The sequence below is a fragment of the Streptomyces sp. PT12 genome (genome assembly GCF_003311645.1).
GTDB lineage: Bacteria > Actinomycetota > Actinomycetes > Streptomycetales > Streptomycetaceae > Streptomyces.
The window spans coordinates 1-43,329 of record NZ_QEST01000037.1 but is presented as its reverse complement, the minus strand read 5'-3'; the positions used below and the strand labels follow the sequence as shown (position 1 = coordinate 43,329).

39 protein-coding genes and 1 pseudogene are annotated in these 43,329 nt (G+C 72.9%); 19 read left to right on the top strand and 21 right to left on the bottom strand.

Going from position 1 to position 43,329, the window contains the following annotated elements:
- The 7 genes from DEH69_RS04025 to DEH69_RS03995 form a co-directional block, all read left to right on the top strand.
- Window positions 1–1,417, top strand: a 1,417-nt coding sequence (locus tag DEH69_RS04025; RefSeq protein WP_181727246.1) for an SUKH-4 family immunity protein, incomplete at its 5' end; no start/stop codon positions are given.
- 132 nt (window positions 1,418–1,549) lie between these two features.
- Window positions 1,550–2,470: a cellulose-binding protein gene (locus DEH69_RS31255; RefSeq protein WP_181727245.1), complete on the top strand. Its 921-nt coding sequence runs from the start codon at window positions 1,550–1,552 to the stop codon at window positions 2,468–2,470.
- Window positions 2,471–2,523: 53 nt separating this feature from the next.
- Window positions 2,524–3,981 (top strand): bifunctional UDP-N-acetylglucosamine diphosphorylase/glucosamine-1-phosphate N-acetyltransferase GlmU, encoded by a 1,458-nt coding sequence (glmU, locus tag DEH69_RS04015; protein ID WP_113685482.1) that lies wholly within the window; start codon window positions 2,524–2,526, stop codon window positions 3,979–3,981.
- Window positions 3,982–4,070: 89 nt separating this feature from the next.
- Entirely contained in the window at window positions 4,071–5,048 is a 978-nt protein-coding gene (locus tag DEH69_RS04010; RefSeq protein WP_113685479.1) for a ribose-phosphate diphosphokinase, read from the top strand.
- A gap of 173 nt (window positions 5,049–5,221) precedes the next feature.
- Window positions 5,222–5,821 (top strand): 50S ribosomal protein L25/general stress protein Ctc, encoded by a 600-nt coding sequence (locus DEH69_RS04005; protein ID WP_113685478.1) that lies wholly within the window; start codon window positions 5,222–5,224, stop codon window positions 5,819–5,821.
- Window positions 5,821–6,402 (top strand): aminoacyl-tRNA hydrolase, encoded by a 582-nt coding sequence (pth, locus tag DEH69_RS04000; protein WP_113685477.1) that lies wholly within the window; start codon window positions 5,821–5,823, stop codon window positions 6,400–6,402. The genes DEH69_RS04005 and pth overlap by 1 nt, the downstream gene beginning before the upstream one ends.
- A gap of 87 nt (window positions 6,403–6,489) precedes the next feature.
- Window positions 6,490–7,005: a hypothetical protein gene (locus DEH69_RS03995; protein WP_258534415.1), complete on the top strand. Its 516-nt coding sequence runs from the start codon at window positions 6,490–6,492 to the stop codon at window positions 7,003–7,005.
- Between the two features lie 33 nt (window positions 7,006–7,038).
- On the opposite strand, the gene DEH69_RS03990 is transcribed toward DEH69_RS03995, so the two are convergent.
- Window positions 7,039–8,319 carry an MFS transporter gene (locus DEH69_RS03990; protein ID WP_258534417.1) on the bottom strand — a complete coding sequence of 427 codons (1,281 nt, stop codon included), beginning with the start codon at window positions 8,317–8,319 and terminating at the stop codon, window positions 7,039–7,041.
- 86 nt (window positions 8,320–8,405) lie between these two features.
- Here DEH69_RS03990 and DEH69_RS03985 point away from each other — a divergent pair, with 86 nt between their 5' ends.
- Entirely contained in the window at window positions 8,406–9,431 is a 1,026-nt protein-coding gene (locus DEH69_RS03985; RefSeq protein ID WP_113685475.1) for a GlxA family transcriptional regulator, read from the top strand.
- 50 nt (window positions 9,432–9,481) lie between these two features.
- Here DEH69_RS03985 and ppc read toward each other — a convergent pair whose 3' ends face one another.
- Complete coding sequence (gene ppc / locus DEH69_RS03980) at window positions 9,482–12,217, bottom strand: phosphoenolpyruvate carboxylase (RefSeq protein ID WP_258534416.1); 2,736 nt, start codon at window positions 12,215–12,217, stop codon at window positions 9,482–9,484.
- A gap of 286 nt (window positions 12,218–12,503) precedes the next feature.
- On the opposite strand from ppc, the gene DEH69_RS03975 reads away from it, so the two are divergent.
- Both DEH69_RS03975 and DEH69_RS03970 read left to right on the top strand, forming a co-directional pair.
- The gene (locus tag DEH69_RS03975; protein WP_113685473.1) at window positions 12,504–13,511 is read left to right on the top strand and encodes a fatty acid desaturase; all 1,008 of its coding nucleotides are present in this window, start codon (window positions 12,504–12,506) and stop codon (window positions 13,509–13,511) included.
- Entirely contained in the window at window positions 13,508–14,206 is a 699-nt protein-coding gene (locus DEH69_RS03970; protein ID WP_147255394.1) for a TetR/AcrR family transcriptional regulator, read from the top strand. Before DEH69_RS03975 ends, DEH69_RS03970 begins: the two co-directional genes overlap by 4 nt.
- A 152-nt stretch (window positions 14,207–14,358) precedes the next feature.
- Here DEH69_RS03970 and DEH69_RS03965 read toward each other — a convergent pair whose 3' ends face one another.
- The gene (locus tag DEH69_RS03965; protein ID WP_113685471.1) at window positions 14,359–14,763 is read right to left on the bottom strand and encodes a rodlin; all 405 of its coding nucleotides are present in this window, start codon (window positions 14,761–14,763) and stop codon (window positions 14,359–14,361) included.
- A gap of 111 nt (window positions 14,764–14,874) precedes the next feature.
- Complete coding sequence (locus DEH69_RS03960; RefSeq protein WP_113685470.1) at window positions 14,875–15,702, bottom strand: trans-aconitate 2-methyltransferase; 828 nt, start codon at window positions 15,700–15,702, stop codon at window positions 14,875–14,877.
- A gap of 69 nt (window positions 15,703–15,771) precedes the next feature.
- Here DEH69_RS03960 and DEH69_RS03955 point away from each other — a divergent pair, with 69 nt between their 5' ends.
- Window positions 15,772–16,269 (top strand): MarR family winged helix-turn-helix transcriptional regulator, encoded by a 498-nt coding sequence (locus DEH69_RS03955; RefSeq protein WP_113685469.1) that lies wholly within the window; start codon window positions 15,772–15,774, stop codon window positions 16,267–16,269.
- An 84-nt stretch (window positions 16,270–16,353) separates the two neighbouring features.
- Here the strand turns inward: DEH69_RS03955 and DEH69_RS03950 are convergent, their stop codons facing one another.
- The 10 genes from DEH69_RS03950 to DEH69_RS03905 form a co-directional block, all read right to left on the bottom strand.
- Window positions 16,354–17,052 carry a response regulator transcription factor gene (locus tag DEH69_RS03950; RefSeq protein ID WP_220131177.1) on the bottom strand — a complete coding sequence of 233 codons (699 nt, stop codon included), beginning with the start codon at window positions 17,050–17,052 and terminating at the stop codon, window positions 16,354–16,356.
- Between the two features lie 226 nt (window positions 17,053–17,278).
- Complete coding sequence (gene galK, locus DEH69_RS03945) at window positions 17,279–18,418, bottom strand: galactokinase (protein ID WP_113685467.1); 1,140 nt, start codon at window positions 18,416–18,418, stop codon at window positions 17,279–17,281.
- Window positions 18,415–19,428 (bottom strand): UDP-glucose 4-epimerase GalE, encoded by a 1,014-nt coding sequence (gene galE, locus DEH69_RS03940; RefSeq protein WP_113685466.1) that lies wholly within the window; start codon window positions 19,426–19,428, stop codon window positions 18,415–18,417. The genes galK and galE overlap by 4 nt, the downstream gene beginning before the upstream one ends.
- Entirely contained in the window at window positions 19,425–20,486 is a 1,062-nt protein-coding gene (gene galT / locus DEH69_RS03935; protein ID WP_113685465.1) for a galactose-1-phosphate uridylyltransferase, read from the bottom strand. The genes galE and galT overlap by 4 nt, the downstream gene beginning before the upstream one ends.
- Window positions 20,487–21,096: 610 nt before the next feature.
- A complete protein-coding gene (locus tag DEH69_RS03930; protein ID WP_113685464.1) occupies window positions 21,097–21,780 on the bottom strand; it encodes a response regulator transcription factor in 684 nt (227 codons plus the stop codon).
- The gene (locus tag DEH69_RS03925; protein ID WP_147255392.1) at window positions 21,777–23,594 is read right to left on the bottom strand and encodes a PQQ-binding-like beta-propeller repeat protein; all 1,818 of its coding nucleotides are present in this window, start codon (window positions 23,592–23,594) and stop codon (window positions 21,777–21,779) included. Before DEH69_RS03925 ends, DEH69_RS03930 begins: the two co-directional genes overlap by 4 nt.
- A gap of 270 nt (window positions 23,595–23,864) precedes the next feature.
- Window positions 23,865–24,191 carry a DsrE family protein gene (locus DEH69_RS03920; protein ID WP_113685462.1) on the bottom strand — a complete coding sequence of 109 codons (327 nt, stop codon included), beginning with the start codon at window positions 24,189–24,191 and terminating at the stop codon, window positions 23,865–23,867.
- A gap of 30 nt (window positions 24,192–24,221) precedes the next feature.
- Window positions 24,222–25,205, bottom strand: a complete 984-nt coding sequence (locus DEH69_RS03915; RefSeq protein ID WP_113685461.1) for a M56 family metallopeptidase — start codon at window positions 25,203–25,205, stop codon at window positions 24,222–24,224.
- Window positions 25,202–25,594 (bottom strand): BlaI/MecI/CopY family transcriptional regulator, encoded by a 393-nt coding sequence (locus DEH69_RS03910; protein WP_113685460.1) that lies wholly within the window; start codon window positions 25,592–25,594, stop codon window positions 25,202–25,204. Before DEH69_RS03910 ends, DEH69_RS03915 begins: the two co-directional genes overlap by 4 nt.
- On the bottom strand, window positions 25,591–26,211 hold the full coding sequence (locus DEH69_RS03905) for a hypothetical protein (protein WP_113685459.1): 621 nt from the start codon (window positions 26,209–26,211) through the stop codon (window positions 25,591–25,593). The genes DEH69_RS03910 and DEH69_RS03905 overlap by 4 nt, the downstream gene beginning before the upstream one ends.
- 89 nt (window positions 26,212–26,300) lie before the next feature.
- On the opposite strand from DEH69_RS03905, the gene DEH69_RS03900 reads away from it, so the two are divergent.
- From DEH69_RS03900 to DEH69_RS03880, 5 genes are read left to right on the top strand one after another with little or no spacing between them, the layout of a single operon-like run.
- Window positions 26,301–27,053: a thioredoxin domain-containing protein gene (locus DEH69_RS03900; protein ID WP_113685458.1), complete on the top strand. Its 753-nt coding sequence runs from the start codon at window positions 26,301–26,303 to the stop codon at window positions 27,051–27,053.
- Window positions 27,054–27,059: 6 nt separating this feature from the next.
- Window positions 27,060–27,929: a cytochrome c biogenesis CcdA family protein gene (locus DEH69_RS03895; protein WP_113685457.1), complete on the top strand. Its 870-nt coding sequence runs from the start codon at window positions 27,060–27,062 to the stop codon at window positions 27,927–27,929.
- Window positions 27,926–29,185: a PQQ-binding-like beta-propeller repeat protein gene (locus DEH69_RS03890; protein WP_220131176.1), complete on the top strand. Its 1,260-nt coding sequence runs from the start codon at window positions 27,926–27,928 to the stop codon at window positions 29,183–29,185. Before DEH69_RS03895 ends, DEH69_RS03890 begins: the two co-directional genes overlap by 4 nt.
- A complete protein-coding gene (gene lnt, locus DEH69_RS03885; protein WP_113685455.1) occupies window positions 29,182–30,870 on the top strand; it encodes an apolipoprotein N-acyltransferase in 1,689 nt (562 codons plus the stop codon). The genes DEH69_RS03890 and lnt overlap by 4 nt, the downstream gene beginning before the upstream one ends.
- Window positions 30,867–31,142 (top strand): TSUP family transporter, encoded by a 276-nt coding sequence (locus DEH69_RS03880; RefSeq protein WP_220131175.1) that lies wholly within the window; start codon window positions 30,867–30,869, stop codon window positions 31,140–31,142. The genes lnt and DEH69_RS03880 overlap by 4 nt, the downstream gene beginning before the upstream one ends.
- Before the next feature lie 462 nt (window positions 31,143–31,604).
- On the opposite strand, the gene DEH69_RS03870 is transcribed toward DEH69_RS03880, so the two are convergent.
- The 6 genes and pseudogenes from DEH69_RS03870 to rsmI all read right to left on the bottom strand — a co-directional run bounded on the left by DEH69_RS03870 (window position 31,605) and on the right by rsmI (window position 37,630).
- The gene (locus DEH69_RS03870) at window positions 31,605–33,347 is read right to left on the bottom strand and encodes an ABC-F family ATP-binding cassette domain-containing protein (protein WP_258534414.1); all 1,743 of its coding nucleotides are present in this window, start codon (window positions 33,345–33,347) and stop codon (window positions 31,605–31,607) included.
- Window positions 33,348–33,547: 200 nt separating this feature from the next.
- Window positions 33,548–34,039, bottom strand: a pseudogene (locus tag DEH69_RS03865) (ATP-binding cassette domain-containing protein); the annotation flags it as partial.
- A complete protein-coding gene (locus DEH69_RS03860) occupies window positions 34,032–34,961 on the bottom strand; it encodes a 4-(cytidine 5'-diphospho)-2-C-methyl-D-erythritol kinase (RefSeq protein ID WP_113685452.1) in 930 nt (309 codons plus the stop codon). The gene DEH69_RS03860 and the pseudogene DEH69_RS03865, both read right to left, overlap by 8 nt.
- Before the next feature lie 92 nt (window positions 34,962–35,053).
- Entirely contained in the window at window positions 35,054–35,908 is an 855-nt protein-coding gene (rsmA, locus tag DEH69_RS03855; protein WP_113685451.1) for a 16S rRNA (adenine(1518)-N(6)/adenine(1519)-N(6))-dimethyltransferase RsmA, read from the bottom strand.
- On the bottom strand, window positions 35,905–36,753 hold the full coding sequence (locus DEH69_RS03850) for a TatD family hydrolase (protein WP_113685450.1): 849 nt from the start codon (window positions 36,751–36,753) through the stop codon (window positions 35,905–35,907). The genes rsmA and DEH69_RS03850 overlap by 4 nt, the downstream gene beginning before the upstream one ends.
- Window positions 36,754–36,763: 10 nt before the next feature.
- On the bottom strand, window positions 36,764–37,630 hold the full coding sequence (gene rsmI, locus DEH69_RS03845) for a 16S rRNA (cytidine(1402)-2'-O)-methyltransferase (protein ID WP_113685449.1): 867 nt from the start codon (window positions 37,628–37,630) through the stop codon (window positions 36,764–36,766).
- Between the two features lie 60 nt (window positions 37,631–37,690).
- Here rsmI and DEH69_RS03840 point away from each other — a divergent pair, with 60 nt between their 5' ends.
- The 3 genes from DEH69_RS03840 to DEH69_RS03830 all read left to right on the top strand — a co-directional run bounded on the left by DEH69_RS03840 (window position 37,691) and on the right by DEH69_RS03830 (window position 42,202).
- The gene (locus tag DEH69_RS03840; protein WP_113685448.1) at window positions 37,691–39,406 is read left to right on the top strand and encodes a dolichyl-phosphate-mannose--protein mannosyltransferase; all 1,716 of its coding nucleotides are present in this window, start codon (window positions 37,691–37,693) and stop codon (window positions 39,404–39,406) included.
- A 135-nt stretch (window positions 39,407–39,541) separates the two neighbouring features.
- Window positions 39,542–41,185 carry a penicillin-binding transpeptidase domain-containing protein gene (locus DEH69_RS03835; RefSeq protein ID WP_309302754.1) on the top strand — a complete coding sequence of 548 codons (1,644 nt, stop codon included), beginning with the start codon at window positions 39,542–39,544 and terminating at the stop codon, window positions 41,183–41,185.
- A 75-nt stretch (window positions 41,186–41,260) separates the two neighbouring features.
- Window positions 41,261–42,202 carry a ribose-phosphate pyrophosphokinase gene (locus DEH69_RS03830; RefSeq protein ID WP_113685447.1) on the top strand — a complete coding sequence of 314 codons (942 nt, stop codon included), beginning with the start codon at window positions 41,261–41,263 and terminating at the stop codon, window positions 42,200–42,202.
- A 52-nt stretch (window positions 42,203–42,254) separates the two neighbouring features.
- Here DEH69_RS03830 and DEH69_RS03825 read toward each other — a convergent pair whose 3' ends face one another.
- Window positions 42,255–43,019: a hypothetical protein gene (locus DEH69_RS03825; protein ID WP_147255389.1), complete on the bottom strand. Its 765-nt coding sequence runs from the start codon at window positions 43,017–43,019 to the stop codon at window positions 42,255–42,257.
- Window positions 43,020–43,329 lie beyond the last annotated feature (310 nt).

Below are 43,329 nucleotides of genomic sequence, written 5' to 3'. Positions count from 1 at the left end.
AGTCCCGGCGCCCGTGCCGGGCGGCGGGGGCGCGGCCGACCTGGCGAGCGCCGACACCCACAAGTCGACGGCGGGCCCGCTCGGCGGCCCGCCAAGCCCCCCCGGCGGCAGGGGCGCCGCCGTGCCGCCGCCGCCGGGGGCGCCTGGCGCGCCTGGCGCGCCCGCCAGGCCAGGTCCTCCGCGGCCGCCCGACCCTTCGGGCACGGACGACGCGGGCGCCTATGTGCCGACCCAGACCGTGGACCCCGACATCGTGGCCTCCCTGCGCAACCCGGGGCAGCCCACGCCGCCGCAAAGCCCAGGCGCGCCGCCACAAGGCCCAGGCGCACCGTCTCCAGGCCCAGGCGCGCCCCCACCGGGCCAAGGCACGCCGCCACCGCCCCCGGGCCCGAGCGGCTACGGCTACCCGCAGGCGGGCGGCTACGGCTATCCGCCGCAGGCCCAACCCACCGTCGGCTCCGGGTACATGGCGGTCCTGCGCTATCGCGCCCCCGACGGCTCCGAGCAGCAGCTGATCCGTCGCTCGGCACCCGGCATGCCGCACCCCGAGTGGCAGATCCTGCACGAGCTGTACGCGATGAACGTTCCCCCGCAGCAGGTCATCGAGCTGCACACCGAGTTGCAGTCGTGCGAGCTGCCCGGCGGGTACTGCGCGCGGATGATCAGGGAGACCTGGCCGCAGGTGCGCATCACGCACACCGCCGCCTACGGGCGCGACCTGGCGTCGCGTCAGGCGGGAGTGCGCCATCTGGTGGAGCATCAGGACGAGTTGCAGCAGTTCGCGGACGGGCCGCAGCGCTCGGCGCCGGTGCGCGCGCCGCTGCCGCAGCAGCACCCGGCGCCCGCCGTGGGCCTCGATGTGATCGGGCAGGAGCTTGCGCAGGCGTTCGGGCCGCAGGGGGTGTTCCGCTACACGCCGCAGACGGTGTCGCGGCACGGCGTTCCCGAGATCGTGCAGCAGACGCTGCTGTGGTCGGGGCTGCCGCTGGAGATCGGGCCGTTCTTCTGGGCGCAGGCCCAGCCCGGGCGCCCGGTGCCCACGCTCGCCGAGGTCGCGATGGAGCGCGGCGTGCAGCCGAGCCCCGACGCGGGCTCCTACCTCGTGATGGGCACCGACTTCGGGCGGCAGATCTGCGTCCAGTACGGCACGGCCGCGATCGTGGCGGTGCCGCTGGAGATCGACCAGGGCGGGCCCGTTCCGCCGCAGTTCGTGAACGCGTCGCTGCCGCAGTTCGCCCGCTGCATGGCGCTGCTCGGGCGGATGTGGCGGCTGCGCCTCGGGCTCAACTCCGAGCAGGCGGGCCGCTGGACGACCGACTTCCAGGCGCAGCTCGCCTCGCTCGACCCGATGGCGGTGGCGGACCCGGAGAGCTGGTGGTCGGTCCTTCTGGAGCAGATGTGGGACGGGCTGCTCTGAGGCGGCCCCCGACGACCGCGGACGATCACCGGTGACCGCAGGCGGTCCCTGACGGGTCACAACTCGACCGTCGCGGGCGGACTTTCCTTCGCGTTCGCCGGTAAGACCCGCCGTGCAGGGGATCATTGGCGTATGACGGGGTTTCCCACGGCGCGCGGCAGGGGCTATCAGCCGCGCCAGGTGGACGAGGCGATGGCCGCGCTCGGCCGCGAGCGGGACGCGGCGTGGCGCAGGCTGGCCGAGCTGAGCCTGCGCGTGGAGGCGATGTCGCGCGAGGCGGAGCGGCTGACCGCCGCGGTGGCCGCGCTGCCGCCGCAGACGTTCCACTCGCTCAGCGACCGGGCGCGCGAGCTGCTGGCCGAGGTGGAGGCCGAGGCGGCCGAGCTGCGCGACGACGCGGAGACCGAGGCCAGGCGGCTGCTCGACGCCGCGGCCGACGCGGCGCGCGCGCTGCGCGCCGAGGCCGGGGAGGCGGCGGCGCGCTCCCGCGCGGGCGCGGACGCGGCGGCCGACACCGCGGTGGCGGCGGCCGAGGAGAGCGCGGGGCGCCTGCTCGACGACGCGCGCCGCCGGGCCGCGGCCGTGCGCGAGCGCGCCGCGGCGGCGTTCGCCGAGGTGGAACGCCGCTGCGCCGCGCTGCTCGCCGACCAGCGCCGCGGCCAGGCCGCGGCGGCGAACGCCCTGCGCGCCAACCTGGCCGCGCGCGAGGCCGAGACCGACGCCAGGGTGGCCGAGCTGACGGCGCGCGCCGACTCCACGCTGAGGCGCGCCCGGCGCGACCTGGCGGACGCCGCCGCCGAGGCGCGCGCCCGCGACGACGCGGCGGAGGCCAGGCGCGCCGAGCTGCTGGCGGACGCCCGCGTGCGCCGCCAGCGCGTGGAGCGCGAGAGCGAGGAGGTCGTGCGCGACCTGGAGGAGCGCTCGGACCAGGTGCGCGCGCACCTGGCGCACATCCGCACGACGCTGGCGAGCCTGACGGGCCGCACCCCGCGCCGCCAGGGGCGCGAGCCCGAGGGGAGGCCCTGGCGGGAGGAGACCGGGCCCGCGGAGTAGGGCTCGGTATTCTCGGAAACCCTCGAACCCCGCACATGAAGGACACGATCCCCGTGAGCTCAAGCCCTCCGGCAGCCGTCATCGTTCTCGCAGCGGGAGAGGGGACCCGCATGAAGTCAGCCAAGCCCAAGGTGCTGCACGACATCTGCGGCCGCTCGCTGCTCGGCCATGTGGTCACCGCCTGCCGGGAGCTGACGCCCGATGAGCTGGTGGTGGTCGTGGGGCACGGGCGCGAGGCGGTGGAGGCGCACCTCAGGGAGACCGATCCGGGGGCGCGCGTCGCGGTGCAGCACGAGCGGCGCGGGACGGCGGACGCCGTGCGCGCCGGGCTCGACGCGCTGGTGAAGGCGCCCGAGGCGGGCACGGTCCTGGTGACGTGCGGGGACATCCCGATGCAGACGCCCACGACCCTGGCCGCCCTGGCCAGGGCGCACGCCACCCAGGGGAACGCCGTGACGGTGCTCACGGTCGAGGTGCCCGACGCGACCGGCTACGGCCGGGTGCTCAGGGACGGCGAGGGCGCGGTCACCCGGATCGTGGAGCACAAGGACGCCTCGCCCGAGCAGCTGGCGGTCCGCGAGGTCAGCTCGGGCGTCTTCGCGTTCGACGGCGCGCTGCTCGCCCACGCGCTCACCCGCGTGACCACGGACAACGCCCAGGGCGAGGAGTATCTGCCCGATGTGCTGACGATCCTGCGCGACGAGGGCCACCGCGTGGGCGCGCTGCTCGCGGCCGACCACCTGGAGCTGGCGGGCATCAACAACCGCGTGCAGCTGGCCACCGCGCGCCGCGCGCTCAACGACCGCCTGCTTGAGCGCGCCATGCTGGCCGGGGTCACGGTGGTGGACCCGGCGACGACCTGGGTGGACGCGGGCGTGACGTTCGAGCCCGACGCGGTGGTGCACCCCGGCACGCAGCTGCTCGGCGCGACGCACGTGGCCGAGGGCGCGGAGGTGGGCCCCAACTGCCGCCTCGCGAACACCGAGGTGGGCGCGGGCGCGCAGGTGGTGAACACGGTGGCGGACGGCGCGCGGATCGGCGCGGGCGCGAAGGTGGGGCCCTTCGCCTATCTCCGCCCCGGCACGGTCCTTGGCCCCGGGGCCAAGGCGGGCACGTTCGTGGAGACGAAGAACGCCTCGATCGGCGAGGGCACCAAGGTGCCGCACCTCTCCTACGTGGGCGACGCGACCATCGGCGACCACACCAACATCGGCGCCGCCAGCGTCTTCGTGAACTACGACGGCGAGGCCAAGCACCACACCACGGTGGGGAGTCACTGCAAGACGGGCTCCGACAACATGTTTGTGGCGCCGGTCTCGATCGGCGACGGCGCCTACACGGCGGCGGGTTCGGTCATCACGCGGGACGTCCCCCCGGGATCACTCGCCGTAGCCAGGGGCCAGCAGCGGAACATCGACGGCTGGGTCGCGCGCAAGCGCCCGGGCTCCGAGGCGGCGAGGGCGGCCGAGGCCGCTCTAGCTGCGGCGGAACACCCGCGGGGCGAGGCATAGAGGGGGCATAAGGGGCGCGTAAAGGGGGCGTACGGTAGAGGGTGGCCCATCGGGGTGCACGAGGGTGACACACACCAAGGAGACGTACTGTGACCGGGATCAAGACCACCGGCGAGAAGAAGCTGATGCTGTTCACCGGCCGCGCCTACCCCGAGTTGGCGCAGGAGGTCGCCGACGAACTGGGTGTGGGGCTCGTCCCGACCAAGGCCAGGGACTTCGCCAACGGTGAGATCTATGTGCGCTTCCAGGAGTCGGTGCGCGGCGCCGACTGCTTCCTGATGCAGAGCCACACGGCGCCCATCAACAAGTGGATCATGGAGCAGCTCATCATGATCGACGCCCTCAAGAGGGCGTCGGCGCGGTCGATCTCGGTGATCATCCCGTTCTACGGCTATGCCCGCCAGGACAAGAAGCACCGCGGCCGTGAGCCCATCTCGGCCCGGCTGATGGCGGATCTGCTCAAGACCGCGGGCGCGGACCGGATCATCACGATGGACCTCCACGCGGACCAGGTGCAGGGGTACTTCGACGGGCCCGTTGACCACCTGTTCGCGCTTCCCGTCCTCACCGACTACATCGGCAGCCGCGTGGACCGCGCCAAGCTGACGGTGGTCTCGCCGGACGCGGGGCGCGTGCGCGTGGCCGACCGCTGGGCGGACCGGCTCGCGGCGCCGCTCGCCATCGTGCACAAGCGGCGCGACCCCGACGTGGCGCACCAGGTCACGGTGCACGAGGTCGTCGGCGACGTCGACGGCCGGGTGTGCGTGCTGGTGGACGACATGATCGACACGGGCGGCACGATCTGCGCGGCGGCGGACGCGCTCTTCGCCAACGGCGCGGAGGACGTCATCGTGGCGGCGACGCACGGCGTCCTGTCAGGGCCCGCGGCGGACCGCCTGAAGAACTCGCGGGTGAGCGAGTTCATCTTCTCCAACTCCCTTCCCACGCCGCGGCAGGTGGCGCTCGACAAGATCACCGTGCTGTCGATGGCCCCGACGATCGCCCGCGCGGTCCGCGAGGTCTTCGAGGACGGCTCGGTGACCAGCCTGTTCGAGGGCAACGCGTAAGGGGGGCGCGCCGGGCCCGGTTCCGGGTCGTTAGACTCCTGGGGTTGCTCGGCGAGGGAGGGTCCCGGTTCGGGGCTCGTCCGTTATCGACGCGCTGTCCTTGGCAGGGTCCTCCGGGGCCGGGTGACGTGTCGCGTCCCGATCCCGAGGGACCCCCAAGGAGGAGTGCAGCCATGGCTGATGTGAAGATCGCGGCGCAGTCGCGCACCGAGTTCGGCAAGGGCGCGTCGCGCCGCATCCGTGGCGCGGGCAAGGTGCCCGCCGTCATCTACGGGCACGGCGCCGAGCCCGTGCATGTGACCCTGCCGGGCCACGAGCTGATGATGGCGCTCAAGACCCCCAACGTCCTGATCACCCTGGACATCGAGGGCCGCGAGGAGCTGGTGATCCCCAAGGCCGTCCAGCGCGAGGCCATCCGCGGCTTCCTGGTCCACCTCGACCTGCTGATCGTCAAGCGCGGCGAGAAGGTCACGGTCGAGATCCCGATCGTGACCGAGGGCGAGGTCGGCCCTGGCGGCGGCCTGCTTGAGCACGTGCTGAGCGCCCTGCCCGTCGAGGCCGAGGCCACCCACATCCCCGAGTCGGTCACCGTCTCCGTCGATGGTCTTGAGGTCGGCTCCTCGATCCTGGCCAAGGACATCGCGCTGCCCAGCGGCACGACGCTGGCCATCGACGGCGAGGACGTGGTGATCCAGGTGCTCCAGCCGCAGGCCGAGGAGCCCGCGGCCGAGGGCGCGGGTGAAGAGGGGGCCGAGGAGCCCGCCACCGCCTGATGGAAGAGCCCTGGCTGATCGTGGGTCTCGGGAACCCGGGACCCCAGTACGCGGGCAACCGGCACAACGTCGGCTTCATGGTCGCGGACCTGCTCGCCGCCCGGATCGGCGGCGCGTTCAAGGCGCACAAGGCGCGCGCCTCGGTGCTCGATGGGCGCCTGGGCGCCCCGGGCGCGGGCGGTCCCCGGGTGGTGCTGGCCAAGCCCCAGTCGTTCATGAACCTCTCGGGCGGCCCGGTGACCGCGCTCAGCACGTTCTACCGGGTGCCGCCCGAGCGGCTCGTGGTCGTCCACGACGAGCTGGACATCGGCTACGGCGTGCTGCGGCTCAAGCGGGGCGGCGGGGACAACGGGCACAACGGCCTGAAGTCCATCACCGGTTCGCTGGGCCGCGACTACTGCCGCGTCCGCTTCGGCGTCGGCCGCCCGCCGGGCCGGATGGACGTCGCGGCCTATGTGCTGCGGGACTTCTCCACGACCGAGCGCAAGGAGCTCGACTACTTCGTGGACCGGGCGGCCGACGCGGTCGAGGCGCTGGTCACCGAGGGTCTGGAGCGGGCGCAGGGCGCGTTCAACGGGTGACGTCCACCGCGGGGAACGCCCGTGGCTCGCCCGGTGAACGCCCCACGGGGGTTGACCGCGCGCATGGCCTTGGCCAAGGATCTGCGCATGTCCGCCACCGGCGCCACCGGCGCCACCCGCACCGTCCCGCGCGAACGCGCCCGCCGCACCGGGCGTGGCGCGCACGGGGCGCTGCGGGTGGCGCGGTCGGCGTTCGTCTGGCTGCTCGCGGCGTTCCTGGTGGCCGCGGGCGGGTGGGCGTCGTACGACCCGGTGAGGGACGCGGTGATGGCCGAGGGCCGGGAGCGCTCCACGATGACGCTGGTCGCATGCGGCCGCGACGCGTGCACCGGGACGCTGGCCAGCACGGGCGAGACGGTCGTGCTCCGGCAGGTCATCGCCCGCGAGGAGGGCGAGCGCGTCGATGTCGCGCTGCGCCCCGGCGGCGACGAGGCCGTGCGCACCGGGGCCGCGGGCGCGCTCTACGCGGCCCTTCCGCTCATGGGCGCGCTGCTCATGGCGGCCGTGGTGATCGGCGGCGGGCTGCGCCTGTACCGCACGGCGTGGGCCATGGCGGGCGGGGCGCTCGCGGCGCTGCTCGCGACGTTCGCCCTGTGGATCTGACTCAGCGCGGACCTGACTCAGCGCGGACCTGCCTCAACCCGTGGGGGCGGGTGGGCTGGCGCGGCGGGCGGCGATCACCATGACCAGCACCGCCGCCACCGCGCACAGCGCGCCCGACACCGTCCAGGCCAGGTCGTAGGAGCCGGTGACGTCCCTGATCACCCCGGCGCCGAACGCCACGACCGCCGCGCCCAGTTGGTGCGAGGCCAGCACCCAGCCGAAGACGACGGCCGCGTCATCGCCGAAGTGCTCGCGGCACAGCGCGATCGTGGGCGGCACGGTGGCCACCCAGTCGAGGCCGTAGAACGCGATGAACAGCAGCATCGGCGGGTGCACCGACTCGGCGAGCAGCGTCGGCAGGAAGAGCAGCGAGACGCCGCGCAGGCCGTAGTAGACCGCGAGCAGCCTGCGCGGGTCGTAGCGGTCGGTCAGCCAGCCGGAGAAGACCGTGCCGACCAGGTCGAAGACGCCGATGACGGCGAGCAGCGAGGCCGCGACCGGCACGGGCATGCCGTGGTCGTGGGCGCCCGGCACGAAGTGGGTGCCGATCAGGCCGTTGGTGGAGGCGCCGCAGATCGCGAACGAGACCGCGAGCAGCCAGAACACCCGCGTGTGCACGGCCGAAGCGAGCGCGCCGACGGCCCGCGCGGCCGCGCCCCCGGACGGGCGGGGGGCCGGGGCCCAGTCGGCGGGAGCGCCGTACGGGGCGAACCCGATGTCCTCGGGCCGGTCGCGCAGCCGCCACAGCGCGAGCGGCACGACGGCGAGCGCACACAGCGCGACGGCCACCGCGGCGGCCCGCCATCCCGGGCCATCGGCGAGCAGGCCGACGATCGGCAGGAAGACCAGGTTCCCCGCGGCGCCGCCCGCCGTGAGGATGCCGGTGACCAGGCCGCGCCGTGCGACGAACCAGCGCGCCGCGACCGTGCTCGCGAACGCCAAGGCCATCGACCCCGAGCCCAGGCCGACCAGCACGCCCCAGCAGAGCACCAGCTGCCACTGGGCGTTCATGAAGACGGTCAGCCCGCTGCCCACCGAGATCAGCACGAGCGCGCCCGTGACGACGCGGCGTATGCCGTAACGCTCCATGAGCGCGGTGGAGAACGGCGCGGTGAAGCCGTAGAGCAGCAGGTTGACCGAGACGGCGAACGAGATGCCGCCGCGCGACCAGCCGAACTCCTCGTGCAGCGGGTCGATCAGCACGCCGGGCGCGGCCCTGAAGCCCGCCGCGCCGATCAGGACGAGGAACGACACGGCCGCGACCCACCACGCGGGGTGCACGCGGGACGCGGGGCGCGGGGGAAGCGCCGACACGGTGGCTGTCCCCGCGGTGGACGAGGGCTCGGTGCTGGTCACCCCATGAGCCTGCGGGTCGGGCGCCGCCCGGGGCGAGTGGCCCGATGGCCATGCTGTGCAAGGATCGGGCCATGAGCGTGTTCGGGAACGACGGCCGCCACCGGGTCGCCGTGCTGGTGCGGCACGGCCTGCTGCCGATCGAGGTGGGCATCGTGCACCGCCTGATGGGGCGCGCCGGGACGGCGGCGGGCGATCCGCTGTACGAGGTGGTGACGTGCGGCGTCACGCCCGGCGAGACGCGCACCGACGCGGACTTCACGATCCATGTGCCGCACGGGCCCGAGGCGCTGGCCGAGGCCGAAACGGTGATCGTCCCCGCCGCCCACGGCCATGTGACCGAGCTGACGGGCGCGCTCCCGCCCGACCTCGCCGCCGCCCTGGCCCGGATCCGCCCGAAGGCGCGCGTCGCGTCGATCTGCACCGGCGCGTTCGTCCTCGCGGCGGCCGGGCTGCTCGACGGGCGGCGGGCCACCACACACTGGGCCTCGTGCGAGCGCTTCGCGAAGCTGTTCCCCGGCGTCCTGCTGGCGCCCGACATCCTCTACACCGAGGACCGCGCGGGCGAACGCCTCGTGCTGACCTCGGCCGGGGTCGCGTCAGGGGTCGACCTGTGCCTGCACCTGGTGCGTTCGGACTTCGGCGCCTCGGTCGCCAACTCGGTGGCCCGCCGCACGCTCGTCCCGCCCCATCGGGACGGGGGGCAGGCGCAGTTCACCGAGCGCCCGGTGCCCGCGCCCAGGGCGCGTTCGACGGAGCGCGCGCGGGCATTCGCGCTCGACCATCTCCACACGCCGCTGACGCTGCGCGACCTGGCGGCGCGCGAGGCGATGTCGGTGCGGACGTTCACCCGCCGCTTCCGCGAGGAGACCGGCGTCTCCCCGCAGCGGTGGCTCACCGTCCAGCGCGTGGAACGGGCCAGGCGGCTGCTTGAGGAGACCGACCTGCCGGTCGACCGGGTCGCGGACGCGGCGGGCTTCGGCACGGCCGCGTCGATGCGGCAGCACCTCCAGGCCGCGCTCGGCGTCTCGCCGAGCGCCTACCGCCGCACGTTCCGCGCGGCGGCGGGCTGAGCGGGCGGCGGGCTGAGCGGGCATCGGGCCGGAAGAGCGGTGGCAACGGCTCAGCCGGTGTTGCGCAGGCCCGCCGCCACGCCGTTGACGGTCAGGAGCAGCGCCCGCGACAGCAGCTGGTCGGGCTCCTCGCCGCGCCGCGCCGCCTCGCGCTGCCGGTGCAGCAGCGTGACCTGGAGGTAGGAGATCGGGTCGAGGTAGGCGTCCCTGATGCGCAGCGTCCGCTGGAGCGCGGGGTTGGCGTCAAGCAGCTCGCGCTCGCCTGTGATGCGCAGCACCTCGGCCACGGTCAGCGCGTGCTCGGCCTCGATCGTGGCGAAGACGTGCCGCAGGTCGTCGGGCACGAGCGTCTCGACATAGTGCCTGGCGATCCGCAGGTCCGTCTTGGAGAGCGTCATCTCGACGTTCGACAGGAAGTTGCGGAAGAAGTGCCAGTGCTCGTACGCCTCGCCCAGCACGTCGTCGAGCCCCGCCTCGCGGGCCGCGCGCAGCCCCGAGCCCACCCCGAACCACCCCGGCACGATCTGCCGCGACTGCGTCCAGCCGAACACCCACGGGATCGCCCGCAGCCCGTCGAGGCCCGCGCCGCTGTCGGGGCGGCGCGAGGGGCGCGAGCCCAGGTGCAGCTCGGCGAGCTGGTCCACGGGCGTCGAGGCGAAGAAGTACGCGGGGAGGTCGGGGTCCTCGACCAGGCGACGATAGGCGGTGTGGGCGACGTCGGAGACGGTGTCCATCGCCGCGTCCCAGCGGGCCAGAGCCTCCTGCGACTGGCGCGGCGCGGTGTGCAGCGCGGACGCCTGGAGCGTCGCGGAGACCGTCAGCTCCAGGTTCTCCCTGGCGAGGGAGGGCACCAGGTACTTGTCGGAGATGACCTCGCCCTGCTCGGTGACCTTGATCTCGCCCTCGAGCGTGCCCCACGGCTGCGCCAGGATCGCGTCGTGCGTGGGACCGCCGCCCCTGCCGACCGTGCCGCCCCTGCCGTGGAAGAGCCGCAGCCGCACCCCGTGCCGGTGCGCCACGTCGCGCAGCCGCCGCTGGGCGCGGTGGATCTCCCACTGCGACGTGGTGATCCCGCCGAACTTCGACGAGTCGCTGTACCCGAGCATGACCTCCTGCACGTCGTCGCGCAGCGAGACCAGGCGGCGGTAGGAGGGGTCGGACAGCATCGAGTCGAGGAGCTTGTCCGCGATCCTCAGCTCGTCGGTCGTCTCAAGCAGCGGAACGATCCCGATCCGCGCCCATCCGGCGTGCAGGTCGATCAGCCCGGCCTCACGCGCCAGGACGGCCGCGGCAAACACGTCGTCCGCGCCCTGACACATCGAAATGATGTACGACTCGATGATCTCGGGGCCAAAGGTCTCAAGCGCCTTGCGGACCGTCTCGAAGACGCCGAGCGTCTTCGCGCCCGCCTCGTCGAGCGGCGCGGGCGTCGGCGCCAGCGGCCTGCGCGAACGCAGCTCCCTGGCCAGCAGCTTGGTCCGGTACTCGCGCGGCATGTCCGCGTACCGCCAGGACTCCTCGCCCAGCCGGTCGAAGAGCTGGCCGAGCGCGTGGTGGTGGGCGTCGGCGTGCTCGCGGACGTCCATGGTGGCGAGCTGGATGCCGAACGCGGCCAGCGTCCGCATCAGCCGCTCGAGCCGCCCGTCGGCGATGAGCCCGCCCTTGTGCTCGCGCAGCGACGTCTGCACGACCCGCAGGTCGTCGAGCAGCTCACCGGTCCCCAGGTAGTCGCGGCCCGGCACGTGCGGGGCGTCGTCGGCCAGCCTCGTCCGGGTGTTGACCAGCTTCTGCCGGATGCAGGTGACCTTGAGGCGGTAGGGCTCCTCGGCGTTGAGCCGCTTGTACCGCGGGGTGATCTCGGGCAGCGCCTCCAGGTCGCGGGCGAGCGAGTCGAGCAGGACCTGGCTGGCGCCCGAGTTCCTGATGGAGTTGGACAGGGCGCTGCGCAGCTCGTCGATGTGCCGCAGCGCGCTGCTGATGCCGTGCTCGTGCTGGAGCAGCAGCACGTCCCACGTCACGGACGGCGTGACGTTGGGGTTGCCGTCGCGGTCGCCGCCGATCCAGGTGCCGAACGTCAGCGGCCTGCCGCCCGTGGGCAGCGGCGCCCCGGCCCGCTCCAGCTCGGTGGCCAGGTCCTCAAGCACGTCGCCCACGGCGCCCGCGTGCAGCTCGTCCAGGTAGTAGACGGCGTTGCGCGCCTCGTCGGCGGGCTCGGGGCGGGCCACGCGCAGCTCGTCGGTCTGCCAGATCAGGTCGATGTTCTCCGCGAGGCGCAGATCGGTGCGCCGCCGGTCGCCGCCGTGCTCGTGCTCGGGGTGGTCGAGCAGCTCGGCGATCTTGCGCAGCTTGGTCAGCACCGAGCGGCGCGCGGCCTCCGTGGGGTGCGCGGTGAACACGGGCCGCACCCCGAGGTTGGCCACGGTCTGCCGCAGATGGGCCGGATCGGCGTCCTTGAGCATGTCGGCGGTGCGCGACAGCTCGCCGCCCACCGCGGCCCTGCGCTCGCGCAGCTCACGCCCTCGGTGCACCTGCTCGGTGACGTTCGCCAGGTGGAAGTACGTGGAGAACGCCCGGACCAGCTTGGCCGCGGTCACCAGGTCGGTGCCGCCGAGCAGCGCGGCCGCCGCCTCCCCGTCGCTGCGGGTCAGCGCCCTGACGCGCTCGACGAGATCGAGCAGCTCGGGCCCGTCCTGGCGGACCAGCGTCTCGCCCAGGAGGTCACCGAGACGGCGGATGTCGGCGCGCAGCGCGCTACTGCTTTCCGGCGCCCCCTTGGCGTCCGGGATGTCGGTGACGCCGGACGTCTCCGGCTTGGGCTGACGATCGGGACTGCTCACAGTGCGGCTCCTCGCGGCGGACTGCTCCGGCAGGTCGATGGCACATGGCGGACCGCGTTGTCCGGCACGCTCCATCGTAGTGAGCGAGCCGCACGCGGTGGTCACCTCGCCGTCACCCGGTCGTGAGGGCCAGGGGGCCCGCTGGCGAGCGGCGATACTTACGATGCCGTAGGTTACGGTCCCGTAGGTGGCTGAAGCCCTCCTTAACGCTTCTTCTCCCCCCAAGGAAAAGCCCATGTCCACACCCCAGGACCTTGAGTCCACGCCCTCGGCGACCGCGACAGCGTCCGCGACCCTCGGCGGCGAGCAGCGCCGCTCGGTCGAGCAGGTCGCCCTGCTCCTCTTCATCGTCGTCCCCTTCGTGGCCCTGGTGGCCGCGGTGCCCCTGGCCTGGGGCTGGGGCGTCAGCTGGCTCGACATCGCCCTGCTCGTGGCGTTCTACTTCCTCGGCTGCCACGGCATCACCATCGGCTTCCACCGGTACTTCACGCACGGGGCGTTCAAGGCCAAGCGGCCTCTGCGCGTCGCGCTGGCCATCGCCGGGTCGATGGCCGTCGAGGGCCCGCTGGTGCGGTGGGTCGCCGACCACCGCAAGCACCACAAGCACTCGGACGCTGAGGGCGACCCGCACTCCCCCTGGCGCTACGGCGAGACGCTGCCCGCGCTGCTCAAGGGGCTGTGGTGGGCCCACATGGCCTGGATGTTCGACACCGAGCAGACGCCCCAGCAGAAGTACGCGCCCGATCTGATCAAGGACCCGGTCACCCGGCGCGTCTCGCGCCAGTTCGTGCTGTGGACGGTGGTCTCCCTGACCCTGCCCGCGCTGATCGGCGGGCTCGCGACGTGGTCGTGGCAGGGCGCGGCCAGCGCGTTCTTCTGGGGCTCGCTGGTCCGCGTCGCCCTGCTGCACCATGTGACCTGGTCGATCAACTCGATCTGCCACGCGACGGGCAAGCAGCCGTTCAAGTCCCGCGACCGCTCGGGCAACGTGTGGTGGCTCGCGGTCCTCTCGTGCGGCGAGTCCTGGCACAACCTCCACCACGCCGACCCCACGTGCGCCAGGCACGGCGTGGACCGCTGGCAGCTCGACTCGAGCGCCCGGCTCATCCGCTGGTTCGAGAAGGCGGGCTGGGTCTATGACGTTCGCTGGCCCAAGCGGTCACGCATCGACGCCAAGCGAAACGATCCCCATACCGAGCCTGGGGAAAACCGTAAGGAAGCGGCCACCGCCCACGCGGCATGATGGGGTCCGTGGCGACCGACAACAGCATCAAGGGCAGTGGCAAGGACAGGCCGGAGCGACCGGCCAGGACCCCGCGGCGGGCCCGCCGGAGAATGACCGGCACCGAGCGCAGGGAGCAGTTGCTCGACATCGGCCGCACTCTCTTCGCCGAACGCGGCTTCGAGGGCACGTCCGTGGAGGAGATCGCCGCCAAGGCGGGCGTCTCCAAGCCGGTGGTCTACGAGCACTTCGGCGGCAAGGAGGGCCTCTACGCGGTCGTCGTGGACCGCGAGATGAGCCGCCTGCTGTCCATGGTGACCGGCGCCCTGACCGCGGGGCACCCCAGGGAGCTGCTCGAACAGGCGGCGTTCGCCCTGCTCGACTACATCGAGCAGTACACCGACGGCTTCCACATCCTGGTGCGCGATTCGCCGGTGGCGCAGTCCACCGGGACCTTCGCCTCGCTCATCGGCGACATCGCCACCCAGGTCGAGGACATCCTGGGGCACGAGTTCAAGAGCCGTGGCTACGACCCCAAGCTGGCGCCGATATACGCGCAGGCGCTCGTGGGGATGGTGGCGTTGACCGGCCAGTGGTGGCTGAGCGCGCGCAAGCCCAAGAAGGCCGAGGTGGCCGCCCACCTGGTGAACCTCGCCTGGAACGGCCTCCAGGGCCTCGACCACAGCCCCCGCCTGGTCGGCCACCGCCGCACGTGAGCGCCCGCGCCTTTCGCGTGGAACGCCGCCCCCGTTGAAAACGCCGCGACCCCCTCGCCGGGACCCAAAGGTCCCGGGAGGGGGTCGTGCGGTGCGGAGCGCCGGAGAAGAAGGCCGAAGAACCCGGAGCCCGCGTTGGCGACGCGGATTCGTCAGTGCTCGCTGACGCCGTTTTCCGAGAGGAGCGACAGGTCCGACAGCAGCTTGGACAGCGGGTCGTCGCCGTCGATCTGGGTGGAGTTGTCGTTGCAGTACTGCTGCGGCTGGCTGGACAGGATGTCGTCCAGGCCGACGTTGACCAGACCGACGATGCTCTGAGCGGTCGTGTTCGGCAGGGCCGGGATGCACAGGTCGTTCAGCGAGCCGTTGATCAGGGCCATGTTCGGGCTCATGGTGCCACCGGTGGTGGTGTTGCCGTAGAGCTTGGCGGACCCGTTGCCGTTGACCGTCTCGTGACCGGCGTCCCCACCGATGGCCATCGCCGGGGCGGCGGCGACTCCGACGGCGCCGACGGCGGAGGCCGCGATGGCAGCCGTGGCAAGCGTCTTCTTGATCACTAGCTTGTCCTTCCGAGTTCTCTTGAATGCCCTGTTTCTGGAGCGACCTGCACAACGCGCCTGGGCGGATTCGGTTGTCGGCGTTCACCCGAATCGCCCAACGCCGTTGCCCTATCGGCGTTCGGCTGACGTGGCCACGGCGAAGACCCTGCGGAAGGGGAACAGGGTGCCGTGCGGGCCTGGCGGATAGGCGGCGCGCAGGGCGTCGCGGAACTCCCCGACGAACGCCTCACGCGCCCCCGGGTCGCCATCGAGCGCGGTCAGCACCGGGCGCAGTCCGGTGCCGAGTAGCCAGTCGAGGACCGGGTCATCGCCGGGCAGGAGGTGGAGGTAGGTGGTCTCCCACACGTCCACGGCGCAGCCGAGACCGGCAAGCACCTCGAAGTAGCCCTTCGGGGACAGCACGGCGTCGGGGTGGCGCAGGACGCCGCCGAGGCGGTCGCGCCAGCGGGGGCTCGCACACAGCTCGCGCATCAGGACATGGCTGGGGGCCGCGAAGTTCCCTGGGACCTGGAACGCCAACGCCCCGCCAGGGGCCAGGCCCGCGACCCACTCGGGGAAGGCCGAGGCATGGCCCGGGACCCACTGGAGCGCGGCGTTGGACAGGATCAGGTCGAATGGCTCGGCCGGGCGCCAGGTGGCGAGGTCGGCATGGGCGAAGGCGAGCGAGCCCGCGCCACCGGGGAAGGGACCCGCAAGGGCCGCGGCCTCGGCGAGCATCGCGTCGGAGTTGTCGTAGCCGGTGACGCGGGCGTCGGGCCAGCGCTCGGCGAGCAGCAGGCTGGGGCGCCCTGGGCCGCAGCCGAGGTCGGCGATCCGGGGCGCGGCGGGGAGCGCGGGGACGCGCGCGATCAGGTCGCGCAGGGGCCGGGCGCGGTCCTCGCTGTGGCGGGCGTACTGGGCGGGATCCCACTGGTCCAGGGGCGATACAGGAGCCATGGGACGATCGTACCGCCACTATCTCGATATCAAGAGACTTCATGTCGAGGGAACGCCTAGACTGGGGGCATGGAGGACGAGGTTGACCGGCTGGTGGCGGCCTGGCGGCGCGAGCGGCCCGACATCGACGTGGAGCCGCTCGAAGTGCTGAGCCGGGTCAGCAGGCTGGCCCGCCACCTCGACCGGGCCCGGCGCCTGGTGTTCGCCGAGCACCAGCTCGAGCCGTGGGAGTTCGACGTCCTCACGGCCCTGCGCCGGGCGGGCAGCCCGTATCAGCTCTCGCCCGGGCAGCTGCTCACCCAGACGCTGGTGACCTCGGGCACCATGACCAACCGGATCGACAGGCTGGCCAAGAAGGGCCTGGTCGAACGGCTCCCCGACCCCACCGACCGCAGGGGCGTGCTCGTGCGGCTCACGGTCACGGGACAGCGCCACGCGGACGGCGCCCTGTCGGGCCTCCTCGCCCAGGAGCGCGCGCTGCTCGGCGGGCTGACCGGCGCCCAGCGCCGCGAGCTTGCCGCGCTGCTGCGCCACCTGACGGCACCGTTCGACAACACCCCGGCGTAGGCGCGGCGTTCTCTCCCCCAGACTCCGTCCGGGGGGACCCCCAGGGAGGGACCCCCGGGGAGGTACCCCCATCCGGCTCGGGCGTCATGTGGCGGGGTCGGCAGGTGGGACGCCCGCCCGGCGTGCCAGCGCCACGGCGGCGAGGGTGGAGTGGACGCCGAGCTTGCCCAGGACGTTCTGCATGTGGGTGCGCACGGTGTGCGGGGAGAGGTAGAGGCGCTCGGCGACGGCCTTGCGACCCAGGCCCGCCAGCATGCACCGCAGCACCTCGAGCTCGCGCGGCGTCAGCGACTCGACGAGGCGCTGGTGCTCGCTGCGGTGGTGGCGGTCGCGGTGCAGCTCGCGCAGCACGCCGGTGAGCAGGGCGGGGGGCACATGCGTCTCGCCGCGCAGCACGCCGCGGATGACCTGAAGCAGCCGGGCGAGCGAGCTGTCCTTGGCGACCCAGCCCGAGGCGCCCGCGCCCAGGGCCGCCGCGGCCTGGGCGGCGTCGTCTTCTGCCGCGAGCATGACAGAGCGAAGGGCGGGAAGGCGTTCGGCCGCCATGGCCAGCAGGGACTCCTCTTCGGGCGCCGCGGCGGCGGCACCGTCCAGGTCGGCGTCGAGCAGCAGCACGTCGTAGGGCGGCTCGCCCCCCGCTCTGGCGCGTTCGATGACGTGCAGGGCGGCGGCGACGGTCCCGACGGCCGTCGCCTCGACGTCCTGCTCCGCGGTGAGCGCGGTGGCCAGCGACTCGGCGAAGATCCGGTGCCCGTCGACGACCAGCACCCGAATACGGTCCACAACTGCCCCTCGGCTCACGGTGAGTCGGGCCGGCGGGCGCGGCGCCCGTGCCCCCGGCGGGGCCGCCACGGCCGCCGCCGCGTCGGCACCGGTGAGGAGTCCTTGGCGCCGCACCCACCGCTCTCGCCCCCTGATCAGCACCGGCCCCCACCGGTGCTATCCCCTCAGAGTACGGGCGCGGGCCGGTGGCGGTAGGGGTTTCGCGGAAGAGGCGATATCGAAGCGATCACAGCGGGACGCGCTGGGCGCCCGCCGAAGGGATCGCCTCGAACACGCGCGGTGCCGCGAGCCCGCGCGCCGCGAACTCCTCTCGCACGGCCGTTCCCGTCACCTCCGCCGCGTCCTCGTCCACCAGCACGATGGCCGAGCCGCCGAAGCCGCCGCCTGTCATCCGGGCGCCGAGCGCGCCCGCGTCCACCGCGGCCGCGACGACCAGGTCCAACTCGGGGCAGGAGACCTCGAAGTCGTCGCGCAGCGAGGCGTGGCCCTCGGTGAGGACCGGGCCGATGTCCCGGGCGCGGCCCGCGTCGAGCAGGTCGATGACGCGTTCGACGCGCCGGTCCTCGGTGACCACGTGCCGCACGCGGCGGCGCACGACCGGGTTGGACAGCCGCGCCAGCGCGGCGTCGAGGTTGGCGTGGTCCACGTCGCGCAGGAACGGCACGCCAAGCTCGGCCGCGCCCGCCTCGCACTCCGCGCGGCGCTTGGCGTAGGCGCCGTCGGCGTGGGCGTGCTTGACCCGGGTGTCCACGACGAGCAGCCGCAGCCCCTCGACGGCCATGGCGAACGGCACCTGACGGCGCCCGAGGTCGCGCGTGTCCAGGTGCAGGACGTGCCCGGCGACGCAGCACGCGGAGGCCATCTGGTCGAGAATGCCGCTGGGGACGCCGACGAAGTCGTTCTCGGCGCGCTGGGAGAGGCGGGCCAGGGTCTCGGGTGGCAGGCCGAGGCCGCCCAGGTCGCTCAGGGCCAGCGCGGTGACGACCTCGAGCGCGGCGGACGAGGAGAGCCCGGCGCCCGTGGGGACGTCGGAGTCGAACGAGATGTTCGCGCCGCCGACCTCGTGGCCCGCGTCGGCGAGCGCCCAGGCGACCCCCGCGGGGTAGGCGGCCCAGCCGGGGACCGATCCGGGCGCCAGGTCGTCCAGGTCGACGGTGACCGGCTCGGCGTCGGGCTCGTGGCCCGAGTGGAGCCTCAGGAGGCGGTCGGCGCGGCGGGAGACCAGGGCCTTGATGGTCCGCGGGAGGGCGAGGGGCATCACGAAGCCCTCGTTGTAGTCGGTGTGCTCGCCGATGAGGTTGACCCGGCCAGGGGCGGCCCACAGCCCCTCGGGGGCGGCGCCGAACAGCTGCTCGTGGTCGGTCATGTGGCGCTCCCCTCACGGGTCGTGGCGCCGGTCGTCCCGGCGGCAGTGGCGCGCTGGGTGAACGTCCAGGCGTCGGCGATGATTCCGGCCAGCTCGGGGCGGGACGGGGTCCAGCCGAGGCGGGTCCTGGCCCGTTCGGCCGAGGCGACGAGCACGGCCGGGTCACCGGCGCGGCGTGGGGCCTGAACCTCGGGGATGGCGTGCCCGGTGACGCGGCGGGCGGTCTCGATGACCTCGCGGACGGAGAAGCCGCTGCCGTTACCGAGGTTGCAGATCAGGTGCTCGCCCGGGGTGGCCGCGCCGAGGGCGAGCAGGTGGGCGTCGGCCAGGTCGTCCACGTGGATGTAGTCGCGCACGCACGTGCCGTCGGGGGTGGGGTAGTCGGTGCCGTAGACCGAGATGGCCTCGCGGCGGCCCTGGGCGACCTGGAGGACCAGCGGGATGAGATGGCTCTCCGGGTCGTGCCGCTCGCCCTGGCGGCCCGCGGGCGAGGAGTGGGCGCCCGCGACGTTGAAGTAGCGCAGCGAGACGGCGGCCAGGCCGTGGGCCGCGCACGCGCCGCTGATCATGTGGTCGACGGCGAGCTTGGACGCGCCGTACGGGCTGCCGGGCGCGGTGGGGGCGTCCTCGGTGATGGGCGTGGTCTCCGGCTCGCCGTAGACGGCGGCCGTGGAGGAGAACACCAGGGTCGCGACCCCGGAGTCCCGCATGGCGGCGAGGAGTTCGATGGTGCCGCCGACGTTGTTCCGCCAGTACTTCTCCGGATGGGCCACAGACTCGCCGACCTGGGAGAACGCGGCGAAGTGCAGCACGGCGTCATAGCTGGCGTCGAGGTGCTCACCCGCGTCCTGGACGCGGCCCTCGACGAAGTCGGCGCCCGCGGGGACGCCCGCGCGAAAGCCCGTGGACAGGTCGTCGAGCACCGTCACGCGGTGGCCAGCGGCCAGCAGATGGGCCGCAACGACCCCGCCGACATAGCCCGCTCCCCCGGTCACCAGGTAGTTGCTCATATGCCGCTCGCCACCTCTCGCAGCCGGTCGGCAGCAGCCTCCGGCAGAACGTCGTTCACAAAGGCGCCCATGCCCGACTCCGAGCCCGCGAGGAACTTCAGCTTGCCCGGGCTGCGCCGGATCGTGAACAGCTCGAGGTGCAGCGCGAAGTCGTCGCGGGCTTCGTCCGCGATGCCGACGGGCGCCTGATGCCAGCCGGAAATATAGGGCGTGGGCGGGGCGTCGGGCCCGAAGATCCGGTCGAAACGGCGCAGCAGCTCCAGATAGACGGCGGGAAGCTCGGCGCGCGCCGCCTCGTCGAGCGCCGTCAGGTCGGGGACGCGGCGGCGCGGGTAGAGGTGCACCTCGTAGGGCCAGCGGGCCGCGTGCGGCACGAACGCCGTCCACGCGCCCGTCTCGAGCACCACGCGGCGGCGTTCGGCGCGCTCGGCCGCGACGATCTCGTCGTAGAGGTTGGCCCCGGTGCGGGCCCGGTGCTCGGCGACGGCGTCGACGGCGCGCCGGGTGAACGGCGTGACATAGGGATAGCCGTAGATCTGGCCGTGCGGGTGGGCCAGGGTGACGCCGATCTCGGCGCCCCGGTTCTCGAAGCAGTAGACCTGCGTCACGCCGGGGTGCCGCAGCAGCTCGGCGGTGCGGTCGGTCCAGGCGTGGAGCACGAGGGCGGCCTGCTCCTCGGTGAGCGAGGCGAACGACGCGTCGTGCTCGGAGGTGAAGCACACGACCTCGCAGCGTCCCGTGCCGCCGCCGAAGGAGGGGAAGCGGTTCTCGAAGACCGCCACCTCGTAGCTCTCCGCGGGTATCTCGCTCAGCCGGTCGCCCCGCGAGGGGCACAGCGGGCACTGGTCGGCGGGGGGGTGGTAGGTGCGGGCCTGGCGGTGGGCCGCGTAGCCGACGGGCTCGCCGAGGAGCGGGTGGTGCCGGATCTCGGAGGGCGCGACGGAACGGTCGACGGGCGGCAGCGGCCTGCGGTCCACCGCGGTGCGGGGGGTGCCGTCGGCGCGGTCGTAATAGAACAGCTCGCGGCCGTCGGCGAGGCGGGTCGTGGTCCTCTTCATCACCCGGTCCAGATCCAGAGTCGGCGCACTCCAACAGAATTCAACATAAGGAAGCATACAGCTACAGTCCCGCGGACAGGCAACCCACGGGCCCAGCCGCGCCTGGCCGCCCCCTCCCCGTCACAACCCGCCTGCGGCGGGGCGCCGCCTCCTGGCGAGGGCCGCCTCCGGCCGGGGCGGCGCCCTCCGGCAAGGGGGCGTCTTCGACGGCGGGCGCCTCCCGGCGCTGGGGCCGCGTGCCTCCTGGCAGGGGCGCCTCTCGGCGGGGGTGATTTCCGGGGCGCGGCCCCGACGCAAAGGCGCCTCAGGCGAGAGGCCGCTCCCGGCCAGACGTGGGCAACACGTGCCCCGGCGCGGGGGAAACGCCTCCGGCGAGGGATAGCTGCCGGAGCACGGGCCCGACGCAAAGGCGCCCCCGGCGCGGGCGCCCCGCACCTCCCGGCAGGGTGTCACCCGACCCGGAGGAACGCCTCCGTCGGCGGGGTGGTTGCCGGGGCGCGGGCTCGGTGCGAGGCCGCCCCGGCGCGCGAGTACGCGCCCGCGAGGGGAACCCCTTCCGGCGAGGGGGCCGTTCCCTGCCAGGGGTGCCGCGGGGGCCTCCGGCAAGGGTCTAGCAGGGCGCCCGGTGGTGGTGCGGGAGGTGGTCCACAAGGCCGGTGCGGACCGCGAGGGCCGCCGCTTCGAGGCGGGACGCAGTCCCCAGCTTGGTCAGCAGCCGCTGCACATGCGTGCGCGCCGTGCTGGGGGCGACGCCGAGGCCCGCCGCGATGCGGCGGGTGTCCTCGCCGTCCACGATCCGCATCAGGACGTCCGCCTCGCGCTCCGTCAGCAGCGCCGCGAGGCGCGCGCCCTCCGCCTCCGCGCCGGTCCTCGGGTGCAGCAGCTCCGCGAACGCCTCCCTCAGCAGCTGCGGCGACACCGCCGCGTCGCCCGCCTTGGCCCTGAACATCGCGCGCTCCACGCCGTCGATCCGCTCGTCGTGCCGCACATAGCCGCGTGCCCCGGCCGCGAACGCGGCGGCGACGCCACGCGGCCGGGGCACGGGGCCGAGCACGACGACGGCCACGCGGGGGCACTCGCGCCGTATCCGCTGCACCGGGTCGAGCGCGCCGGGGGCGTCGGGTTCGAGCGAGCCGAGCAGGCACACGTCGGGCTGCTTGCCCACCACCAGGTCGGCCGCGCGGCTCACCGGCGCGCCAGCGCCGAGCACCCGGTGGCCGCGCACCCGCAGGGCCGAGGCCAGGGCCTCGGCGACCAGCCGCCTGTCGTCGACGACGACGACGCGCACGCTCACCGGTAGACCAGCATCGCGCGGGGCTCGTTCAGGGCTTCGCTGTAGAACTTGAAGTTGACCAGGATGAACGTGTCGTCCCGCCACAGCGGCTGCTGGTCGTGCGGGAAGAGGCTGCCCCCCATCGACGCCTCCTGGGCCCGCGCGGCGCGGTCGAGCGCCATGATGGGCCGGATCTCCTCCGTCTCGGGATCGACGGCGACGACCATGCCCTCAAGATCGGTCGTGGCCGCCTGATACGCCAGGACCTGACCGTCCTGGACGCCGAACGGCCGGATCTGACCGCCGTTGATCGGCCGGACCTCGTAGGCGGGCTGCCCGTTCGACAGGTTGAACGCCACCAGCGCGTTGCCCTCAAGCCCCGGCTCCATTGTGGCCAGGAAGAGGTAGCCGCCCGCGATGGCGGAGGCCGAGCAGTTGTGGAAGATCGTGACCTCGCACGGCGCCGTGTAGTGGTCGGTGTTGTAGTCGAGGACCGCCTGGACCTCCTGGTGCGCCTCGTCGATCACCCACAGCTGGCTCTCACCCGAGCCGAAGGCGTCCTCGCTCAGCGACACCTCGACCACGAGCGGCTCGACCGAGAGCACCGCGGTGACATCCACGATCAGCTCCTCGTGGGTGGCCGGGTACTCCCAGACCCACTGCTCCTGGCCCGCCTCGTCGGTGGCGCGGATGCTGCCGCCCTGGGGCTCGGAGAACGTGCCGCACGGGTAGTCGGAGATGATCGTCTCGTCGACGACCATGAACTCCGTCTCGCTGCACCGGTCGGCCGACTGGCTCTCCCAGAGCTTGCGCTCCTCGCTGATGCTGTAGCCCACCCCGGCCGTGCCGGTGCCGATGACGACGGTGTCGCCCAGGATCCAGGGGTAGGTGTCGAAGCTGGTCGAGTGGACCGTGTCGAGGGGCATCGTCAGCACCTCGTCGCCCGTGGAGATGTCCACCACGGTCAGCTCCTCGCAGTCGCGGCCCTGGAGGAGCGCGATGCGGTTCTCTGAGACATTGGGCGAGGCAAGGCAGTTGCCGTCGGCGGACTCGAACGGCAGCGACCAGTTCTCGGCGCCGGTCGCGAGGTCGTAGGAGACGACCTCGTCGGGCATCACGCGCACAAACGCGTCGTCGAGCCACCAGTGCCCCTTGGCCTCGACCAGGCTCTCCTCCGGGGTGGGCTCGAACGCGGGCACCTCCCACGCGAGCGAGGCGGAGATCGCCTGCTCGGGCAGCGCGGCGCCGCCCGGCTCCTCGCCGCCCCCGCCCCCGTCGCCGCCCGGCTCGCCGCTCGGCTCCTCCTGGGCCGCGGGCTCGCCGCCTTCGTCGTTGCCGAAGACGAGATACGCGCCCCCCGCCACCAGCACGAGCGCGAACACCGTGGCCACGGCTATGAGAATCTTGGTGCGGCTCGGGCCACCGGACGGGCCGCCCGGCGCGACCGGCCCCGAAGGCCCGCCGGGACCCGGGAAGGCGGGGCCCGATGGGCCATAGCCGAGGGTCGGCGCCTTGTAAGGGCCCGGCGCGGTCGGGGCGCCGAACGACGAGCCACCGGCCGTCTGCTCACCCGTCGTGTACGGCGAGGCGTAGGGCGAGGGGGGCGTCGCGGGGGGCGGGGGCTGCTGCGGGTAGCCATAGCCGGGCTGGCCCGGCTGGCCGCCAGGCACCACGGGCTGCGCCGACGGCGGCGTGCCGGGCGCGGGCGCCGTGGGGAAGCCGTAGCCACCGGTGCCGTCGCCGGATCCGGGGCCAGGGCCCGGCTCGGGCGGCGGCCCGTAGCCCCCCGTGGGGGGCGGCCCTGGGGGCTGGTTCGGCGGTGGCGGCTGAGACATGGATCCCCCTGGGGCCGGTGGGCCACGGCCGCGCTGGGCACGTGGGCGACGGGCGAAGGACTGCGGTCGATCGGCGGTCGGGCAAAGCTCTTTTTACCATCGGACACCGACACGGCCCCTTGCGGTTCCAGCCTCGTGGGGGATTCGGGGCGGTTCAGACCGACGGGGTACTCCTCCTCCAGCGCCGCTGACCCAGCCCTCCAGGAGAGGTCGACCACGGCCGCGTCTTAGCCGCCGGATACCCGACTGCCTTCCGCTGGTTCGGGTCGGTCAGATGCGGATGTAGGCGGCGCCGGTCAGTTGTGCTTGGACGATCGCGGTGACGGCGGAGGGGACGGTGCCGACCTCGGGCCGCAGCTCGTCGGGGTCGATGCCGCGGCGTCCGAGCCCGACGGCGCATGCGGCGACCTCGGTGTGCTCGGGGAGCTGGACGGCATCGGTGCCGGTCAGGCCGGCCAGTGCCGGGCCGTTGACGATCACCCGCACGTGCGTGCCCAGGTCGGCGGCGTGGAGTCCGGTGGCGGCGTCCAGTGCCCGTTGCACGTCGGCGGGGTCATCGGCCACGTGCAGGATCACTTCACGAGGGCTCTCATGCATTGCTGGTGTTCCTTACTTGCTCTGGCGGGCTCAGGCCGGGCAGCCGGTGAGGGCGGCGGAGACGTAGGGCAGGTGGACAGCGGCGGCAAGCGCGGCCATGCCGACCAGGTACGCGGCGATCACGGCCGCGGGCAGAGCGCCTGCCAGCCCCGCGCTGGGGCGGACGAGATGGCGGATGCGTTCGGGGCCGGCAGCGTGCAGGGCGACCGGGCAGGAGTGCTGCGGCATGGCCGGGTGGGTGCGTTCGCCGAGCTTGACCAGGGCACTGACCAGTGCCGGGGTTCCTGCCTCGCGGCGGGCCCGGTCGTCGGCGGCGATCTCCAGGTAGTGCGGCAGCACGTCGGCGGCTGCGCCGATCAGCGGCACCCACCGCAGGTAGGCGGCGATGGCCTCGACCAGGGCGGAGATGACGTGGTGGCGCTGGTGCAGGTGGGCGTGCTCGTGGGCCAGCACGGCGGCCAGCTCGTCCTCCCCCAGGGCACGCACCGCGCCGGTGGAGAGCACGACTCCGCCGTGACGGGCGGGGAAGGTGAGCGCGAACGGGTGCGCGGCGTCGACCAGCGACACCTCGCGTCCGTGCAGGAGCTGCCGCCGCGCGCCGTGCAGCAGCGCGCTGGCGGCATCCCGGGAGCGGGAGCTGCGCCGGACCATCTGGCGGGCAAGACCTGCTCCCAAGGCCAGCGCCAGTGCCACCGGCAGGGCCAGCAGCAGCACGGCGGGAACCAGAGTGTCGGTGGTATCAGCGGAGATCGGGTTCGCGGCGCTCAGGCACCGCTGGCACACCTCGGCTGCGCGTTCGGGCAGCAGCGCGGGGCCGGACCCGGCCCAGGCCAGCACCGGGCCGATCGCCAGCAGGGTGACCACCCAGACTCCGACACCGCCGACGACGATCGCGATGGCCAGGCGCGGGACGCGCACCAGGGTGGGCGCCGCGTGCCGCAGCAGCGCCGGTCCGAACACTGCCAGCGCCACCAGCCCGGCGCACAGAGCCACCGCGAGCATGCCCGCGGTCATGACGCGTCACCCCGGTCGCGGCGTTGTAGGTAGTCGCGCAGCAGGTCCAGGTCGGTCTCGGGCATCGAGTCCACGAACTGCAGGATCGAGGCAGCACGGTCGCGGCTGGCCTCCAGCACCTGCTCCATCAGCCCCGCGGCATGCTCATGCCTGCTGAGCTTGGCTCCGTACCGGGTCGACCGGTTCTGCCGTGCGATGGTCACCAATCCCTTGCGGTCCAGGTTGGTGAGCACGGTCGCGATGGTGGTGTAGGCGGGGTCGGACGGCAGGTGCTCGATCACCTCGCGCACGGTGGCCGGGCCGTGGTCCCACAGCACGTCCATCACCTGCGCCTCCAACGCCCCCAGCCGCAGCAGATCGCCCGAACGCCCATCGGCGGCGGTGCTCATGACGCGGCCGCCACTGGTTCGGGGCGCACCGGACAGGCGACCTGCCCGCGTAGTCGCCACACCAGGGCGACGCCGGTCAGGATCAGCGCACCGAGCGCGAGGAACGGCTGGATCGGGGCGAACCAGGTGATCGCGCCGGAGTATCCCAGGGCGAGGAGGGCGAGCTTGTTGCACACCGGGCACCCCACCGCGAACCACGCCAGGATGCCGCCAGCCATCCCCATCCGGCTGCTGCGCCGCGCCTGGACCTCATCGTCGGCATCTGTGCTCGCGGTCGAGCCTGCGCCGATGCCGCCCTCATCGCCGGCGCTCGCCCGCGTATGCAGGGCGGGGCGGGGCGGGCGGATGTAGGTGGCGACCAGCATGCCTGACAGTGCCGAAGTGACCAACCACACCGGGTAGTTCCACCACACCGGCGGGATCTCCCGACCAAACACCGGGTTGGGGATCAGCACCGTCGCCACCCCGATCACCACCGCGATCACCACCGCGGCGACGATCGCGACCAGCACCTGCCTGCCCGGCCACAGCCGCAGCGCCTGCCCGGCCAGCCGGAAGCTCTCGCCGATGCCCTGACGCGAACGACTCGGGCGCGGTCGAGTGGAAGGAGAGGTCATGGACCCATTCTGACACGACTCGACTACCACGCATAGTCGACTATCTGAGATAGTCGAGGTCGGTACCCCCGACAGTACAGGAGACCCCCATGCCCGCCGAGACCAAGAACCGCCCGAAACCGTCCAACCGTTCGAGGTCGTCATGGGTCGTGCCGGGCGCCGTGCTGACGGTGGCCGCCGTGCTGATCGCCGTGATCGTTCGGGTGAACTGGTCCGGCGCCTCACCCGAGGACGGCACCTTGCCGTCCGGTGGTGGTGCGCCCACCGAAGTGCAGGATCCCGAGCAGCCGGACTTGACCGAGGTCGAGGCTCGGGACGAGGACGACCTGCTGGCGGCCGGCCCGGTCGACGCGCCGGTGGCACTGATCGTGTTCTCCGACTACCAGTGCCCCTTCTGTGCCCGGTGGAGCGAGCAGACGCTGCCGTCGATGATGGAGCACGTCGAGGCCGGGGACCTGCGGATCGAGTGGCGCGATATCAACGTGTTCGGCCCCGCCTCCGAGCGCGCAGCCCGCGCCTCCTACGCCGCCGCGTTGCAGGGCGCGTTCTGGGAATACCACGACACCCTGTTCGAGGACGGGGAACGCAGGTCTGAGGGAGAGCTGAGCGAGGAGGCGCTGATCGCCCTGGCTGGCGAGTTGGGGCTGGATATCGAGCAGTTCACCGCGGACCTGGCTGCCGAGGAGACGGCGCAGGTGATCGCCACCAACCAGCAGTTGGGATTCGACCTGGGCGCCACCTCCACCCCCGTGTTCATCCTGGGCGGACAGCCGATCGTGGGGGCGCAGCCCACCGAGGTGTTCGAGGACGCGTTCCAGACCGCGCTCGACGCGGCGGAGTGAGGCGGCGTGGACATCGGACTGCTCGCCGCGTTCGTCGGCGGCACCCTCGCGCTGCTCAGCCCGTGCGCGGCACTGCTGATGCCGGCGTTCTTCGCCTCCACGATCGGCACCGGCCCGAAGCTGCTGCTGCACGGCGCGATCTTCTACCTCGGCCTGCTGATCGTGCTCGTCCCCCTCGGCATCGGGGCCGGCGCGCTGGGGACCCTGTTCGTGACCCACCGGCAGGCGATCGTGCTCATCGCCTCCCTCGTGCTGATCGTCCTGGGCGCCGCGCAGGCGCTCGGATTCGGGTTCGACCCCTCCCGGCTGCTGCCCCCAGGCGCCGACCTGCACTCCCGCGCGGCGTCCACGACCGGACTCGTCAAGACCGTGCTGCTGGGAGCGGCCAGCGGGATCGCCGGATTCTGCGCCGGTCCGATCCTGGGCGCCGTGCTCACGCTGGCTGCCGCCCGCGGCGACACCCTCGCCGCCGGCTTCCTGCTCGCCGCTTACGGCGCCGGCATGGTCCTGCCGCTGCTGCTGATCGCCGCGCTCTGGCAACGCCTTGGCGCCCGCGGCCGCCGGCTACTGCGCGGCCGGACCTTCACCGTCCTTGGCCGCGAGCTGCACACCACCTCAGCGGTCACCGGACTGCTCATCACGGGAGTCGGCATCCTGTTCTGGACCACCAACGGCCTGGTCGGCGCCCCCGAGCTCGTCCCGCTCGACACCCAAGCCTGGCTCCAAGAACGCGCCTCCATCCTGGCCAACCCGATCCTGGACATCCTCGCCGTCCTCGGCATCGCCACGATCGTGCTGCTGCTGTGGGCCAGGCACCGCCGCAACCGCGAACGCGCCCAGGCCCCCGCGAGCGAACAACCCACGGAACAACGATGACGCGACCTCGACAACGCGGCCCCCTGGCACTCTCCGTCGCCGCGGTACTGGTGATGACCGGCTGCGGGGCATCCGAGCCCGAGCCCGTGCGAGACCCCTACCCGGTCAATGATGCGTTGCCGGTCGTCGATACCCCGGGGATGCGGTTGCCGACCTCTTTCGAGGAGCTGGAGGTCGTAGACCCCGGGTGGGACACAGCCGCGCAGTACGCCGAAGGCGTCTATGTCGCCGCCGACGAGCGCGACGGAGTGCTGGAGTTCACGGCCGTGGACGTGCACGGTGAGGTCTTGTGGGCCGCGCAACGCCCGGCGAGCTGCACCGGATTCGCAGTCACGATGGACGCGCACGGGCGAGCCCTCGCGATCCTGGGCGACCTGGAAACCACCGCCGACGCTCTGGCCGCCACCACCGCCGCCGCCTACGACCTGACCACCGGCGAACACGTCTGGGGTCCGGTCGAAGTCCCCGGCCCCTACCAGGGTCCCGGCCTGGTCTTCGCCGCACCCCCCGAGAGCTACATGGGCCAGACCGGCCCCCGCGTCGCGCTCGACCCCACCACCGGGGAGGTCGCGGCTACCGAATCGGGCTCGGAAGGACTGCGCATCATCGGTGAGTACCAAGGCATCGTCTTAGTCACCCATGAGGACGCTCTGATCGCGCGCAACACGACCGACGGCGGGGAGCTGTGGCGCACCCCTCTGGCTGAGCACGGCTGGACCGCGGCGTCCATCAGCGCCGCCCTGCGCCCCGCGCCGGCTGACGGGCTCGCGCTCATCTCCACCTCCGACACCGCCGGTGCGCTCATCGACCTCCACCAAGGCGTCGTACTCAACGACACTGCACGCGACGCGGCGGTCGACCCGACCACCGGCACCCTCGTGATCCTCGACGCCGCCGGACTGCACGCCTACGACGCCAACAACCAGTCATTGTGGTCGCTGTCCGTCGATGACCAGACCACCATCGCCGCGATCGGCGGGGTCTTCCTGTACCTGCGCGAAGGCGGCGCAATCCGCGTCCACAACGTCATCACCGGCGACGTCGCCCAAGCCTACGAACCCGACGGGCGAGGACCGATCATCGTCCCCTCACACATCAGCATCAACGGAGCCGCCGTCCTTCTCGATGGCAATCGACGTCTCCTGGCCACGATCTCAGAGCAGGCTTCATGGACGAGGAGGGCGGCCCATGAGGCAGGCAACGAGCGGCATGCGATGACCTCACCGGCAGTGTCCCACGTGGACTCGACGCGATGAGCCACGCCACGTGCCGCGAATCTCGCGATCACACCCAAGCGCCGACCCCGCCACGGCCGCTGTTTCCTCTGTGGGCGGCAGCGCCCGCAGCCGCAGTCGCCGGGCTCGCGCTGGATGCGGCCTTTCCCTCGCTCGGATGGTGGCCGCTGACATTCGCCTCGGTAACGCTCGCTCTGCTCACTCTCATCGGTCGAGGCACCTGGAGTGCCGTGCTGGTCGGGGCAATCTTTGGCGCAGCGTTCTGGTTTCCGCACGTGTCCTGGGCGGCACAGTTTCTCGGTGAGCATCCCCTGAACTGGGTCCCTTGGGTGGCGCTGGCCAGCGCACTGACGATCTACTCGGCCCTACTGACGGTGCCGATCGCATGGGCCTATCGATGGCTGCCGTATCGGCGCGACACCCCCGCGGTGCGACTGCTCGCACTGCCGGCACTGGTGGCCGGGGCCTGGACGGTCCGCGAACTCCTCATGGGCTCCTGGCCCTACGGCGGATTCCCGTGGGCAAGGATCGCCATGAGTCAATCGGAAAGCCCCATCGCGCCGGTCGCATCATGGGTCGGCGTCTCCGGCCTGGGATTTTTGATGGCCCTCCTGTGCGCCGCCGCCATCGAAGCAACCCGCTGGACCGTGCACAGACGCCCGCCGCGCGGTGACACTACGGAGTACCGCAGCAGCACGCACGCGCTCCGGTGGACAGCTCCGATCCCCGCCTTCGGGCTCGCGGCGATGCTGCTACTGGTGCCGCAGTTCCCGACCAGTCACGCAGGCACCATCCGAGTCGGCGCTGTACAGGGCAACGGCCCCGCCGCTTACGTCGATGAGCACGAGCCAGGCGCGGTCCTGGAGTCTCAACTCGCCGCCTCCGCCCCCCTGGAGGACGAGCAGGTCGACATCGTGCTCTGGCCAGAGGGCGGCGTGGACATTGACCCTCTCGCCGATGAGGCCACCGCCCAGGTGCTCAGCGACGCAGCCGCCCGATACGGTGCGCCGATCCTGCTCAATGCCGCCTCGGCAGACGGCCACATGGTCTTCAACACCTCTTTCCTCTGGACCTCGACCGGCCCGGTCGCCGCCCACGCCAAACGCCATCCCGTCCCGTTCGGCGAGTACGTGCCCGACCGCTGGCTCTACGAGACGCTCGTACCCAGCCTGGTGGACCAACTCCAACGCGAGTACGCCGCCGGCACCGACACGCCCGCCATCGAGGTCGACGGGGTGGACGTGGGACTGGCGATCTGCTTCGACGTGGCATTCGATGACGTCATCCACGAAAGCACACGCAGCAGCGCCCAAGTGCTCATGTTCCAGACAAACAACGCCGACTTCCGCGGCACTGACGAGAACCTGCAACAGCTTGCGTTCGCGCGCATGCGAGCCATCGAAACCGGCCGCAGCGTAGTCAACCTCTCCACCACCGGAACCAGCCAAGTCCTCGCCCCGAACGGCACTACCGTGGCCGCACTGCCCGCGGATGAACCGGGTCTCATGCTCGCCGAACTCGAACTCCGAGACGGCCTTACCGCCGCCGTCGTGCTAGGGCAGCCGATCCAGGCGCTCATCGCCTCGGGCACACTCGCCACGTTCCTCGTCCTCGCTCTCCCCCTGCTACGCGACCGCGCACGACACCATCGGGCACCGGACTCTGGCGGACTCAGTGGCACCGGCCGCCACGAACGCGACCGATGAACCATCTGCTACTCATCGCCGGCCTGACCACGCTGGTGGGGCTCTCGCTCGGTCCGCTTGGAGGCGGCGGTTCCATCCTGATGGTCCCGCTGCTGACCCATGTCGGTGGCCTCGAACCCACCGAAGCCATCGCCGCCTCCCTGTTCGTCGTCTGCGTCACATCTGTGACCAGCGCAATCGCCCACGCCGGTAGACCACGACCCGTTCCTCATCGGCGAGACCCGTCGCAGCTCGCCCGCGATCTGCTCGCCCTAGGAGGTCGCGGCGCGTGAGCCGGTGATCGTGGCTCGATCGCTCAGCGCCGTCGTTAAGAAGGAGGCCGCGCCGCGCGTCCACAGCAGGTAGGGGGCACGCTCGCCCAGGTCGTTCAGCCCGGCGGGCCATTCCGTGTCGGCCGGGATGAGCGTGCCGAACCCGTGCCGCTCTGTCTGAGCCGTGTGATCCAGCAGGCCAGGCGTGATCCGCGACTCGGGAGCGAGGCAGGTTCAGCGAACTACGCGGGTCCTTCGGGACGGCCCCTCGCGGGCACTCGGTTCATAGCCGCCTCCACGACGGACACCCGTCGCGCTATGACGACGAAAGAGCCCGCGATGCTCCGCACATACCCTCACGTTCCTCTGGATCGGGCCGGTCAGCCTCATCGTGCTTCTCACCGTCCGGGCGCAGGAGCGACGTCAGCGACGCGAGACCATGCACGCCGCCGTGCTCCCCGAGGACTACGCCAAGAGACTGGCCTAGTCGATCATGTCGGAGAGCTCCAGCCAGCGTTCTTCGAGTTCGGTCGTCTCGTCCTCGACGGCGCGGAGGTTGTCTGCGAGCTTCTGTAGACCCTCGTAGTCGCCCTGGTCGTGCTCGGCCATGCGCTGGTGCAGGGCTTTCACCTCGGCGTGGAGTCTGTCGAGACGGCGTTCGATCGAGGCGACTTCCTTCTGCGCGGTGCGTCGTTCGGAGCCGGAGAGCGCGGGCGCGCCCGCTCCCGCATCGGCGGTCGTCGGGGTGATCGGGCCGCTCGTGCGCGATGTCGGCTGTTCGCGCCGCAGCCGCAGGTACTCGTCCACTCCGCCGGGCAGGTGCCGCAAGCGTCCGTCGAGGATGGCGTACTGCTGGTCGGTGACCCGTTCCAGCATGTAGCGGTCGTGCGAGACGACGATCAGAGTTCCCGGCCACGAGTCCAGCAGGTCCTCCATCGCGGCCAGCATGTCGGCGTCAACATCGTTCGCAGGTTCATCGAGAGCGATGAGGTTAGGTTCATTCAGCAGCAGGAGCAGGAGTTGTAGCCGCCGCTTCTGACCGCCCGACAGTTCGGCGACCCTTGTGGAGAGGTGCGGGCGGGCGAAGCCGAGGCGTTCCAGCAGTTGCGCCGGCGTGAGGTCTTTGCCGTCGATCGCGAAGGTCGTCTGCGTGCGGGCCAGCACTTCGCGCACCCGGTCGCCGCCGATGTCCGCGAGCTGGGAGAACTGCTGGTCGAGCAGTCCGAGTCGCACGGTCTTGCCCGTCTTGATCCGGCCCGACGTGGGCTGCACGGTTCCGGCGATCAGGCCCAGCAGCGTTGACTTGCCGCTCCCGTTCGCTCCGAGTATCCCGGTCCGCTCGCCGGGGGCGATCCGCCACGTCACGTCGCGCAGCACGTCGCGGTCGCCGTAGCGCACGCCCACGCCTTCCAGGTCGACCACCTGCTTGCCCAGGCGGGCGACGGCGAGGCGTTGCAGCTCGATGGGGTTGCGAACCGGCGGTACGTCCTCGATCAGTTGGCTGGCGGCGTCGACGCGGAACTTCGGCTTGGACGTGCGGGCGGGTGCGCCGCGTCGTAGCCACGCCAGTTCCTTGCGCATGAGGTTCTGGCGTTTGGCCTCGGTGACGGCGTTGATCCGGTCCCGTTCGACCCGTTGCAGCACATAGGCGGCGTAGCCGCCCTCGAACGGCTCCACGGTCATGTCGTGGACCTCCCACGTCTCGGTGCAGACCTCATCGAGGAACCAGCGGTCGTGCGTCACGACCAACAGGCCCCCTGAGTTCCTCGCCCAGCGGTTCCGCAGGTGCCCGGCCAGCCAGGCGATGCCCTCGACGTCGAGATGGTTTGTCGGCTCATCCAGAGCGATGACATCCCACTCGCCGATCAGCAACGCGGCCAGCGCGACCCGGCGACGCTGCCCGCCGCTCAGCTCGCCGATCCTCGCATCCCACGGCAGATCGGCGACGAGCCCGCCGATCACGTCGCGGACCCTGGCGTCGCTGGCCCACTCGTGCTCCGGCCGGTCACCGACGATCGACCCGCCGACCGTCGCCGCCGGGTCGAGGTCGTCGGACTGCGACAGCACCCCGAAGCGCACCCCGCCTCGCCGCGTAACCCGGCCCGCCTGCGGCTCGATCACGCCGCTGAGCATTCCCAGCAGGCTCGACTTGCCGTCACCGTTGCGGCCCACGATCCCGACGCGATCGCCTTCCTCGACGCCGACCGTCACCGAGTCGAAGACCACTCGCGTCGGATACTCCAAGTGCAGGGCTTCCCCCACCACCAACGGCGTAGCCACTACCGCGCACCGGCCTTCCTCGGAGTCCGGCCAGATGGCCTCGGCCGCGCGACGCGATGCGCGGCACGGGTGCGGCAAGCACCCCATGACCGCCCCTCGGAGCGGGAGAACGGAGGTAGCCGAACCACATACGGCTCCTGAGTGTTCGGCTCGTCAAGGAACAGCACGTTGGGCTCGTCCATCAGCAGCCGCAGGATCTGGAGCCGCCGCCGCCGCTCGCCGCCGGAGAGCGGGCCGATCACCGTGTCGAGGCCCGCGGGGAAGCCGGGCAGGTCGAGGCCGCCGAACAGCCCGGTGAGCACGGCGCGCACGCGGGCGTCGCCCGCCCACTCGTGGTCGGCGAGGTCGCCGATGACCTCCTGGCGGACGGTGGCGGACGGGTCGAGCGGGTCGTGCTGGGCGAGCACCCCGAGGCGCAGGCCCCCCGAGTGGGTGACGCGCCCGTCGTCGGGCTCCTCCTGGCGGGCGGGGACGCGCACGAGCGTGGTCTTGCCGTCGCCGTCGCGCCCCACGACGCCGATCCGGTCGCCCTCGCCGACGCCGAGCGAGACTCCGTCGAGCACCGCGCGGGTGCCGTACACCTTGCCGACGGACTCCAGCTTGGCGAGATTCCGGGCGGACTTGGGGGACTCAGGCATGGGACTCGATGGTAGTCGCCCCGGCGGCGGGGCCCGTCGTCGCGCGGGCGTCCGCGCATGTGCCCCCGGCCCTGAGCGCGGCGGCGACGCGGGCCGCGGCGTCGGCGCCGTCGGCGAGGAACGCGCACGTGGGTCCCGACCCCGAGACGAGCCCGGCGAGCGCGCCCGCCTCCGCCCCCGCGGCGAGGGTGGCGGCGAGCGAGGGGCGCAGCGAGAGGGCGGCGGGCTGGAGGTCGTTGGCCAGGGTGGCGGCCAGCGCGCGGGCGTCGCCGTCGCGCAGGGCGTCGAGCAGCGCGGGGGTGGGCTCGGGGCGCGGCGGGTGAACGCCGTCGGCGTCGCGCAGCCGGTCGCACTCGCGGTAGACGGCGGGGGTGGCGAGGCCGCCGTCGGCGAGGGCGAACACCCAGTGGAACGCGCCCGACACCGGCAGCTCGGTCAGTAGCTCCCCCCTCCCCCGCCCCAGCGCGGCGCCGCCCACCAGGCTGAAGGGCACATCGGAGCCCAACTCGGCGCAGAGCTTGATGAGCTCGGGCCTTGGGGTGGCGGTGCCCCACAGGGTGTCGCACGCGAGGAGCGCGCCCGCGGCGTCGGCGCTGCCGCCCGCCATGCCCCCGGCGACGGGGATGTCCTTGTCGATGTGCAGCCGGACGGCGGGCTCGATGCCGTGCAGGGCCGCGAGCAGGGTCGCGGCGCGGGCGGCGAGGTTGGCCTCGGGGTCAAGGGGAACGTCGTCGCTGCCAGGGCCAGCGCAGGTGACGGCGAGCGCGTCGGCCGGGGTCGCGGTGACGTGGTCGTGGATGCCGACGGCGAGGAAGACATTGGCCAGGTCGTGGAACCCGTCGGCGCGCGGCGGCCCGACGGCCAGCTGGACGTTGACCTTGGCGGGCACACGAACGGTGACGGCTTGCGCGGGGGACCCCATGGGCCCCGAGTCTAGGCATCCGCCGGTCAGCCCGCCCACCCGCTCGGACCGGCGAGGGCCCTGTGGTGCCTGGCCCCGCGAGCGCGTGAGGGTCACCCGAGGGAGCGGAACTCCGCGAGGCGCGCGAAGTCCTCCACCGTCAGGGACTCGCCCCGCGCCGTCGGCGCGATGCCCGCCGCCTCGCACGCCGCCTCGGCCGCCGTCGCCGAACCCGCCCACGCGGCAAGGGCGGAGCGCAGCGTCTTGCGGCGCTGCGCGAACGCCGCGTCGATCGCCGCGAAGACCTCGGCGCGCGAGGCCCGCGTGGGCGGGGGGTCGCGGCGGACCAGGGAGACCAGGCCCGAGTCCACGCGCGGCGCGGGCCAGAACACCGTGCGGCCGATCGCCCCGGCCCGCCGCGCCCGCGCGTACCACGCGGTCTTGACCGATGGCACCCCGTACACCTTGGACCCCGGCGGGGCGGCAAGGCGGTCGGCGACCTCGGACTGCACCATGACCAGGCCGCGTTGGAGGCTGGGGAACGCCGCCAGCATGTGCAGCAGCACCGGCACCGCGACGTTGTAAGGGAGGTTGGCGACGAGCGCGCGCGGGGGCGGACCCGGCAGCTCGGTGACGCGCAGCGCGTCCGCGTGGACCAGCGCGAAACGGTCCGCGCGCGCCGGGAGGCGGGCCTCGACCGTCGCGGGCAGCGCCGCCGCGAGCACGTCGTCGATCTCGACCGCCGTCACATGGCCAGCGGCGCCGAGCAGCGCCAGGGTCAGGGAGCCGAGCCCCGGGCCGATCTCGACCACCGCGTCGTCGGGGCCGACATCGGCGGCGCGCACGATGCGGCGCACGGTGTTGGCGTCGATCACGAAGTTCTGGCCGCGCTGCTTGGTCGGGCGCAGGCCGAGCGCCGCCGCGAGCTCGCGGATGTCGCCGGGGCCGAGCAGCGCGTCCTGGGTCACCCGAAGACCCGTTCGGCGTTGGCCGCGACGTGCCGGGCGAGCTCGTCCTCGGCCAGCCCTTTGACCTCGGCCATCGCGCGCAGCGTGACGGGGATCAGATAGGGCGCGTTGGGCCTGCCGCGGAACGGCGCCGGGGTCATGAAGGGCGCGTCCGTCTCCACAAGCAGCAGCTCGGGCGGCGCGGCGGCGAGCGCGTCACGCAGCGGCTGGGCGCTGGCGAACGTGACGTTCCCGGCGAACGACATGAAGTACCCCTCGGCGGCGCACACCTCGGTCATCGCGGCATCGCCCGAGTAGCAGTGGAACACCGTGCGGCGCGGGGCGCCCTCCTCGCGCAGGATGCGCAGCACGTCGTCGTGCGCGTCGCGGTCGTGGATGACCAGGGCCTTGTCAAGCTCCTTGGCCAGCGCGATGTGCCGCCTGAACGAGCGCTGCTGCGCGGCGACGCCCTCTGGCCCCGTGCGGTAGTAGTCGAGCCCGGTCTCGCCGATGGCCACCACCTGGGGCAGCGCGCCGAGCTCGGCGATCTCCCGCAGCGCGGCGTCGAGGCCGCCGGGGCCCTCGGTCTCCTCGATGCGCGGCGCCTCGTTGGGGTGCAGGGCGACGGCGGCCACGATCGCGTCGTGGTCGGCGGCGACCTTGGCGGCCCAGTGGGCGCGTTCGACGTCGCACCCGGTCTGCACGACGCGGGTCACGCCCACCGCCGCGGCCTTGGCGATGGCCTCGTCGACGGTCGTGCCCTGCATGTCGAGGTGGGTGTGGGCGTCGGCGACGGGGATCTTCAGCGGCTCGGGCAGCGGCGGCGGCACATGCTCCCTGGCCTTCGCCTTGGCGGACTTGGGCATGCCGTGAATCCTACGGCGACGCCGATCCGGCCCCTCCCGAGGCGCGGGCCGCCACCACGGCGTCGAACACCCGCCGCTTGGGAACGCCGACCGCGCGCGCCACGTCGGCGATCGCCTCCTTGCGGTGCAGGCCCGCCGCCTCCCCCTCGGCGACGAGCCTCGCCAGCTCGGCCGCGTCCACGCTCCCTGGCTCGGGCGCGGGGGCGCCCTCGACCACCACCGTGATCTCCCCGCGCACGCCGGGCTCGGCCCAGGCGGCCAGCTCGCCGAGCGTGCCCCGCCTGACCTCCTCATACGTCTTGGTCAGCTCACGGCACACGGCCGCGCGCCGCTCGCCGCCGAACGCCTCGGCCATCGCCGCGAGCGACGCCGCGAGCCGGTGCGGCGCCTCGAACCACACGAGCGTGCGGCGTTCCCCCGCCACCTCGCGCAGCCGCGCGGCGCGCTCGCCCGGCTTGCGGGGCAGGAACCCCTCGAAGCAGAAGCGGTCGACGGGCAGCGCGGACAGCGCGAGCGCGGTCAGCACCGCCGAAGGCCCAGGCACCGCCGTGACGCGGACGCCGCGCTCGACCGCCGCGGCCACGAGCCGGTAGCCGGGGTCGGACACGGACGGCATCCCCGCGTCCGTCACCAGCACAACGCGCGCCCCGCGCGCCAGCTCGTCCGCGAGCTCCGGCGTGCGCGCCGCCTCGTTGCCCTCGAAGTACGACACCACGCGCCCCCCGAGGGTGACGCCGAGGCCCTGGGCGAGGCGCCGCAGGCGGCGGGTGTCCTCGGCCGCGACGACATCGGCCGCCGCCAGCTCGTCGGCGAGCCGCGGCGGGGCGTCACCCAGGGCGCCGATCGGAGTCCCGGCCAGTACGAGCGTGCCTGTCATGGCCGTCATCCTCGCGCATCTCACGGGGTTCCCAAGGGCCGGATGCCAAGATGGGCCCCGATGAGCAGCCAGAGCAGCCAGACCGTGACCGAGGCCCCGCCTGAACGCGAGCCGGGCCGCCGCCCGCCCGCGTGGGAGCAGCGGCTGCGTCGTTTCGGCTACGCGGGCCGCCGCGGGTCGGGCGTGCGCGAACGCCTGGTGCCGCCCTACCCGGAGCCGGGCGCGCGCCTGTGGCAGTACTTCGGCTTCGCGCCGCTCGCCGCCGCGCGCCTGGCCCGCTTGACGGCATGGGGCGGGCCGCTGCTGGTGGCGGCGTTCGCGGGCGCGCTGCGCTTCGCCGACCTGGGCTCGCCGAACGCCGTGATATTCGACGAGACGTACTACGCCAAGGACGCCTGGTCGCTGCTCGAGCACGGCTACGAGACCGACTGGCCCGAGGACGCCAACGAGCGGATCATCGGCGGCGAGACCCCGGTCGGCTCGGCCGCTTCCTATGTCGTGCACCCGCCCGCGGGCAAGTGGGTCATCGCCCTTGGCGAGTGGATGTTCGGCCTCACGCCGTTCGGCTGGCGCTTCATGGTGGCGCTGCTCGGCACCCTGTCGGTGCTCATGCTGTGCCGGATCGGGCGGCGGCTGTTCCGCTCGACGGTGCTCGGCTGCGTCGCGGGGCTGCTGCTCGCGGTGGACGGGCTGCACTTCGTGATGAGCAGGACCGCGCTGCTCGACCTGGTGCTGATGTTCTGGCTGCTCGCGGCGTTCGGCTGCCTGCTGATCGACCGCGACCGGGCCAGGGCGCGCCTCGCCGCGGCGCTTCCCGTGGGCGCCGACGGCCTGGCGCGCTCCTCGCGCGACGTCGGGGAACGCCTCGGGCTCGGCGTCAGGCCCTGGCGCCTTGCCGCGGGGGTGTGCCTGGGCCTCGCCTGCGCGACCAAGTGGAACGGGCTCTATGTGCTCGCCGCGTTCGGCCTGCTGACCGTGCTGTGGGACGCGGCGGCGCGGCGCACCGCGGGGGCGCGGCAGGCGTACGCCGTGACGCTGCGGCGCGACGCGGGGCCCGCGTTCCTCTCGCTCGTGCCGGTCGCGCTCGCGGTGTACCTCGCGTCGTGGGCGGGCTGGTTCGCGACGTCGGGGGGCTACTACCGGGACTGGGCCGAGGGGCGGGACAGCTCGTTCTCCTGGGTGCCAGGGCCGCTGCGCAGCCTGTGGCACTACACGACCGAGGTCTACGGCTTCCATGTGGACCTGACCTCGCAGCACGACTACGAGTCCAACCCCTGGAGCTGGCTGGTCGCGACCCGGCCCGTGACGTACTTCTACGAGTCGCGCGACGCGGGCGAGGACGGCTGCGGCTATTCCAGCGGCTGCGCGCGCGAGGTGCTGGCCCTGGGCACCCCGCTGCTGTGGTGGGCGGCGTGCTTCGCGCTCGCATACGCGCTCTACCGCTGGATGTTCCGCCGCGACTGGCGGGCGGGCGCGGTGCTGTGCGCGGTGGCGGCGGGGTATCTGCCGTGGTTCCTGTACCAGGAGCGCACGATCTTCTACTTCTACGCCGTGGTGCTCGTGCCGTTCCTGTGCCTGGCCGTGACGCTGATGATCGGCGCGGTCCTCGGGCCGCCCGGCTGCTCGGAGCGGCGCCGGGTGGCGGGCATCGTCGCGGCCGGGGTGCTGGTGCTGCTGATCGTGTGGAACTTCATCTACTTCCACCCCATTTACACGGGTACCGAGCTGCCGGTGGACGGCTGGCGGGCCCGGATGTGGCTCGACACCTGGGTCTGATGTGACGGGTGAGCCCGAATCCCGAATGAGGCCGAAGTGACACCGGGCTGCCGTCCGGCATACCGGGGGTAGCCGGTAGGCTGCGGCGACAGCGGGCCGGTGCAGCGCGCTCGCGGAAGTACCAGGGCAGGGGGCATGGTTGACATGCGGAACGGGCAGCGGATCGCGGTGGTGGCGGGGGTGTGCGCGGCCGTCGTCTCGGTCGTGGGCTTCGGGGCGTACAGCCTGCTCGGCGACGAAGGCAGCGGGGGCGGCGCCGCCGCGGCCGACGGCGAGCGCGGCGGGGACGACGAGCCAGCGGGGCCGCCCACCGGCGACGAGGTGCTGGCCGCGTCGGGCGCGTTCCTCGACGCCTGGGCCGCGGGCGACGCGGTGGCGGCGGCCGAGCTGACCAGCGACCCCGAGGCCGCGCGGGCCGCGCTCGAAGCGCTGGCCGCCGACGCCTCGTTGACCGAGGTGGCCATCGACGCGGGCACGCCCGACGGCGCGACCGTGCCGTTCTCGCTCGCCGCCACCGTCGCCCACGAGGACGAGGAGCCCGCCGAGCTGGGCTGGGAGACCGCGCTGAGCGTCGTGCGCGACGAGGCGAGCGGCGAGCCGGTCATCGAGTGGGCGCCCACCGTGATCCACCCGGAGCTGGCCGAGGGGCAGTCCCTTGAGACGGGCCCGATCAGCGAGGTCCCGCCGGTCGAGGCGCTCGACCGGAACGGCGCGGTGCTCTCGGCCGACGACTTCCCCTCGCTCGCCCCGGTCATCGCCGAGCTCCGGGAGCGCTACGGCGAGCAGGCGGGCGGCTCGGCGGGCGTCGAGACCCGCATCGTGGACGCGGAGGGCGAGACGGTCACGTCGCTGCTTGAGCTGGCCGAGCCGACCGCGGGCCAGGTGCCCACGACGATCGACCCCGCGGTGCAGCGGGCCGCCGAGGACGCGGTCGCGGAGCGCGCCAGCGCGTCGGTCGTGGCGATCCAGCCGAGCACGGGCGCGATCCACGCCATCGCCAACTCCCCCGCGGACGGCTTCGACACGGCCCTTGAGGGCAGCTACGCCCCCGGCTCGACGTTCAAGATCGTGACGGCCTCGCTCCTGCTCGACCGCGGTCTGGCCTCGCCCGGCGCCGAGCACCCGTGCCCGAAGCACTTCACGCACGGCGGCTGGGAGTTCCAGAACCTCGACGAGTTCGAGATCGAGGGCGGCACGTTCGCGGACAGCTTCGCCCGCTCGTGCAACACCGCGTTCATCTCCCAGGCGCCCGAGCTGTCGGACGACGAGCTGGGGAACCACGCGCGGGAGGCGTTCGGCCTCGGCCTGGACTGGCAGGTCGGCGTGACGTCGATGGACGGCGCGGTGCCCACGCAGTCGGACGCGCAGATGGCCGCCGCGCTCATCGGCCAGGGCGGCGTGCGCATGAACCCCCTGACCATGGCGTCGGTCTCGGCCACCGTGAAGAACGGCTCGTTCCTCCAGCCCTACCTGGTGCCAGCCGACTTCGACGGGCGGCAGCTCGCGCAGGCGCCGTCGCCGCTGCCCACGGCGGGCGACCTGCGGTCCCTGATGAGCCGCACCGCGGCCAACGGCACCGCCGCCGAGGCGATGGCCGGGCTCGGCGGTGACATCGGCGGCAAGACGGGATCGGCCGAGGTGGACGGGCAGGACAAGCCGAACGCCTGGTTCACCGGATACCGCAACGACCTGGCCGTGGCCGCGGTCGTCCCCGACTCGGGGCACGGCGGAACGTTCGCCGGTCCCCTGGTGGCCGACGTCCTGAGGGTCGCCCCGTAGTGCCGCGTCAGTCAGGGTTTGCCCGGTAGGCGGGGCGCGTCGAGGGGCGCCCCTGGAGCGGAAGAGGGACGGACCGTGCGTGAGATCGCCGTCTTCAGCGGCAGCGCCCACCCCGAGCTGGCCGCCGAGGTTTGCGCCCATCTCGGGGTGCCGCTGCTGCCGACCAGGGTGGACCGCTTCGCCAACGACTGCCTTCAGGTACAGCTGCAGGCCAACTGCCGGGAGCGCGACGTCTACCTGGTGCAGCCGCTGGTGCGGCCCGTACAGGAGCACCTGGTCGAGCTGCTGCTGATGCTCGACGCGGCGCGCGGCGCGTCGGCGGGACGCATCACGGTGGTGATGCCGCACTACTCCTACGCCAGGTCGGACAAGAAGGACGCGCCGCGCATCTCCATCGGCGGGCGGCTGATCGCGGACCTGATGGTGGCGGCGGGGGCGAGCCGGGTGCTGGCGATGACCCTGCACTCGCCGCAGGTGCACGGGTTCTTCAGCGTCCCGGTTGACCACCTGCACGCGCTGCGGGAGCTGGCCTCGCACTTCAGGGGCCAGGACCTGGGCAACGCCGTGGTGGTCTCGCCCGACCTGGGCAACGCCAAGGAGGCGGCGGCGTTCGCGCGCATGCTGGGCATCCCGGTGGCGGCGGGCGCCAAGCAGCGCTTCAGCGACGACCGGGTGACGATCAGCTCGGTGATCGGCGAGGTGACAGGCCGGGATGTGATCGTGCTCGACGACGAGATCGCCAAGGGCAGCACCGTGATGGAGCTGCTCGAACGCCTGCGGGAGCTGGACGTCGCGTCGGTGCGGATCGCGTGCACCCACGGGCTGTTCTCGGACAACGCGCTGGGGCGGCTGAGCGCGGAGCCCGATGTCCTGGAGATCGTCTGCACCAACACCGTTCCCATCCCGGCCGATCAGCGCACCGGCAAGCTGCGCGTGCTGTCCATCGCCCCCGCGCTCGCCGAGGCGGTGCGCCGGATCCACAACGGCGAGTCGGTCAGCGCCCTCTTCGGTGAATAGGGCTTCGGTGAATAGGGCTTCGGCGAATAGCTCGCGGCGAGGGGTGAGCGGCCTACCCGCAGACTCCCGGCACCGAGGTCGGGGAGCTGAGGGTCAGGGCGCGGTCGGCGGTCGATGACCAGTACAGGGTCATGCCGGTCGCGGCGAGGTCGATGCCGGTGACGGCGGTCGCGTTCCAGGTGTGGGCGAACGCGCCGCACGCGGTGAGGGTGCGGCACGCGCCCGTGCCCTCGAAGACGAGCGCGGAACGCCCCGTCGCGATGTTCATGTCGGTGGCGGACTTCTGGGGCGGCAGCAGGAACCCCACGCCATAGGGGCCGAGTTCGGCCGCGTCCTCGCGGCTGACGCTGGGGTACTGGGGCGTGGTGCCCGCGTAGTGGACGACGCGGACGATGGGCTCGACGGGCGCGTCGAACCAGGTGACCACGGCCTGGTCGCCGCTCATCGGCGCGGCGGGGAGGTCGGCGAACTCCCAGTCGGTGATGGCGACCCAGCGGTCGACGCCGTTCACCTCGGCGATCACATAGACGTCGGGGGCGGTCACGGTGAGCCCTTCGGCGGGCGGGATGGGCTCGCTCACCCGGGTCAGGCAGGCGCGTTCGGCGAGGACGGCGTCGACCTCGGCGGGGGTGTGTCCCGTGGATTCAAGTCCCTCGACGAGGGAGAGCAGCCGGTCGGCGCCCGCCTCGGTGGAGACGGGGATGTCGGGGGTGCAGGCCGCCTCGGGGGTTCTCCCCTGGGCGGATGGGGCCAGGGCCCCGATGAGCGCGGCCATCGCCGCGAGGGCCGTCAGAGTCGTCGCTGTTCGGCGTCGCACGCCGCCTCCCGATTTATCGATATGACTACTTGACGCGCGACGCCGCAGTCTACCCACGATTGCCCGGATGTGTACCGGGTGAGCGCCGGGTCGCCGAAGGAGCGAGCCCGAACGGCGGCCCGAGCCGACGGTGGCTCAGCGCCCCGGCGCCTGGTGGGAGTTGGAGCGCGGTCCGTTCGGCGGCGGGCGGCCAAGCCGACATCGCGGCGGCGCCGCGGAGGGGTGCGGCGACGCCCGGGACGGCGCCGAGCCCGGCGCCCGACCTCCCGTGCGGGGGTCGGGCGCCGGGCTCGGCGGGGAGAGGCGGGGG

What these genes read in the sequence shown, in the direction of transcription:
- DEH69_RS31255 (WP_181727245.1), top strand. Translation starts at nt 1,550, where the DNA reads ATGACGGGGTTTCCCACGGCGCGCGGCAGGGGCTATCAGCCGCGCCAG.
- DEH69_RS04005 (WP_113685478.1), top strand. Translation starts at nt 5,222, where the DNA reads ATGGCTGATGTGAAGATCGCGGCGCAGTCGCGCACCGAGTTCGGCAAG.
- pth (WP_113685477.1), top strand. Translation starts at nt 5,821, where the DNA reads ATGGAAGAGCCCTGGCTGATCGTGGGTCTCGGGAACCCGGGACCCCAG.
- DEH69_RS03995 (WP_258534415.1), top strand. Translation starts at nt 6,490, where the DNA reads ATGTCCGCCACCGGCGCCACCGGCGCCACCCGCACCGTCCCGCGCGAA.
- DEH69_RS03985 (WP_113685475.1), top strand. Translation starts at nt 8,406, where the DNA reads ATGGCCATGCTGTGCAAGGATCGGGCCATGAGCGTGTTCGGGAACGAC.
- DEH69_RS03975 (WP_113685473.1), top strand. Translation starts at nt 12,504, where the DNA reads ATGTCCACACCCCAGGACCTTGAGTCCACGCCCTCGGCGACCGCGACA.
- DEH69_RS03970 (WP_147255394.1), top strand. Translation starts at nt 13,508, where the DNA reads ATGATGGGGTCCGTGGCGACCGACAACAGCATCAAGGGCAGTGGCAAG.
- DEH69_RS03960 (WP_113685470.1), bottom strand. Translation starts at nt 15,702, where the DNA reads ATGGCTCCTGTATCGCCCCTGGACCAGTGGGATCCCGCCCAGTACGCC.
- DEH69_RS03955 (WP_113685469.1), top strand. Translation starts at nt 15,772, where the DNA reads ATGGAGGACGAGGTTGACCGGCTGGTGGCGGCCTGGCGGCGCGAGCGG.
- galK (WP_113685467.1), bottom strand. Translation starts at nt 18,418, where the DNA reads ATGACCGACCACGAGCAGCTGTTCGGCGCCGCCCCCGAGGGGCTGTGG.
- galE (WP_113685466.1), bottom strand. Translation starts at nt 19,428, where the DNA reads ATGAGCAACTACCTGGTGACCGGGGGAGCGGGCTATGTCGGCGGGGTC.
- galT (WP_113685465.1), bottom strand. Translation starts at nt 20,486, where the DNA reads ATGAAGAGGACCACGACCCGCCTCGCCGACGGCCGCGAGCTGTTCTAT.
- DEH69_RS03925 (WP_147255392.1), bottom strand. Translation starts at nt 23,594, where the DNA reads ATGTCTCAGCCGCCACCGCCGAACCAGCCCCCAGGGCCGCCCCCCACG.
- DEH69_RS03920 (WP_113685462.1), bottom strand. Translation starts at nt 24,191, where the DNA reads ATGCATGAGAGCCCTCGTGAAGTGATCCTGCACGTGGCCGATGACCCC.
- DEH69_RS03915 (WP_113685461.1), bottom strand. Translation starts at nt 25,205, where the DNA reads ATGACCGCGGGCATGCTCGCGGTGGCTCTGTGCGCCGGGCTGGTGGCG.
- DEH69_RS03910 (WP_113685460.1), bottom strand. Translation starts at nt 25,594, where the DNA reads ATGAGCACCGCCGCCGATGGGCGTTCGGGCGATCTGCTGCGGCTGGGG.
- DEH69_RS03905 (WP_113685459.1), bottom strand. Translation starts at nt 26,211, where the DNA reads ATGACCTCTCCTTCCACTCGACCGCGCCCGAGTCGTTCGCGTCAGGGC.
- DEH69_RS03900 (WP_113685458.1), top strand. Translation starts at nt 26,301, where the DNA reads ATGCCCGCCGAGACCAAGAACCGCCCGAAACCGTCCAACCGTTCGAGG.
- DEH69_RS03890 (WP_220131176.1), top strand. Translation starts at nt 27,926, where the DNA reads ATGACGCGACCTCGACAACGCGGCCCCCTGGCACTCTCCGTCGCCGCG.
- lnt (WP_113685455.1), top strand. Translation starts at nt 29,182, where the DNA reads ATGAGCCACGCCACGTGCCGCGAATCTCGCGATCACACCCAAGCGCCG.
- DEH69_RS03880 (WP_220131175.1), top strand. Translation starts at nt 30,867, where the DNA reads ATGAACCATCTGCTACTCATCGCCGGCCTGACCACGCTGGTGGGGCTC.
- DEH69_RS03860 (WP_113685452.1), bottom strand. Translation starts at nt 34,961, where the DNA reads ATGGGGTCCCCCGCGCAAGCCGTCACCGTTCGTGTGCCCGCCAAGGTC.
- DEH69_RS03850 (WP_113685450.1), bottom strand. Translation starts at nt 36,753, where the DNA reads ATGCCCAAGTCCGCCAAGGCGAAGGCCAGGGAGCATGTGCCGCCGCCG.
- rsmI (WP_113685449.1), bottom strand. Translation starts at nt 37,630, where the DNA reads ATGACAGGCACGCTCGTACTGGCCGGGACTCCGATCGGCGCCCTGGGT.
- DEH69_RS03840 (WP_113685448.1), top strand. Translation starts at nt 37,691, where the DNA reads ATGAGCAGCCAGAGCAGCCAGACCGTGACCGAGGCCCCGCCTGAACGC.
- DEH69_RS03835 (WP_309302754.1), top strand. Translation starts at nt 39,542, where the DNA reads ATGGTTGACATGCGGAACGGGCAGCGGATCGCGGTGGTGGCGGGGGTG.